Origin of the sequence: Parasutterella secunda, from assembly GCF_023336895.1 — a bacterium.
GTDB lineage: Bacteria > Pseudomonadota > Gammaproteobacteria > Burkholderiales > Burkholderiaceae_F > Aphodousia > Aphodousia faecalis.
This window is the reverse complement of the sequence record NZ_JAMBLT010000002.1, coordinates 57,672-115,342: the sequence shown is the minus strand read 5'-3', so window position 1 is coordinate 115,342 and position 57,671 is coordinate 57,672. Positions and strand designations below refer to the sequence as shown.

The 57,671-nt window shown below is 48.3% G+C and carries 51 protein-coding genes and 6 tRNA genes (2 of these 57 cut by a window edge); 32 read left to right on the top strand and 25 right to left on the bottom strand.

Annotation, left to right across the window (positions count from 1 at the left end):
• The 5 genes from thrS to gltX all read left to right on the top strand — a co-directional run.
• Window positions 1–1,650, top strand: the 3' portion of a protein-coding gene (gene thrS, locus M3080_RS03235; protein ID WP_249091868.1) for a threonine--tRNA ligase. It extends 264 nt beyond the left edge of the window; 1,650 of the gene's 1,914 nt are visible here — the last part of the coding sequence; the start codon falls outside the window, past its left edge; the stop codon is at window positions 1,648–1,650.
• Window positions 1,651–1,849: 199 nt separating this feature from the next.
• Window positions 1,850–2,371: a translation initiation factor IF-3 gene (gene infC, locus M3080_RS03230; RefSeq protein ID WP_249092002.1), complete on the top strand. Its 522-nt coding sequence runs from the start codon at window positions 1,850–1,852 to the stop codon at window positions 2,369–2,371.
• A gap of 176 nt (window positions 2,372–2,547) precedes the next feature.
• The gene (rpmI, locus tag M3080_RS03225; protein WP_022473627.1) at window positions 2,548–2,745 is read left to right on the top strand and encodes a 50S ribosomal protein L35; all 198 of its coding nucleotides are present in this window, start codon (window positions 2,548–2,550) and stop codon (window positions 2,743–2,745) included.
• 16 nt (window positions 2,746–2,761) lie between these two features.
• Window positions 2,762–3,112, top strand: a complete 351-nt coding sequence (rplT, locus tag M3080_RS03220; RefSeq protein ID WP_022473626.1) for a 50S ribosomal protein L20 — start codon at window positions 2,762–2,764, stop codon at window positions 3,110–3,112.
• Window positions 3,113–3,344: 232 nt separating this feature from the next.
• Entirely contained in the window at window positions 3,345–4,754 is a 1,410-nt protein-coding gene (gene gltX, locus M3080_RS03215; RefSeq protein WP_249091867.1) for a glutamate--tRNA ligase, read from the top strand.
• 57 nt (window positions 4,755–4,811) lie between these two features.
• Here gltX and M3080_RS03210 read toward each other — a convergent pair whose 3' ends face one another.
• The 5 genes from M3080_RS03210 to M3080_RS03190 all read right to left on the bottom strand — a co-directional run bounded on the left by M3080_RS03210 (window position 4,812) and on the right by M3080_RS03190 (window position 11,754).
• Window positions 4,812–5,576 (bottom strand): DNA translocase FtsK, encoded by a 765-nt coding sequence (locus M3080_RS03210; RefSeq protein ID WP_249091866.1) that lies wholly within the window; start codon window positions 5,574–5,576, stop codon window positions 4,812–4,814.
• 2 nt (window positions 5,577–5,578) lie between these two features.
• Complete coding sequence (locus tag M3080_RS03205) at window positions 5,579–9,832, bottom strand: acyl-CoA dehydratase activase-related protein (RefSeq protein ID WP_249091865.1); 4,254 nt, start codon at window positions 9,830–9,832, stop codon at window positions 5,579–5,581.
• Window positions 9,833–10,084: 252 nt separating this feature from the next.
• A complete protein-coding gene (locus tag M3080_RS03200; protein ID WP_249091864.1) occupies window positions 10,085–10,582 on the bottom strand; it encodes a peptidylprolyl isomerase in 498 nt (165 codons plus the stop codon).
• Window positions 10,583–10,584: 2 nt separating this feature from the next.
• Window positions 10,585–11,166 carry a peptidylprolyl isomerase gene (locus M3080_RS03195; protein ID WP_249091863.1) on the bottom strand — a complete coding sequence of 194 codons (582 nt, stop codon included), beginning with the start codon at window positions 11,164–11,166 and terminating at the stop codon, window positions 10,585–10,587.
• Window positions 11,167–11,175: 9 nt separating this feature from the next.
• Window positions 11,176–11,754: a tetratricopeptide repeat protein gene (locus M3080_RS03190; RefSeq protein ID WP_249091862.1), complete on the bottom strand. Its 579-nt coding sequence runs from the start codon at window positions 11,752–11,754 to the stop codon at window positions 11,176–11,178.
• Between the two features lie 197 nt (window positions 11,755–11,951).
• Here M3080_RS03190 and cysS point away from each other — a divergent pair, with 197 nt between their 5' ends.
• The 4 genes from cysS to tilS are packed head-to-tail and all read left to right on the top strand — an operon-like array spanning window position 11,952 to window position 16,629.
• Entirely contained in the window at window positions 11,952–13,376 is a 1,425-nt protein-coding gene (cysS, locus tag M3080_RS03185; RefSeq protein ID WP_249091861.1) for a cysteine--tRNA ligase, read from the top strand.
• Window positions 13,377–13,392: 16 nt separating this feature from the next.
• Window positions 13,393–14,055 (top strand): DNA-3-methyladenine glycosylase family protein, encoded by a 663-nt coding sequence (locus M3080_RS03180; RefSeq protein ID WP_249091860.1) that lies wholly within the window; start codon window positions 13,393–13,395, stop codon window positions 14,053–14,055.
• The gene (locus M3080_RS03175; protein WP_249091859.1) at window positions 14,055–15,161 is read left to right on the top strand and encodes an acetyl-CoA carboxylase carboxyltransferase subunit alpha; all 1,107 of its coding nucleotides are present in this window, start codon (window positions 14,055–14,057) and stop codon (window positions 15,159–15,161) included. Before M3080_RS03180 ends, M3080_RS03175 begins: the two co-directional genes overlap by 1 nt.
• Window positions 15,127–16,629 carry a tRNA lysidine(34) synthetase TilS gene (gene tilS / locus M3080_RS03170; protein WP_249091858.1) on the top strand — a complete coding sequence of 501 codons (1,503 nt, stop codon included), beginning with the start codon at window positions 15,127–15,129 and terminating at the stop codon, window positions 16,627–16,629. The genes M3080_RS03175 and tilS overlap by 35 nt, the downstream gene beginning before the upstream one ends.
• 33 nt (window positions 16,630–16,662) lie before the next feature.
• Here the strand turns inward: tilS and M3080_RS03165 are convergent, their stop codons facing one another.
• The 6 genes from M3080_RS03165 to pepT form a co-directional block, all read right to left on the bottom strand.
• Window positions 16,663–17,766 (bottom strand): amidohydrolase, encoded by a 1,104-nt coding sequence (locus M3080_RS03165; RefSeq protein ID WP_249091857.1) that lies wholly within the window; start codon window positions 17,764–17,766, stop codon window positions 16,663–16,665.
• Between the two features lie 121 nt (window positions 17,767–17,887).
• Window positions 17,888–17,964 (bottom strand) — tRNA-Arg (locus M3080_RS03160).
• Between the two features lie 51 nt (window positions 17,965–18,015).
• Window positions 18,016–18,810, bottom strand: coding sequence for an SDR family NAD(P)-dependent oxidoreductase (locus M3080_RS03155; protein WP_249091856.1), 795 nt, complete (start codon window positions 18,808–18,810; stop codon window positions 18,016–18,018).
• Entirely contained in the window at window positions 18,801–19,523 is a 723-nt protein-coding gene (locus M3080_RS03150; protein ID WP_249091855.1) for a hypothetical protein, read from the bottom strand. Before M3080_RS03150 ends, M3080_RS03155 begins: the two co-directional genes overlap by 10 nt.
• 40 nt (window positions 19,524–19,563) lie before the next feature.
• Window positions 19,564–20,289 (bottom strand): UDP-2,3-diacylglucosamine diphosphatase, encoded by a 726-nt coding sequence (locus M3080_RS03145; protein WP_249091854.1) that lies wholly within the window; start codon window positions 20,287–20,289, stop codon window positions 19,564–19,566.
• Between the two features lie 158 nt (window positions 20,290–20,447).
• Window positions 20,448–21,734, bottom strand: coding sequence for a peptidase T (pepT, locus tag M3080_RS03140; RefSeq protein WP_249091853.1), 1,287 nt, complete (start codon window positions 21,732–21,734; stop codon window positions 20,448–20,450).
• A gap of 272 nt (window positions 21,735–22,006) precedes the next feature.
• On the opposite strand from pepT, the gene dcuC reads away from it, so the two are divergent.
• Window positions 22,007–23,272, top strand: coding sequence for a C4-dicarboxylate transporter DcuC (dcuC, locus tag M3080_RS03135; RefSeq protein WP_249091852.1), 1,266 nt, complete (start codon window positions 22,007–22,009; stop codon window positions 23,270–23,272).
• Window positions 23,273–23,359: 87 nt separating this feature from the next.
• On the opposite strand, the gene thiC is transcribed toward dcuC, so the two are convergent.
• The 10 genes from thiC to earP form a co-directional block, all read right to left on the bottom strand.
• Entirely contained in the window at window positions 23,360–24,931 is a 1,572-nt protein-coding gene (gene thiC / locus M3080_RS03130) for a phosphomethylpyrimidine synthase ThiC (RefSeq protein WP_249091851.1), read from the bottom strand.
• A gap of 216 nt (window positions 24,932–25,147) precedes the next feature.
• On the bottom strand, window positions 25,148–26,899 hold the full coding sequence (locus tag M3080_RS03125; protein WP_249091850.1) for a C69 family dipeptidase: 1,752 nt from the start codon (window positions 26,897–26,899) through the stop codon (window positions 25,148–25,150).
• A 157-nt stretch (window positions 26,900–27,056) separates the two neighbouring features.
• Window positions 27,057–27,410 carry a DMT family protein gene (locus M3080_RS03120; protein WP_249091849.1) on the bottom strand — a complete coding sequence of 118 codons (354 nt, stop codon included), beginning with the start codon at window positions 27,408–27,410 and terminating at the stop codon, window positions 27,057–27,059.
• 110 nt (window positions 27,411–27,520) lie between these two features.
• Window positions 27,521–27,597, bottom strand: a tRNA-Arg gene (locus M3080_RS03115).
• A gap of 36 nt (window positions 27,598–27,633) precedes the next feature.
• A complete protein-coding gene (locus M3080_RS03110) occupies window positions 27,634–28,572 on the bottom strand; it encodes a nitroreductase family protein (RefSeq protein ID WP_249091848.1) in 939 nt (312 codons plus the stop codon).
• A 14-nt stretch (window positions 28,573–28,586) separates the two neighbouring features.
• Window positions 28,587–28,985 carry a nitrous oxide-stimulated promoter family protein gene (locus M3080_RS03105; protein ID WP_249091847.1) on the bottom strand — a complete coding sequence of 133 codons (399 nt, stop codon included), beginning with the start codon at window positions 28,983–28,985 and terminating at the stop codon, window positions 28,587–28,589.
• 7 nt (window positions 28,986–28,992) lie between these two features.
• Window positions 28,993–29,931, bottom strand: coding sequence for a uridine-preferring nucleoside hydrolase UriH (gene uriH / locus M3080_RS03100; protein WP_249091846.1), 939 nt, complete (start codon window positions 29,929–29,931; stop codon window positions 28,993–28,995).
• Window positions 29,900–30,865, bottom strand: coding sequence for a ribokinase (locus M3080_RS03095; protein ID WP_249091845.1), 966 nt, complete (start codon window positions 30,863–30,865; stop codon window positions 29,900–29,902). The genes uriH and M3080_RS03095 overlap by 32 nt, the downstream gene beginning before the upstream one ends.
• Window positions 30,866–31,019: 154 nt before the next feature.
• Window positions 31,020–31,577: an elongation factor P gene (efp, locus tag M3080_RS03090; RefSeq protein ID WP_022472813.1), complete on the bottom strand. Its 558-nt coding sequence runs from the start codon at window positions 31,575–31,577 to the stop codon at window positions 31,020–31,022.
• Between the two features lie 149 nt (window positions 31,578–31,726).
• Window positions 31,727–32,836: an elongation factor P maturation arginine rhamnosyltransferase EarP gene (gene earP, locus M3080_RS03085; RefSeq protein WP_249091844.1), complete on the bottom strand. Its 1,110-nt coding sequence runs from the start codon at window positions 32,834–32,836 to the stop codon at window positions 31,727–31,729.
• A gap of 56 nt (window positions 32,837–32,892) precedes the next feature.
• On the opposite strand from earP, the gene uvrC reads away from it, so the two are divergent.
• The 3 genes from uvrC to M3080_RS03070 all read left to right on the top strand — a co-directional run bounded on the left by uvrC (window position 32,893) and on the right by M3080_RS03070 (window position 37,080).
• Window positions 32,893–34,761: an excinuclease ABC subunit UvrC gene (uvrC, locus tag M3080_RS03080; RefSeq protein WP_249091843.1), complete on the top strand. Its 1,869-nt coding sequence runs from the start codon at window positions 32,893–32,895 to the stop codon at window positions 34,759–34,761.
• Complete coding sequence (gene pgsA / locus M3080_RS03075) at window positions 34,751–35,353, top strand: CDP-diacylglycerol--glycerol-3-phosphate 3-phosphatidyltransferase (RefSeq protein WP_249091842.1); 603 nt, start codon at window positions 34,751–34,753, stop codon at window positions 35,351–35,353. Before uvrC ends, pgsA begins: the two co-directional genes overlap by 11 nt.
• Before the next feature lie 188 nt (window positions 35,354–35,541).
• Window positions 35,542–37,080: a Na+/H+ antiporter NhaC family protein gene (locus M3080_RS03070; RefSeq protein ID WP_249091841.1), complete on the top strand. Its 1,539-nt coding sequence runs from the start codon at window positions 35,542–35,544 to the stop codon at window positions 37,078–37,080.
• A gap of 75 nt (window positions 37,081–37,155) precedes the next feature.
• Here the strand turns inward: M3080_RS03070 and M3080_RS03065 are convergent, their stop codons facing one another.
• Window positions 37,156–37,545 (bottom strand): NirD/YgiW/YdeI family stress tolerance protein, encoded by a 390-nt coding sequence (locus tag M3080_RS03065; RefSeq protein ID WP_249091840.1) that lies wholly within the window; start codon window positions 37,543–37,545, stop codon window positions 37,156–37,158.
• A gap of 308 nt (window positions 37,546–37,853) precedes the next feature.
• Here M3080_RS03065 and M3080_RS03060 point away from each other — a divergent pair.
• The 4 genes from M3080_RS03060 to M3080_RS03045 all read left to right on the top strand — a co-directional run bounded on the left by M3080_RS03060 (window position 37,854) and on the right by M3080_RS03045 (window position 38,267).
• Window positions 37,854–37,929, top strand: a tRNA-Gly gene (locus tag M3080_RS03060).
• 20 nt (window positions 37,930–37,949) lie between these two features.
• Window positions 37,950–38,023: transfer RNA gene (locus tag M3080_RS03055), tRNA-Cys, on the top strand.
• Window positions 38,024–38,046: 23 nt separating this feature from the next.
• A tRNA-Gly gene (locus tag M3080_RS03050) sits at window positions 38,047–38,122 on the top strand.
• A gap of 55 nt (window positions 38,123–38,177) precedes the next feature.
• A tRNA-Leu gene (locus M3080_RS03045) sits at window positions 38,178–38,267 on the top strand.
• 77 nt (window positions 38,268–38,344) lie between these two features.
• Here the strand turns inward: M3080_RS03045 and M3080_RS03040 are convergent.
• Window positions 38,345–40,924, bottom strand: a complete 2,580-nt coding sequence (locus M3080_RS03040; RefSeq protein WP_249091839.1) for an autotransporter outer membrane beta-barrel domain-containing protein — start codon at window positions 40,922–40,924, stop codon at window positions 38,345–38,347.
• A gap of 261 nt (window positions 40,925–41,185) precedes the next feature.
• On the opposite strand from M3080_RS03040, the gene M3080_RS03035 reads away from it, so the two are divergent.
• Window positions 41,186–42,415, top strand: a complete 1,230-nt coding sequence (locus M3080_RS03035) for a DUF401 family protein (RefSeq protein ID WP_249091838.1) — start codon at window positions 41,186–41,188, stop codon at window positions 42,413–42,415.
• Window positions 42,416–42,494: 79 nt separating this feature from the next.
• Here the strand turns inward: M3080_RS03035 and ppsR are convergent, their stop codons facing one another.
• Complete coding sequence (ppsR, locus tag M3080_RS03030; RefSeq protein WP_249091837.1) at window positions 42,495–43,364, bottom strand: posphoenolpyruvate synthetase regulatory kinase/phosphorylase PpsR; 870 nt, start codon at window positions 43,362–43,364, stop codon at window positions 42,495–42,497.
• Between the two features lie 93 nt (window positions 43,365–43,457).
• Here ppsR and ppsA point away from each other — a divergent pair, with 93 nt between their 5' ends.
• The 9 genes from ppsA to M3080_RS02985 all read left to right on the top strand — a co-directional run bounded on the left by ppsA (window position 43,458) and on the right by M3080_RS02985 (window position 53,143).
• Entirely contained in the window at window positions 43,458–45,833 is a 2,376-nt protein-coding gene (gene ppsA / locus M3080_RS03025) for a phosphoenolpyruvate synthase (protein WP_022472182.1), read from the top strand.
• Window positions 45,834–45,949: 116 nt separating this feature from the next.
• A complete protein-coding gene (locus tag M3080_RS03020) occupies window positions 45,950–47,674 on the top strand; it encodes a cation:proton antiporter (protein WP_249091836.1) in 1,725 nt (574 codons plus the stop codon).
• Window positions 47,675–47,774: 100 nt separating this feature from the next.
• Entirely contained in the window at window positions 47,775–49,556 is a 1,782-nt protein-coding gene (locus tag M3080_RS03015; RefSeq protein ID WP_249091835.1) for a cation:proton antiporter, read from the top strand.
• A 25-nt stretch (window positions 49,557–49,581) separates the two neighbouring features.
• Window positions 49,582–50,013, top strand: coding sequence for an NfeD family protein (locus M3080_RS03010; RefSeq protein WP_249091834.1), 432 nt, complete (start codon window positions 49,582–49,584; stop codon window positions 50,011–50,013).
• A 22-nt stretch (window positions 50,014–50,035) separates the two neighbouring features.
• On the top strand, window positions 50,036–51,016 hold the full coding sequence (locus tag M3080_RS03005) for an SPFH domain-containing protein (RefSeq protein WP_249091833.1): 981 nt from the start codon (window positions 50,036–50,038) through the stop codon (window positions 51,014–51,016).
• Window positions 51,017–51,089: 73 nt separating this feature from the next.
• Window positions 51,090–51,566 carry a hypothetical protein gene (locus M3080_RS03000; RefSeq protein ID WP_249091832.1) on the top strand — a complete coding sequence of 159 codons (477 nt, stop codon included), beginning with the start codon at window positions 51,090–51,092 and terminating at the stop codon, window positions 51,564–51,566.
• A complete protein-coding gene (locus M3080_RS02995) occupies window positions 51,556–52,068 on the top strand; it encodes a hypothetical protein (protein ID WP_249091831.1) in 513 nt (170 codons plus the stop codon). Before M3080_RS03000 ends, M3080_RS02995 begins: the two co-directional genes overlap by 11 nt.
• Window positions 52,069–52,078: 10 nt before the next feature.
• The gene (locus tag M3080_RS02990; RefSeq protein WP_249091830.1) at window positions 52,079–52,585 is read left to right on the top strand and encodes a hypothetical protein; all 507 of its coding nucleotides are present in this window, start codon (window positions 52,079–52,081) and stop codon (window positions 52,583–52,585) included.
• A gap of 3 nt (window positions 52,586–52,588) precedes the next feature.
• Window positions 52,589–53,143, top strand: a complete 555-nt coding sequence (locus M3080_RS02985; protein WP_249091829.1) for a hypothetical protein — start codon at window positions 52,589–52,591, stop codon at window positions 53,141–53,143.
• Between the two features lie 42 nt (window positions 53,144–53,185).
• On the opposite strand, the gene smpB is transcribed toward M3080_RS02985, so the two are convergent.
• Window positions 53,186–53,635 carry an SsrA-binding protein SmpB gene (gene smpB, locus M3080_RS02980; RefSeq protein WP_022472191.1) on the bottom strand — a complete coding sequence of 150 codons (450 nt, stop codon included), beginning with the start codon at window positions 53,633–53,635 and terminating at the stop codon, window positions 53,186–53,188.
• A gap of 185 nt (window positions 53,636–53,820) precedes the next feature.
• Here smpB and ttdA point away from each other — a divergent pair, with 185 nt between their 5' ends.
• The 5 genes from ttdA to guaA all read left to right on the top strand — a co-directional run.
• A complete protein-coding gene (ttdA, locus tag M3080_RS02975; protein ID WP_022472192.1) occupies window positions 53,821–54,723 on the top strand; it encodes a L(+)-tartrate dehydratase subunit alpha in 903 nt (300 codons plus the stop codon).
• A complete protein-coding gene (ttdB, locus tag M3080_RS02970; protein WP_249091828.1) occupies window positions 54,720–55,337 on the top strand; it encodes a L(+)-tartrate dehydratase subunit beta in 618 nt (205 codons plus the stop codon). The genes ttdA and ttdB overlap by 4 nt, the downstream gene beginning before the upstream one ends.
• Window positions 55,338–55,408: 71 nt before the next feature.
• Window positions 55,409–55,717: an RnfH family protein gene (locus M3080_RS02965; RefSeq protein WP_249091827.1), complete on the top strand. Its 309-nt coding sequence runs from the start codon at window positions 55,409–55,411 to the stop codon at window positions 55,715–55,717.
• A 125-nt stretch (window positions 55,718–55,842) separates the two neighbouring features.
• Window positions 55,843–57,309: an IMP dehydrogenase gene (gene guaB, locus M3080_RS02960; protein ID WP_249091826.1), complete on the top strand. Its 1,467-nt coding sequence runs from the start codon at window positions 55,843–55,845 to the stop codon at window positions 57,307–57,309.
• A 107-nt stretch (window positions 57,310–57,416) separates the two neighbouring features.
• Window positions 57,417–57,671 carry the beginning of a glutamine-hydrolyzing GMP synthase gene (gene guaA / locus M3080_RS02955; protein ID WP_022472618.1) on the top strand. Its footprint extends 1,311 nt past the window's final position, so 255 of the gene's 1,566 nt are visible here — the first part of the coding sequence; its start codon is at window positions 57,417–57,419; its stop codon lies off the right edge, out of view.

Here is a 57,671-nt window from a genome sequence, read left to right as displayed (position 1 = left end):
GATGCTCAGGTGACGATCGGACCGGCTATCGAAAACGGTTTTTACTATGACTTTTCCTACAAGCGTCCGTTTACGCCCGAAGATTTGACGGCCATCGAAAAGCGCATGGATGAGTTGGCCGCTAAAAATATCCCGATCGTTCGCAAGGAAATGAAGCGTGAAGACGCGATCAAATTCTTCCTCGGACTCGGTGAAAAATATAAGGCTGAGCTCATTGAAGCGATTCCGGAAGGTGAAACGATTTCGCTTTATGAACAAGGTGACTTCGTTGACCTTTGCCGCGGCCCTCACGTGCCGAGCACGGGCAAATTGAAGGTGCACAAGCTCATGAAGGTGGCCGGCGCCTACTGGAGGGGTGACTCCAAAAACGAAATGCTGCAACGCATTTACGGCACCGCTTGGCTCAAAAAAGATGACCTCAAAGCCTACCTCACGATGCTTGAAGAAGCGGAAAAACGTGACCACCGTCGCTTGGGCAAGGAATTGGATCTCTTCCACTTGCAGGAAGAAGCGCCGGGCATGATTTTCTGGCATGCCAAGGGCTGGGCTTTGTGGCAGCAAGTTGAAAAGTACATGCGTACGATTTATCAAGATAACGGCTACGACGAAGTTAAAGCGCCTCAAGTGCTTGACCGCTCGCTTTGGGAACGTTCCGGCCACTGGGCCAAGTATCGTGAAAATATGTTCACGACGGAGTCTGAAAACCGTTACTACGCCTTAAAGCCCATGAACTGCCCGGGTCACATTCAGATTTTCAACTCCGCTTTGCGCAGCTATCGCGATTTGCCGATGCGTATCGGTGAATTCGGTCAATGCCACCGCAATGAACCGTCGGGCTCTTTGCATGGTTTGATGCGCGTCAGAGGCTTCACGCAGGATGACGGCCATATTTTCTGTACCGAAGATCAGATTTTGGCCGAATGTGAAGCTTATTCCAAGTTGGTTAAAGAGGTGTATCACACCTTCGGTTTTGACAATATTGCCTACAAAGTGGCCACGCGTCCTGCCATGCGTATCGGTGAAGACGCCGCTTGGGACAAAGCCGAAGCCGCTTTGATGCAAAGCTTGGATGCGCTTGGCCTGAAGTATGACATTTTGCCCGGTGAAGGCGCTTTCTACGGTCCGAAGATTGAGTACCACTTAAAGGACTGCTTGGGTCGCTCGTGGCAGTGCGGTACGATTCAGGTTGACTTCCAAATGCCGGGCCGCCTGGGAGCTGAATACGTGGCCGAAGACAATACGAGAAAGACGCCTGTGATGTTGCACCGTGCCATCATCGGTTCTCTTGAACGTTGGATCGGTATGTTGATTGAACACTACGCGGGTGCTATGCCGGTATGGTTGGCCCCGGTTCAAGTGGCTATTGCCAACATCACTGAACATCAGGCCGATTATGTTGATGAAATCGCCGCTAAGATGAAGGCGGCCGGTCTTCGGGTTCAAAAAGATGTTCGCAACGAAAAGATCAACTACAAGATTCGCGAATTGAGCTTGCAGAAGATTCCGTACATTGTTGTTGTCGGTGAAAAGGAACGTGAAGCCGGAACGGTTGCCGTCCGCGCTCGCGGAGGCAAGGACTTGGGTGTCATGAAACTTGAAGATTTCATCGCTCGTGTGGTTGATGAAAACGCCCAAAAGGTCAATAACTGATTGAAGTGATTTTTTCAGTTTGACCAAACACCCGGCTCGTGAAGCATTCGCGGTCGGGTGTTTTAGTGTCGAGAAGTGAAAAAATTGCTTTTTTGTGTTGTTTTTTAAGTTTTTGCTCACCAAAAATCAAACAAAAAGTGGTAAAGTGAGCGCTTCGCGCTGTCTTGCGTGACAATGTAGAGTTTTTAGGAGAACGATCATAGCTCAAGAACGTACGCACCGAATCAATCGTGAGATTCGCGTGCCTGAAATTCGCTTGACGGGTGTCGATGGCACCCAAATCGGTATTGTGCGCACTTCCGAAGCTTTGGCCATGGCCGAAGAAGCGGGGGTGGATTTGGTGGAAGTGGCCGCTAAGGCTAATCCTCCTGTTTGCCGCTTGATGGACTACGGCAAGTTCCGTTATCAAGAACAAAAGCGCCAACAGGAAATGAAGGCCAAGCAAAAGGTCATTCAGGTCAAGGAAGTGAAGTTCCGTCCGGCCACCGATGAAAATGACTATCAAACGAAGCTTCGCGCGCTCATCCGCTTCTTGGGTGACGGCAACAAGGCAAAAGTGACGCTTCGTTACCGCGGTCGTGAAATGGCCCATCAGGATTTAGGCCAAGATGTGCTCACACGCATTCGCGAAGATCTGGCAGAAATTGCTCAAGTAGAACAATTCCCGAAACTTGAAGGCCGCCAGATGATTATGGTACTTGCGCCTAAACGCAAAAAGTAATATCATTTGCAATTTCGTAGCCGAGTCATTCTTTTTAGAATCCCTCGCGGACTTTTTTGTGTGCCGCGATAAGGCAAAATGGGACTCGGCCTATAACAAGTGAGATCCGGTTGACAAGTCTTTCGCAAGGTGTGAAAGCACCGGTGATCATCTAATAACAAAAGGAAATCGGTCAAATGCCGAAGATGAAAACGAAGAAGGCTGCCTCTAAGCGCTTTAAAGTGCGCTCCGGCGGCTCCATTAAGCGTGCTCACGCTACCAAGCGTCACATTCTTTCCCATCGTACGACGAAGAACAAGCGTCATTTGCGCGGAATGGTCACCATTCACGACTCTGACAGCAAGTCCATCCATCGTATGTTGCCCTACGCCTAATTAGGAGGAGAGAAAGATGCCCAGAGTAAAACGTGGTGTAACCGCTCGTGCTCGTCATAAGAAGATTATGAAACTCTCCAAGGGTTTCATTCTTCGTCGCAATAATGTTTTCCGCGTTGCCAAGCAAGCGGTGATGAAGGCCGGTCAGTACGCTTACCGTGACCGTCGCAATAAGAAGCGCGTTTTCCGTCGCTTGTGGATCGCTCGTATCAATGCCGGCGCTCGCGCCAACGGCATGACCTACAGCGTGTTCATGAACGGCTTGAAGAAGGCTAACATCGCTTTGGACCGTAAGGTTCTTTCCGATATGGCTATCTTCGACAAGGCCGGCTTTGCCAGCCTCGTGGAAAAGGTGAAGAGCCTGTAATTCGTTCTGAACGAGTTTTATAAAAGAAGAGCCGCAAGCCATTGAGCAAGCGGTTCTTTTTTTATTCGCCGCACTTTTTGCACACCTTTTTCCCCAAGAATTCCCAAAGTTGTCCACAATGTTGTTCACAAAAATTGTGGAAAAACACACCGAATGTTCTCACTTTTCTAGACGAAGCCTTTGCGATGGCTTAAAATTAATAAATTCTCTTAATCGTTTCTAATAAGACAAAATGAAAGAAATTCGCACGCGTATCGCACCGTCTCCGACCGGAATGATGCACTTGGGCACCGCCCGCACGGCTATTTACTGCTGGGCCTATGCACGCCACTTTGTAGGCGGCAAGTTCCTCCTTCGTATCGAAGATACGGACCAGGAGCGCTCCACGCAAGAAGCCGTTGACGTGATCATCAATGGCATGAAGTGGTTGGAACTCGATTACGACGAAGGTCCTATCTACCAAATGGATCGTTTGAACCGCTATAAAGAAGTGGTCGATATGATGCTCGAAAAGGGCTTGGCTTATAAGTGCTACGCCACCAAGGAAGAGTTGGAAGCCTTGCGCGAAGAACAGATGGCCAAGAAGATTAAGCCTCGTTACGACGGTCGCTGGCGTCCTGAAAATTGTGTCGGTCGTCCGATTCCGGGAGGCATCACGCCTGTAATCCGTTTCCGCAATCCCGATACCGGCACGGTTACCTGGAATGACATGGTCTATGGCCCGATTTCTTTTGAAAATACCGAATTGGACGATTTGGTGATTATGCGCGGTGACGGTATTCCGACCTATAACTTCGCTGTTGTGGTTGACGATATCGACATGAAGGTGAGCCACGTTGTTCGCGGTGCTGACCATATCAATAACACCCCTCGTCAGATCAATCTTTATAAGGCCTTGGGTGCTGAAGTGCCGGAATTTGCCCACCTGCCGCTCATCAATGGTCCGGATAATCGTAAGTTGAGTAAGCGCAATGGCGACGCAAGCGTAATGGATTACGAAAAGAAGGGCTATTTGCCTGAAGCTTTGGTTAACTACCTTGCTCGTTTGGGTTGGGGCCACGGCAATGATGAAAAATTCACGAAGGCTCAATTGGCCGAGTGGTTTGATTTGCGTCATTGCTCCAAGTCTCCCGCTTGTTTGGATCCAAAGAAGCTCAATCACTTGAATCACCTCTATATCGCAGAGGCTGACAACGATCGTCTTGCCCGTTTGGTGCGTCCGCGTATCGAAGCTCGAGGCGGCGTGATTGACGGTCATGCCGATTTGGCCCGTGTGATGGAAATCACTAAGCAGCGTCCCGAAACGCTCGAAGCGCTTGCCGACAACTGCATGATTTTCTACCGCCCGTTGCAGCGCGATGAAGCGCTTGTGCGTGAGGTGCTTGCCAATGAACAAAGCTTGGCAGCTGTGAAGCTTTTCCTTGAACGCGCCCGCGGTGTTGAGAATTGGACCGCAGAAAACATCTACGGTGTTTTAAAGAGCATCATGGATGAAATGGGTATCAAGATGCCTGTGGTGGCAGTGCCTATTCGTGTGCTGGTCTTTGGTGAAAAGATTTCGCCTGTCTTTGATAAGACGCTTGAATTGTTTGGTAAAGACACCGTCATTGCCAATATCGAAAGCGGCTTGAAGATGCTCTGATAGAGTATTGGTATTGCTCAAAGTCCCGTGCGCTTTTTTCAAGTTGCACGGGATTTTTTATTTCTTCAAAAAACGTCTTCCGTTCTCATCAGGTTGACTGATGAGACCTTCTTCCTGCATCGCTTCAAGCAACGCTTTAGCCCGAGACTCATCGATACGAAGTCGATTTTGCATTGCGACAATGGTGCGTTTTTCATCTAAAACGAGCAGTGCCTTAGCAGCTCCTAAAAGTGCATCACCATTGTCTTTGAGGTTAAATCCTGCTGCTTCGAATGTCTCTCGGACACTGGCACTCAGACTTCTGATGTAGTCGTCTGTGGTGTTTTTAGAGGGAGTCGGAAGAATCAGCATTTGCGCATGTTCAAATTTTTGCTCAAGCGCTTTTAGCCTCATGGTTGTGATTCTTCGTGGAGCGCCTTTTGCTTTACCGATCACTGCAGAAATCTTTTGAGATAAACCCTCTGTTGCCATCGCCTCGTAGAGATAGGCACTTAAGACAAGAATAACTTTCGGTCGGCACTTTTCGATGGCTTCGACAATGCGGTCGGCATGTTGAGCATAATAACGAACGGTCTGCGGACCGTGCAGATCGCCTGGGACAGAATCGCACCATACAACTTCCGTTGTATGAGCTTCAAGCCAGGTCGGATTATGTGTGGAGCCTGAAAGGGGAATGCCCCAAAGGGAAAACCATCGCACTAAAGCGTCGCGAATTTTTCCCTGCTTGGCTCGAGGATCAAAGTAGTGCGATGGCAGTGGCCCCACAGCCCCTTGATCAGCAAGCGTGATAATGAGTAGTCCGCCTTCGGTGAGATGATCCATCGTTACAGTCCTTTAGCGGCAGTACGCTTTGATTGGTTATCGCGAGCCTGGGCCATGAATAATTTTAAGCGGTTACTGAAATTCGCATGTGAAGTTCCCGCTTCAAAATCAATGGCACACAGATTGGCGTTCGGATAAAGCTGTCTGAGTACCCGCATCACGCCTTTACCCGTAATGTGGTTGGGCAGACAAGCAAAAGGCTGCAGACAGAGCACATTGGGAGCGCCTGTTTCCAAAAATTCCACCATTTCAGCGGTAAGAAGCCAACCTTCGCCGGCTTGTTGGGCCGGTGACATAAGGCTGTTAAGACGCGCCAGATGTTCCTTTAGCGTTGGCATTGCTTTGAAGCCTGCTTGGCAGAGTGCTTCATTGGCAATGCTTCTGAGGGATTCAAAGTACTGCACAAAAAGACCGGAGGTTAAAGCCCGCATCTTGGGGCCCTTTAACGCTTTAGCTTGGAAAATCGGGTCGTAGAGGCAATACAAAAGGAAGCTTGAAATATCGCCTAAACGCGGCTCAGCCCCTTCGGCAAAGAGTTCTTCCAAAATGTTGAGGTTTGCCTGCGGGTGATACTTCAAAAGGATTTCGCCCACAATGCCGACCTGAGGTTTGGGCGTGTCAGTGCATTCAATAGCGGCAAATTCTTTGGCCATTTGTAAAGCATTGACTCGAAGCGCACTCTTACCTTTATCAATATCGCGGCAGGCAATCGCTTGCCATTTATCTAAAAGCTTCTGAGCGCTGCCCGGTACTTTCTCATAAGAGCGGGTTTTTAGATAGAGCTTTTGCAGCAAATCACCGTAAAGCACTCCCAAGGCGATTCGGTTAATGCCTTTAAGTCCCAACGGAAGGTGTTCCGTACCGGTTACCTTCTGTGTCGAGATAGTGATAACGGGAAGCTCTTCCATATCAAGGTCTTTGAGTGCCCACTTCAAAAGTGTCGCGTAGTTAGTGGCGCGGCACGGTCCGCATGTCTGCGCGAGCAAAAGCGCGCTCGTATCCTGATCGAAATCTTTCGATAAAACGGCATCCAACAACTGTCCGATGACAACAATGGCCGGATAACAGGCGTCGTTATTAACGTAGCGCAACCCCAACTGGATCGCCTCGGGACGCACCTGAGGCAAGAGTTTGACATTAAAGCCTAAACTTTTCAGAGCGCTTTCAAGAATCGGGAAGTGGATCGGCGCCATTTGGGGCACGTAAATTGTCTTGACAGCTTTAAGATCCAGTTTTTTCTTTTCCTTCGGACGATCATGCCAGACAATGGGAGCCTCTTGAATACCGGCATGCAATTCACGTCGGTCTTTGAGAGCGGCAAAAAGCGAGCGCAAGCGAATCCGGGCCGCTCCCAGCGTATCGCCTTCGTCGATTTTAAGCATTGTATAAAGTTTACCGGCTGGCTCCAGAATACGACGAACCTGCTCGGAGGTAATGGCATCGAGTCCGCAACCGAAACTGACCAAATGAACAAGTTCCGCCCACGGTTTATCACGTGTGAGCTCGGCTGCACGGTATAGGCGGCTATGGAATGTCCACTGGTCGATGACATCCAGTGAAGTCGTGTCGGGGGCCAAGTGCGCGATTGAATCCTCCGTGACAATCTCAACGCCCATAGAGGCAATCAGTGTGCAAATGCCATGATTGACAAAAGGATCCATGTGATAGGGGTGCGAGGCAATCACCACTAAGGGAGCCTTGGAAACTTCGTGTTCACGCCAGCACTTTTCCCCCATCTGTCGGACTTGGCGCTGATAGGTTTGCTGTGCAGCTTCCGCACTTCGAACGGCCTCGCGAATTTGCGCGATCGGAATTTCCGGAAAGGCTTCACTGATGGCCCGTTGGACGGTTTTAGCCTCATTGAGATCCACAAAAGGTGTAAGAAGTTTCGCTTCAGGATGGGTGCACTCAAAATTAAGTTTCAAGGCTTCAGGATAGCCGCCAACCACCGGACAGGCAAAGCGACCCGGCACATTTGCAAAATTCGTTCGTTCTTTCGGAATGCAGGGCAACCAAATACGTTTGACGCCTTTTTTGGCCAGCCAGGTGACGTGTCCGTGGGCAAGCTTAGCCGGCAGACAAAGGCTTTGAGAGGGAATACTTTCAATACCGAGCCCTGCGATGTAGTGATCCGAATAGGGTGAGAGCTCCACATGAAATCCGAGTTTCGTAAAAAGCTCAAACCAGTAGGGGTAATGCTCATAAATATTGAGCACTCGCGCAATGCCGATTGTGCCTCGAGGGGCTTCATTTTCGGGCAGGGGTTCTCGGTTAAAAAGCAGGCTGCATTTTTTGTCAATGAAGTGCTCAGCGTTTTTGCCTTCAATGCCTTTGAGAGCAAAATCACAACGGTTGCCGCTTACGTGTTTTTGCCCGCTCGCAAAACGATGCAAAGTTAACAGACAGTGGTTGTTGCAGCTCTTGCAGCGAAATTCAGTTGTTTTGACGCCGGAAAGATCGAGAGCCTTTTGGCTTAAATCTAAAAGGGGAGTATCCGTTGTTGTTCTTTCGCGAGCAATCAATGCCGCACCATACGCGCCCATCAAACCGGCAATATCGGGTCTGATTACCTGACGGCCAATGTAAAGCTCAAAAGCGCGCAGGATGGCGTCATTTAAGAACGTGCCGCCTTGCACCAAGACATGCTCACCCAACTGTTTGGTATCGGCAATACGCAGCACTTTGTGTAAGGCATTTAAGACAATCGAGTGGCACAGCCCCGCGGCGATGTCGGCAACGGTTGCCCCCGCACTTTGCGCTTGCTTGACTTTTGAATTCATGAACACAGTACAACGGGTGCCTAAATCACAGGGATTTTGCGCATGAAGTGCACTGTCGACAAATTCGCAAAGAGAAAGCCCCAGTTGCTTAGCGTATGTTTCAATGAAAGAGCCGCACCCCGAAGAGCAAGCTTCATTTAATTTAACATCGGCGATTGCGCCTGCCGTTACCTTCAGGCACTTCATGTCCTGGCCGCCAATGTCAATCACGTAGCTTGTTTGGGGATCAAAGGCGACTGCGGCGCGTTGGTGTGCCAGGGTTTCGACCTCATTGAATTGGCTGCCTAAGGCCGCCTGAGCAAGACTTGCGCCGTAACCTGTTGTGCAAATGGCGCGCACTCGGGCTTTATTCGGTAAAGCTGAGGTAAGTGCCAAAACTTGCGGAATCAGTTTAGGTAGGGGGTCACCCTCATTGTGGTTGTACCAGTCATAAAGGATGGCACCGTCTTGATCAATTAATGCGAGTTTGACCGTCGTACTGCCCAGGTCAATCCCTAAAAATAGGTCGCCAGAGGCATCTTGCAATTGCCCTCGTTTAGCGCAATGCGCGGCGTGTCGTTTTTTGAAGTTATCAAGCTCTTCTTGATTCTTGAAAAAAGGAGCCAGATGAACAGATTCACCCGCGATAGTGTCAATTGGAGCGAGTTTTTCCAAAAATTCTTCAAGCGTTGTCTCTTCATCTTTGGTGTTTTCAAACGCATCAACGGCGGCCCCATAAGCAACAGCGTATTGAGAATTATTGAAATGCTCGAAGGTTGTTTTATCGGCTTTAAGTTTTCGCTCAAAGGCACTCGCCAGTTGCGGCAAAAAATGTAAAGGTCCGCCTAAAAAAGCCACCCGTCCTTCAATGGGTCGACCGCATGCCAAGCCGCTGATGGCCTGATCTGCGACGGCTTCAAAGATGCTTCGGGCGATTTCTGAGCGAGGAACGCCGCTATTTAAAAGAGCAACGACGTCTGTCTTCGCAAAAACACCGCAGCGCGAAGCAATCGGGTGGGACCGTTTGGCGTCTTCTGCCAGTTCATTGAGCCCGATGGGGTCAGTGTCCAAAAGCGAAGCCATCTGATCAATAAAGGCTCCGGTGCCGCCCGCGCAGGCTTCGTTCATGCGAAGTTCAACGCCTTGTGTGAGGTAAATGATTTTGGCGTCTTCACCGCCTAGTTCCACGGCAACGTCTAACAGAGGATCATTTTCATGCAGGTACGTCCCGGCCGCCACCACTTCCTGCACAAATCCGGTGCCCGTTGCACCGGCTAGGATCAAAGCGCCCGAGCCTGATAACCGGACAAAGGCTTTTTGGCAATCATAGTGCGCAATCAAATCCGATAAAAGCCATTTGAGTGTTTGAACCACTGCACTTTTATGGCGTTCGTAACGGGCGGCGACGATTTTTTTATTGCCGTCAATGAGCGCGTATTTAATGGTTGTCGAACCAATGTCAATGCCTAAAGACAAACAGGCGTTTTGAGACTGCATATACCGAAACTGAAATAATTATCAATAAAAAAGGCCCTATCGGCATCACCAAATGGCCGAATGGACTGGGTCTTACACATTCTTAAATTTTAACGGAGATGCTGCTGCTTGGATTGCCTAGTTTTTGGGCAAATTTGTTATTGGTTGGCAGGAATTGAAATGACGAAATTGGAACTTAGTCTTTCTGAAACAAAATCCGGGAAAACAAAAGATGCTTTCCCGGATCGTTAACGCTAAGGCTTAGGCTTAGCCTTAGCCTTCAATCACTTCGGCCTTTTCAATAATCACATTTTCTTTGGGAACATCATCATAGAAGCCCCAGCGGCCCGTTTTCACTGCGGCGATTTGATCGACCACGTTTTCACCGGCAACGACTTTGCCAAATACGGCATAGCCCCAGCCTTGCGGAGTGGGAGCCGTGTGATTGAGAAAGTCATTGTCTACGACATTGATGAAAAATTGAGCCGTAGCAGAGTGCGGATCACTTGTGCGGGCCATGGCGATGCTGTACTTGTCGTTACGAAGACCGTTATCGGCTTCATTTTCGATCGGTTCGCGGGTTTGTTTTTGCTTCATCCCGGGCTCAAAGCCGCCGCCTTGAATCATGAAACCGGGAATAACACGGTGAAAGATCGTGTTGTTGTAGAAGCCATCGCGGACGTATTGTTCGAAATTTTTGCTCGTTGCCGGAGCATGTTCGTAATCGAGTTCGATATCAATGACGCCGTAGTTGGTAGTTAAACGAATCATTTCTACTTTCCTTTAATAACAGACATATTCTTAATGACCACATCGCGGATGGGCACGTCATCGTAGTAGCCTACGGAATGCGTTTTGACTCGGGCAATAGCATCAACCGTGGACATGCCGGAGACTACTTTGCCAAAAACCGCGTAGCCGTTACCGTCCTGAGCCTGATTGGCATCAAGGAAGCGGTTATCCCTTACATTGATAAAAAATTGGCTTGTGGCTGAATTCGGATCATTGGTGCGGGCCATGGCAATGGTACCCCGCACATTGGACAGTCCGTTTCGCGATTCTAAAGCAATTGGCGCCCGCGTGTCCTTTTCTTCCATACCCATCACGAAACCACCGCCTTGGATCATGAAATTCGGAATCACGCGATGAAAGAGCGTGTTTTTATAAAAGCCGCTCTTGACATAGGCTAAAAAGTTTTCAACCGTCTTTGGGGCAGCCTTGGCGTTAAGTTCAATCACGAAAGCTCCCATGTTCGTATCCACTTTGACTTGAGTGGCTTGCGCAGCAAAAGCGGCAGGCGCGATGGCTACCATGGCTAAGGCAACAACGGCTGCGCGGCGAGTAAAAGAAGTCATTTAAAATCCTCAAGAGTTTTGATCCAAATATTTTTTGAACGCTTTGAGCTTTCTGGCTAAAACTTTGTTATCGGGGGCCAGGGAAGCTGCTTTTTCATAGTATTGCAGGGCCTGAGCCGTGTCAGGATTTTTTCCCTGCAAGGCCAGGTCTCCTAAATTTTCATAACCCATTGAAAAATTGGGATTGATGGTGACAGCCTGTAAAAGAAGTTCACGGGCTTTCACTAAGTTGCCCTCTGAAGCGTAGATTGCGGCCAGATTGTTATAGGGTTCAACAATCTCCGGATAGGACCGGATGAGTTCGTTAAAGTAGCGTTTGGCGGTTGGATTATCACCCATGCGGCTGTAAATGACCGCGCGCTTAAACTTCAATTGAACATTTTGGGGATTGTGTTTAAGCGCTTGGGCAATGTGCTTGAGCGCGTCACGCCATTGATTTTCAACAATGAGCCGGTCAATAAGTTCTATGCGTTCATTTTCCGTGCGGGGCTCGTCGTACTCAAAAGCGGCCATGGCCGGCAAAGAAGCCGTGGCACTGAGCAAGATGGCGGCCATTGTATAGGGCAGCAATTTCTTAAGTTTGAACATTTCGAGACATCGATAGTAAAGTCATTTGCATTATATCGGCGAAGCATTCTTTTCTTATTAAACAAATGCAACGAAGCGTTTCGAAGCTGACGTAATTGGCAGTAGCCACAAATGTGAAAAGATGGTTCGCTCGCCTGCCGCTTCCTATATACTGTCAAGAATCGGTAACTTGATTTTGAAAACAATAAAGAATTTCCATGGCTCTTGAACTTTATTCCACACTATCTCGCCGCAAACAGGCTTTTGAACCGATCACTGCGGGGGAAGTAAAAATGTACGTCTGCGGCGTCACGGTGTACGACTACACGCATATCGGTCACGGCCGCACCTTTATCTCTTTTGACATCATTCGCCGTTGGCTTGAAGCAATCGGTTATAAAGTGACATTTGTACGCAATATCACGGACGTCGATGACAAGATCATTCGCCGTGCTGCTGAACGTCACGTGAGCTGTGAAGCATTGACCGATGAGTTCTCCCGAGCTATGCAGGAGGACATGATCGCTCTCGGCTGCTTGCCGCCTACGGTTGAGCCTCGCGCCACGCACTTCATCCCGCAAATGCTCAACATCATCGAAAAGTTGCAGCAAAAGGGACTGGCCTATCAAACAAAAAGCGGTGACATGGCCTATGCCGTTCGTCAATTTAAAGATTACGGCAAACTCTCCGGCAAATCGATTGATGATTTGATCAGCGGCGAGCGTGTGGCGGCTGACGATACCAAGCGTGATCCGCTTGATTTTGTGTTGTGGAAAAGCGCCAAACCCGGTGAGCCGCAATGGGATAGCCCCTGGGGTAAGGGCCGTCCGGGTTGGCACATTGAGTGCTCGGCGATGAGTTGCCACTATTTGGGTGAAACATTTGATATTCATGGCGGCGGTCCGGACTTGATTTTCCCGCACCACGAAAACGAAATCGCTCAAAGTGAAGGGGCAAACGGAAAGCGCTTTGCCAACTACTGGATGCACACGGGTCCTTTGCGTGTAATGAATAAAGAAGGCAAAGAAGAAAAGATGAGCAAGTCGCTCGGAAACTTCTGGACCGTGCGCGATGCCATCGCTGAAACCGATGATAAGTTCGGTGTCGGTAACGGCGCTCAGGTGCTTCGTTTCTTCTTAATGCGCACGCATTACAGAAGTCCGATTCTGTTTGGACCAGACTTAATTGTCGATGCGTACCAAAGCTTAAAGCGTCTTTATACGGCCTTAAAGGATGTTCCTGCTGACGATTTGCCGCTTGATTGGAATGAAGAGTGCGCCAAGCGTTTTGCCGAGGCAATGAATGATGACTTCAATGTTCCGGTGGCAGTTGCTCAACTTTTCGAATTGGCCAATCGTGCGCAGGCTCAAAAGAGCGCTGCAATGAGTCGTCAGTTAAAGAAGCTCGGTGCAATTCTCAATATCCTGCAAGCGGATCCCGAAGTGTTCCTCAAGGGTTCTACGGCCGGGCTTGATGAAGCCGCCATTGAAGAAGCCATCGCTGCTCGCGCGGCCGCTAAAAAGGCCAAGGATTATGCGAAGGCCGATGAAATTCGCAAACATTTGGCCGAACAGGGTGTGATGCTTACGGATACACCGCAAGGGACGACTTGGCAACGTGTATTGGTTGAAAAATCACATTAACTAAATGACGGCTCATTTGTCTACAGAAAGCGCCTTTCCCGACTACTGGAAGGAGGCGCTTTTTTATCTTTCTGAGCGAGATCCGGTGATGAAACGCCTTATTGAGCGTTACCGTCATATTGAATTTACCGCTCACGAAAGTGTCATCGCTTCCATTCTACGAGCCATTGTCGGACAGCAAATTTCCAATAAAGCGGCCGCAACCCTTTGGATGCGGCTTTGCCGTCTGAAGCAAGGGCGTTGGGATTCTTTCATTATGGTCACGCCGATTAATGCGTTGCGAAGTCTTGGCCTTAATCCTCGAAAAATCGCGGCGATGAAAGAAGTGGCATGGCGTTTTGTGAGCGGTCAGTGGAGTGAAGAAGGATTCGCCCGGCTGGATGACGCGGCGGTCAGCCGAGCAATTGAGAGCATTCGTGGGTTGGGGCCGTGGAGCGCGATGAGCGTTTTAATTTTTGCTCTTAAGCGACCCGATATTTTTCCATTAGACGATTTTGGCGTTCGACAAGCCCTCGTAAATCTCTATTTTTTCGATGAAAATGTCATTTCTGTGGGGCGCAGTGGGGCCAAAAGCCGTGTAAAATTACTCGCTAATGTTTGGGCGCCGTATCGTACCGTCGCCACTTGGTTTTTATGGCGTTCCTTAGAAAATACGCCCCTCGAAAAAGAGAGTGAATAATGGCAAAACAAGTTTTTTTAGATTTTGAAAAGCAAATTGAAGAGCTCCAAAGCAAAATCGACGAATTAAATGAAATGCAGGAAAAAGATGAGGGCAAAAAGATTGACCTGTCATCTGAAATTGAGCAGCTTCAGCACAAGACTGAAGAGCTTCTGAAAGAAACCTATGCTGAATTGACTCCGTGGCAGACGTCATTGGTTGCCCGCCATCCCCAGCGTCCCTACATGCTCGATTATGTGAACATGGTCTTCACGGATTTCCACGAATTGCATGGAGATCGTGCCTACGCTGACGATACCTCGATTGTGGGTGGTTTGGCTCGTTTGGCCGGTCAGCCCGTGGTGGTGATCGGTCATCAAAAGGGGCGTGACACGAAAGAGCGCATGATGCGCAACTTCGGTATGAGCCGTCCAGAAGGCTACCGTAAGGCTTTGCGCCTGATGCGTTTGGCTGAAAAGTTTTCGCTTCCGGTCTTTACGTTTATCGACACACCGGGGGCTTATCCGGGTATTGGCGCCGAAGAACGCGGTCAGTCCGAAGCTATCGGTCACAATCTCTATGAGATGAGCCACTTGAGAACGCCGATTATCGCAACGGTGATCGGTGAAGGCGGCTCGGGCGGAGCTTTGGCTATTGCTGTGGCCGACACCGTTAACATTTTGCAGTACTCCATTTACTCCGTAATCAGCCCCGAAGGCTGTGCTTCCATTTTGTGGAAGGATGCCTCCCGTGCACCGGAAGCCGCTCAAGCCTTGGGTTTGACGGCCGATCGTTTGCGTGAACTGGGCCTCGTGGATCGGGTTTTGTCCGAACCCTTGGGCGGTGCTCACCGCGATCCGCAGCTGATGGGTGCAAGCTTAAAGAAGACGCTCACTGACCAAATGCGTCAATTCAATGCGATGAATTTGGATGACTTGGTATCGCGCCGTCTTGAACGCTTGCTTGCGTACGGTAAATTTGAAGAAAAAGAGCTCGATAAAGTGCTCGAACCGATTGCCGAGCACGAAAGCATTCACGAAGAGCAGCCCGTCAAAACGACTAAAAAACGTGTAACGCGCACGAAGAGCCACAATGCCGACAAGAAGTCTGAAGACACAGCCGCATAAAACCCGATCCGCTGCGACGCTCTCGCTTCGCACCGTAGAGGGAAAACTTCTTGCAGCCCTGCGCGAAGCGATCAGTGAAGCTTGCGGGCAGGGCTCTCAGGCGAATCTTTTTAGCGCTGCCCGAGACTTTTCCAAAAAGGTTCGTATCACCGTCGGATTTTCCGGCGGCCGAGACTCTGTTGCCTTGCTCAAAGCGCTCTGTGTCCTGCGCGATAAACGAAACAGCCCTATTGAAGATATTCTCGCAGTGCATGTGCACCACGCCTTAAGCCCTAATGCCAATAAATGGGCAAGGTTTTGCAGGCAGACTGCTGAGGCGCTCGGTGTTAATTTCAAAGTGGCCTATGTGCGCGTTAAGAGCAAAGGGGAAGGCGTAGAGGCTGCAGCCCGTAAAGCGCGTTACGAAGCGATTTTCAAAGCTGCCGAAGCATTTGATTCACACATGGTGATGACCGCTCATCATCAGGATGACCGCCTTGAAACGTTCCTCATTCAATGGATGCGAGGCGCGGGTGTGGACGGTTTGGCTACGTTCCCTGTAGCCCGTTCGGTGGGCGCAGTGAAGTTGGTGCGTCCCTTGATGCGCCTGCCTCGAGAACTTCTTGAGCGCTATCTTGAACTCAACAATCTGACTTGGGTTGAAGATGAGAGTAATGCCGATACGGCCTATCTTCGCAACGCCATTCGCCATGAAGTGCTGCCTGTGATGGAAACGATTCGTCCGGGTTTTAAGGAAGCCGCAGCCCGCTCTGTGGAGCTTATCGCTCAAAGTGCACAGGTTCTCAAAGAAGTAGCGCATGAAGACTTGCAAAGAATTCAAGACGCCGATCGTGCTCTTTCGATTGATGCGCTGCTAAAACTGTCGGACTCCCGTCAGGCATTGGTGCTGAGAGCCTGGATTGAAAGTTTTGGTCTCCTGCCGCCTTCTAAAGCAAAGCTTGATGAGGCTCTCAAACAGACGCGTCTCACGCACAACGACACCAAACTCGCGATCAAGGTTGGTACCAATCTTGAAATCAGGCGTCATGGGTCAAAGCTTGTGATGAGAGAGACGGCCGGTCAGAAAAAAGACCGTACGCAGTTTGAAACGCTCCATTGGACGGGCCCGGGCCGCTACTCTCTGCCTTCTTGGGGCGGAGAGCTTGTGATCAGCTTGGCCAAAGACGACGAACCCGGTATCGCAGAATCCTATTTCACAGACAGAGAACTGCAAGCCAGACCCCGTCAGGGCGGTGAAAAGTTAAAGCTTTTCAAAAACCGTCCCCGCAAACATCTCAAAGACCTTTATCAAAAGGCTGAGATTGCAGAGTTTGACCGCTCTAAACTTCCTTTATTGTGGAGTGGGGAGGATCTGATCTTTGCAGCAGGCCTCGGAATGGACATGCGCTATCAGGGCGATGGCGATGAAACACGATACCGCATCGAGTGGCATGCGGATGCCACGCTGCTTTCCTTAATGCAAGGATAGAAAAAAGCCCGGTTTTCCCGGGCTTTTTGGTCATTAACCTAAGTACTTCAACGCAAAAGCTTCCATAACCTTCACGCCGTTGATAAGAGACTCAGGATTGAGTTTCATATCCGGGTGATGCAAGCCGGGCGTTGCACCGGCGCCGACACCGATATAAGCGGTGCGAAGGGACGGTTTCTTGATCTTAAAGAAGTGGAAGTCTTCACCGCCGCCGATACTCGTGGCACGAAGTTTATCCGCACCCAACGTTTCAGCGATGCAGTCGCTCATTTCTTTGACGAGTTCATCGTCATATTCACAGGCAGGAATCACATCGCCTAAAAGCGTCATCTTGGCTTTACCGCCAAAAGCAGCTGCCGTGCTTTGAGCGCTCTTCTCAAGCTTTTCAAGCATGTCCTTCATAAGCGGATTGGTTTGAGCGCGCACGTCATACATGCAGTAGCCCTTATCAGGAATGACGTTAATAGCCGCACCGCCCACATCAATCTTGGTGCATTTCATGGACCAGGTAAGCGTCGGCGCAAACTTCAGAAGGCCTGCATTTTGAACGATGGCCGCAAGCATTTCAGCGCAGTTCACACCCAAATGCGGACGGGAAGCATGAGAGGAAAGCCCCTCGACATCAATGCGGACAAAGATGCTTGCTGAGTGCATCAATGTGGCTGCTACGGTGCCATCCGGAATATCGGTAGCGGGACGGATATGAAGTCCTAAGGCGATATCAACGTCTTCAAGCACACCGTCATCGATAACGGACAAAGCGCCTTTGAGCGTTTCTTCACCGGGCTGAAAGAGCAACTTTAAGGTTCCGCGTTTAATCTTGCCCTGCAGGCGGGAGGCGATCGCTAAAAGCATTGCACAGTGAGAATCGTGACCGCAGGCATGAATAACCTTGTCTTCGCCGTTAACTTTAAAAGGCAGTGCGTCCATATCCGCACGAATCATGATGCACGGACCCGCTTCGGCGCCTTTTTCGACGGCGACGACTCCGGTTTTGCCAACGCCAGTGGTTACTTCATAACCCATCTGCTTGAGTTTTTCAGCGATATAGGCGCTTGTCTTAAATTCTTGGAATCCCAATTCAGGAATTTGATGTAAATCGTTATAGACATCAACGACATTGAGTTCTTGGGCCATTGGTTTCTCCTTAATTGATCGATCAACAATACAATTTAAGCAGGCTGAAAGGCAAAGAACAATAGGTAAATGTGGGTATAAAACGAAAAAAGGGAAGCTTTTGAAGCTTCCCTCTTGAATTTGGTGCGCCGGGTAGGATTCGAACCCGCGACCCCCTGGTTCGTAGCCAGGTACTCTATCCAACTGAGCTACCGGCGCGTAGGGTGGAATTATGCACGGTTTCCCGTAAAGTTGCAAGGGCTATGGTGATTATTTTTTCACAGCCAATCTCAGCACTTCTTTTGCGATCAACCGCGTAAGACCTTTGGGGGCGAGCTGGGACGAAACCGTCAGGAGTTTATTTAATATTCCGTAAGTGGCTAGAGCTTTATTTTTGAAAAGAGCGCTCAATCCTCGCTCTGCCACAGAACGAGCATCGGTGATAGCAAATTCGAAACGATCACACTCGCTGACACCGGCCCGGTTCCAAAAATTGGTTTTAACCGGGCCCGGGCAAAGCGCCGTAACGTGTACGCCTTCGGTTTTGAGCTCTTCATGCAAGGCTTCAGAAAAACTCAATACATAGGCTTTGCTGGCTCCGTACACCGACAAAAAAGGGCAGGGCATGAAAGCCGCAATTGATGCGACGTTGAGGATATAGCCTTTGCGTTTTGCCCTCATGCTTGGCGCCAATGCCAACGTCAGAGTGGTGAGAGCTCGGACGTTTAAGTCAACCAGATTGATGTTTTCAGCGCTATTTTGCTCAAGCGTTTCACCATACAGACCGAATCCTGCGTTATTGATCAGGACCTCAGGTTCAATATTTTCTCGTTTGAGATGATTGAGTAAGTTTTTCAGACACACGGGATCGGTCAGATCGCCGGCTAGGGCAAGTTGGGCCTGTGGAATCAGTTCGCGCATTTCCGCCAGTCGGGCAGTATCGCGGGCTGTGATGACAAGACGATAACCCCGGGCGGCAAGCAACTCACAAAACTGCAATCCCAAGCCGCCCGTTGCCCCGGTAACGAGCGCCCAAGGGGCGTCCTTTTCAATAACTAACGACATACTTCAGAGACTTCAGGCAACTCAACCACTTTAACAGTGCCGTCTTGCGCATAAAGGTTATCAATGGCCGATTTCACCATGTAGGGCAAAATGTCGTCAATGCGGTTGCAGGTAGCCTCGTTTTTAACGATCGCCGTAAAGACAGTCGTTGCTCGCGAGCCCTTCATTTCAAGCAGTTTGACATCCAATTCACGCATATAAAGCTGTTGGTTGTAGACCCTGGTCGCAAAAGCCACTTGCGGACCAAATCCTGCGTAAGAACCATGCCAGTGCCTATGGTGTCCCCAGCCCCAACCAAAGCCACCGCCCAAGTAGGTGACAGGAACGCTTTCGGAGCGTTGGATAATACGGGAAGGTTTGACCGACCAGTCAATGCTCATGCGGTACTTTTCGCCGCTTCCGGCCTTAACCGTTTCAAGATGAGCTGCTGCCAAAACATTCTGCATGCTCGAGGCGATAGACCGGTAGGTGGCGTCATTTTGCTTAGATTTTGAGGCCGGAACAATGGCAATCTTGTCACCCCAATCAGGCATGGCATGGAGGCCCGGATTGAGATCGGGCGTCATGGACAGTTTCGACGAAATCGCTACATTGGTTTTCACTGTGGGTGAAGCGCAACCGGTAACAGCGACAAACGCAGCGGTAATGAGCGCTAATTTCAGAACTTTTTTGATCACTTTGCACCCCGGTTCAATATCTGTCTCACTATCCATTTTAGAGAAAGCTCGCACGGTCGGTAGCCTTTCTTGTAACTTACTGAAAGGTTTGTAAAACAGGCGTTGCGTTTATAAAGGTCAAGTAACCGCCTTTAAAACAGTTGGCTGCGCAAAATCGCCAGTCCGGCAGCACAAAACGTCTCAGCTCTTCGCTAAGCGCATATTCTCCGGGTTGATGAGTATGACCGTGGATGACAAACGAGCATTGCTTTTGTAGTGCAGCGTCGGCGACGGTTGGCGCGTCAACGTCCATCAACAAAGCTTCCTTCTTTACTTTGCTCTCCTTAGAACGCGTCCGCGCATCGTGGGCGATCTTGAGCCGTTTTGACAATGGCAGTCTTAAAACAAGCCATTGCCACCAAAAGCTTCTGACTTTTTGACGCACTTTTTGATAATCGTGATCATTAATACACCAAAGGTCGCCATGAGAGAGTAAAACATTTTGGGTGTTAATCCGCGCAACGCACGGATCGCGCAAAAGAGTAGCTCCCAACCGGCTCGCAAGTTTTTTCCCCATCATGAAGTCACGGTTGCCGTGCATGATAAAGAGCTTGTGACTCTGTCCCCACTTTTGCAGCGGCTCAAGAATGCGCGAAGCGCTTTCCCAGGCATCGTCACCCACCCAATAGTCGAAAAAGTCCCCTAGTATTATTAATTCGCTGTGCTTTTCTCCCACTTCGTGTAAAAAGCGGATAAAAAATTCAGCTTGAGCTTGAGATTCGGCGTTCAGATGTAAATCCGAAATAAAACAGGGATCGAACAATTCAATCCGATCAGTTTGAGTCTCGATGGTAGGGCAGGAAAAAAGTGACATAGCGTAAAAGTACAAACGGATGTCGACATTTTAACCAAGAAAAAAGAGACGAAAAAGCCGTCTGAAAAGTATGACTTCAGACGGCTGGCAGTCAGGTTTAACTAAAGCTAGTCAAGCGTTTTGACTTCCGCGGACATCTTACCGAGCATGATGCCGAGTTCCAAGGCTCTTTGAATGCCCGTGACGGAAAGACATTCATAGACACCGTGGTAGTTCATGCCGCCGGTAAAGAGGTTCGGCGTGGGCAAGCCCTTGGCAGAAAGACGGGCGCCGTCAGTGCCGCCGCGCACAGGTTTTTCGTGGATTTCAACGCCGATGCGACGATAGGCTTCACGGGCAAGATTGCATACTGCCGGATGTTTATCAAGATAGTTTTTCAAGTTATGGTATTGAACCTTGATATCGGCGCTAACACGGTCTCCCCAGACCTTATTCATCTCTTCAACCATCTTGCGGACGTAGTTCATACGGTCTTCAAAACGGGAGTTGCTGTGATCGCGAATGAGCATCTTGAGATCCACGCCGCGAACAGCGCCGGAAATGCCCATCGGATGGAAAAAGCCTTCATGACCTTCGGTTTTTTCAGGAGCGGACTCCGCCGGCAAACGAGCGATGAAGTCCATGGCCATGCGAATGGCATTGACCATCTTGTTTTTGGCCGAACCCGGATGCACATTCAAGCCCTCAAAGTGAACCTTCACCATAGCGGCGTTAAATGTTTCGGTTTCAAAACCGCCTAATTCATCACCGTCAAAGGTGTAGGCATATTGAGCGCCGAATTCTTCAATGTCAAAATTTTCAGTGCCGCGACCGACTTCTTCATCAGGTGTGACGGCGAAACAGAGTTTGGCATGGGGGATTTCGGGGTGTTCAACAAAGTAGCGGGCCGTTTCAACGATAATGGCAATGCCGGCTTTGTCATCGGCGCCTAAAAGCGTGGTGCCGTCAGTGACAACAAGCTGTTCTCCGGCATATTTGGCCACACCGGGGAAGCGCTCAAGGCTCAAAACGATGTTTTTGTCCTTATTTAAAACGATGTCGCCGCCTTGATAGTTAAGCACTTGCCATTGGGCGGGCTCGCCCGAGGCTTCAGGTGAGGTGTCCATGTGGGCAATAAGACCCATGGCGGGCAGCGTTTCAAGTCCTTCGGTCGCAGGCAGGTAGGCCATCACAATACCCTTATCGGTGATTTTCACATCTTTAACACCGACGCTTTCAAACTCGGCTTTCAGAAGTTGGGCGTAAGCCATCTGAGCTTGGGTCGAAGGGGCTGTCGTGCTGTTAGGGTCAGATGTGGTGTTGTATTGCGTATAGGACAAAAAGCGTTGCAAAACCAAGGGCAATTGGGCAAAACTTTCAGCCGTATAGTTGCCGTAATAGTTGTGTTTCAACATGGGATGTTCACCTCAAAAAATAGAGCGTCACCAATAAACCGCGCTCAAAATCGTCGATGATTTTATCGGGATAATGTTTTTGCCTTAAATTAAAAACTAAGGCATTTTGCCTAATCTCAAATTGGATTGAAATTTAGTGTGATCTAGGGGTTTTAACCTATTTTTCAGACTAGATAGTTTTACCTATAATCGCCCAATATTTTTGTCACCAAAGGCTATTTAGGCTCATTGGGGACAATCAAACTCTTTTTCCCCTTATTCTGGAGAACAACATGACTTGGACTATGTGGGCGGCCTTGATCGTGGTAGTAGGCACGGTCTGGGCGCTGATCAAGCGTTATGAAACACGCTTGGTGCTCTTGACATCAGGCTTGATCATGACCATCCTTTCTTTGGATCCGATGGCAGCGTTTGAGCAATTTGACAAATCGATGACCAACAATTCGCTGATCATCGTGATCTGCTCGTCGATGGGTTTTGCCGCGACGATGAACTTGACCAAATGTGACTTGCATTTGGTCTCTCTTTTAACGAAGCCCTTAAATAAATTGGGCATTTTGCTTTTGCCCTGCTGCATGATCGTTACGGGTATTACTTCTCTTGCGATCTCCTCTCTTTCCGGTATGTGCGCCGCAATCGGCCCGACCATCGTGGCGTTGATGATTCGCGCCGGTTTCCGTCCTGCAATGGCTGCCGCCACCGTGATTGCCTCAACCCTGCCGTCCTTCTGGTCTCCGGGTTCTTCCCATAACGGTTTCGTGGCCAAGCTCGCTGAATGGCCTGTGATGGATTTCATTACCTATACGGGTTTCCGTACGCTTTTGATTTCCATCGTTTGTATTGTTTTCCTGACGGTTGCCTGTTTCATTTTTGGTGACTTCAAGAAGGGTGGTTTTGAAAACGAAGGCGTGCACAAGAGCAATGTTGAATTGCCCGAGCATCCCAATATCCTTTGGGCCTTTGCTCCGCTTCTTCCGGTCGTTCTCTTGTTCGTTATCGCTTTCTGGTTCCCGAATGTGAAGATGAGCGTTGCAACCGCCATGCTCTTCGGTTTCATTTACACCATGATCGTGACGCGCTCCAATCCCACGGAATTGATTAAGAAGTTCTTCGACGGTATGGGACATGGCTACGGCAGCATCATCGGTTTGATTATTGCGGCCGGTGTATTTGCCGCCGGTTTGCGTACCTGTGGTGTGATTGATGTGTTTGTGGAATACCTGAAGAATTCTTCCGAAGTGGCCAAACTCGGTGCCGCTATCGGTCCGATGGCTTTGGGTATTATGACGGGTTCCGGTGACGCCGCCGGCTTCGCTTTCAATGAAGCCGTAACGCCTCACGCTCCGGAATTCGGCATGACAATTCCTGACTTGGGTTACTTGGCAATCGTTTCGGCAACTTTAGGCCGTGTGTCTTCGCCGATCGCCGCCGGTGTCATCATTATTGCCGGTATCGCCAATGTTTCGCCCTTGGAAGTGATTAAACGCTCGCTTCCTGTGAATGCGGCAGTCTTGGTGTTCCTGTACTTTATTAGTTAAAACATCAAGCTAGGCGCAGGCTTAAATTCTTGCGCACGAAAAGCATCCGCCCGCTGACTTTTCCATAAAAGAGCGGGCGGTTCTTTTTTAACCGAAAAGATCCCTGGCTATTTTCATTGGACAAAATTTTGGACCGCACATGGAACAAAAATGAGCTTCTTGGGCGCCACTTCCGGAAAGAGTCTCTGAGCGCATTTGTTCGGCTTTATCTGGACTTAATGACAGTGCGTATTGGTCTGTCCACCTGAATTCAAAACGAGCCATACTCATCAATGCATCCCACAATTGAGCACCTGCTACACCTCTTGCAACATCGGCGGCGTGAGCAGCTATGCGAAAAGCTGCCATACCCTCGCGAACGTCATTGGAGTCGGGAAGACCTAGATGCTCTTTGGGAGTGACGTAACAAAGCATGGAGGCTCCTTTTGAAGCGATTTCGGATGCTCCGATCGCTGCCGTGATGTGATCGTATCCCGCGCCAATGTCGCAAACAAGAGGTCCTAAGGTATAGAAGGGAGCATCATCACACCACGTTGATTCCAACAAGGCATTCATTTCAATTTCAGATTGACGAATATGTCCGGGACCTTCAATCATCACTTGAACATCAAAGTCTGCGGCTCGTCGATTTAACTTTCCTAACGTTTGAAGTTCGGCCAATTGAGCGGCATCACTTCCATCTAAAATGGATCCAGGTCTTAATCCGTCTCCGAGCGAGAGAGTGATGTCATAGTGGCGCGCGATTTCAAGTATTTCGTCGAAGTGCTGATAGAGAAAATTTTCCTCATTTTTTAAGTGCATCCATTGAGCCAAAATTCCGCCTCCGCGAGACACTATTCCGCAAAAACGATTGCGAGTTAACTCAACATGGTGACGAAGAACGCCGGCATGAATAGTCATGTAATCGACTCCTTGCTCAGCTTGTTGTTGCATGACGTGAGCAAATAAGTCCCAAGAGATCTCGGAAATATCTCGAGCGCGTTCCAGCACTTCGTAAATTGGAACTGTTCCAATTGGAACAGGACTTGAACGAATGATGTTTTCACGAATTTCTGAAATTTGTTCTCCAACGGATAAATCCATGACAGTGTCCGCCCCGTTATTAATGGCTTCAGTCAATTTCACAATTTCTTCTTTTTTTGAATCCGCTCTGACTGTATCGGAGGTACCGATATTGGCATTGATTTTTGTTTTAAATTGTTTGCCAATGACCATTGGACGAGCTTCCGGATGCAAGAAATTCAATGGCAAAACCGCCCGGCGAGAAGCAATTTCTTTTCTAACTGTTTCACCGCTAATTCGTTCACAACGATTAAGGATAGGAAGTAATTTCGCTTTTAATTGAGGAAGTGCATAGCAATCGAGTTGTTCCTCTAATTGGCTGACCGATATGCTTTCGCATAAGGCCGCATAATGCATTTCGGCGCTGATTTCTCCTTTTCTGGCCAAAGCCAGCTGGGTGGGAGATCCCGGACGAGGTCTTTCTCGTTTGGTTAAGGGAAGTTTTGATAAGTAGGCTGCCTGATTAGGAATATAAAAGCTGGGATTCTTTCGAGCACCAAAAACAATAGCCGTATCGGACTGAGTGATGCGTTTGAATGGAATTTTTTCGCCGCAGTCGGTTGTGAAAAATTCGAGCTTTTCTAGTTGGTTTTGCATGGTTGTCTCCATAAATTAGGAGGACTTCCAACGTGGTCGGCACATTTTTCAATGTAGAAAATTAACGTTTTGCGCCGCAGGTTTTAACCTGATCCGCTAATGGGAGTATTTCTCAACGGCCGTTTTGACCGTACCTCCAACGTTTTTATTGCAAAACTGTAGCAAAAAAAAATCGGGCCGCGTGCGGCCCGAAAAAGTAAAGTGAACGTTTAAGTTTTAGTCGACAAACTTGACCGTATCCATTGCCACAAAGCGGATGCAGTTACAAAGACCACGGAGGTACGTATCGGTTACTGTGCCGGCGATGGCAAACTGTGCGACCTCATGGGCGTTAAAAGTCAAAACGCAATCGGTAAAGCCATCACCGTCAACATCTTCGAAGCGGTGTTTGATCGGACGCGCCGGCGCATTGACAGATTCTTTCTTTCCTGTAAAGCCCAGACTCCAATAGACCGTTTCCATATCCAGACCCGTCACGTCGAAATCGGCGCTACCATAAAGGACAACTTCCACTTCATGCTCTTGGCTGATGCTTACCGCTTCAGCTTCAACACTCATTGTGTGAAGGCTGATTTGTTTGAGCATGGTTTCCCATTTTTCATCAGCTTGAGCACATTCTCTGGCCGTAAATTCGCCGAGGTATTGTCTGGCTTCTTCACGCGAAAGCGTTTTTGCATGAGCCACTGCGGCTTCATAATCACTTTGAAGTTTTTCAGTAAATTGCTTCTTGGCACGAACGATACCGGGCAGAAGACCGCGGTTGAAGTTCGTTAGTTCACCGACTGTGGCGTAGATAAAGAAACTCTTATCCAGATCGTAGTCCAAATAATGGGGTTCAAGATGGAAGTGATTCTTTCTCGCCTGCTCAATGCTCATCCACTGATAGCCTTCAGGGATAATGCCCGACATTGGGAACCAGGGAATATAAACGCCGGTATCCTGATAGCTCGAGCAGCGCCACATTGTGTTGTAAAGCGGATCTTCAGCTAAATCCATAACCCATGATTCACGTGTTTGAGAACGGGAAATGTCACGGGCCGAAACGTGGAACGCGTCTTCTTTGCCGTCTCCTCGCATCGCGTAGGATTCATAGCAGGTGAGCCCCAGGACATCGCGAACATCTTCGACACCCATGGCGTGAGCCGGAGAAAGCAATTCCGGGTAATGTAATTCATCACCGTAGTAATTTCCGGTAATAGCCCACCAGCCCAGGCGCATGCGGACGGATTTTGTCGGCGCGTGGCGGTTTTCATCGCTTTGATAAGCCATGGCGAAGTCAAAGTCACTGTAGTCACCGGGCACCTTCGGGGTATAGCGGCCTTTTTTAATGGCATATTCAATCAAGTCGGCCGGAGCGATGACGTTTTCATGGTCATTGATGTCAACGTGGCGGATGGCAAGCATATTGGAAATCAACATAACCTTGTCATCGGGAATGCGCTTGGCAACGTAATGGTGGCCCTTGACAACGTTTAAGCACCAGGCTTCATTTTTGTCGGCAACGGTATAGTTTCGGGCAGAGCCGAAATAGCCGTATTCATCCAGAAGTTTGGCGGCAATTTCCATGGCTTCACGGGCAGTTTTGGCGCGTTCTGCCATAATGCGGCGAAGCAGGAAACCGACGCCACCGTCTTTCAAACCGAGGGCGGCTTCATCGGGATCATCGCCATCAAAGGAAGAACCACCGCCGTTGGAGCAGATAACTAAGCCGGCTTCGTTCGCATACCCTTGGTCAAAGGAAGAACCGTCAATTTGCAACATATTGGACCAATAGGTGGCAAGCGTTTCTGCTGCTTGGGGAACTTTGGCACGGCCAGGTTCTGCGACGAGCAAATCACTATCGGCGTGCTTGCCGCCCGGCACATAGAACTGCTGATGGAAAACGCGGCCGCCCGCATCCTCGTTGTGACCGACAATAACTCGGCCGGTTTTTGAAACGGCTTTACCGACAATAACGGTGGTACACATGAATGGTTCTCCTTTCGGGTGTACGTCTAGAGGGTTGAAAAAGCCCGTTGGGCGGGCTCTGAAAAATAACTAAGCAATATTACCAAGGGCAAGTAAAAAAGAAACGGCCGTTAGTGTTTTTGCTAATGGCCGTTTGGATGGAATTTAAAAAAATCTGCTACCACTCGTGGAATATGATGAACGCCGCCGCGACGATCAGGGCAAAGCCCAGTATGTAGTTCCACTTGAGCGGTTCACCCAAATAGAGAACAGAAAAGCCCATGAAAATCGTCAGCGAAATGATCTCCTGGATGGTTTTAAGCTCCGCGGCACTGAAGTAGCCGTAGCCTATGCGATTGGCCGGCACTTGAAAACAGTATTCAAAAAAAGCAATGAGCCAGCTGATAATGACAATGTGCCAGAGAGTGACTTTGGGGAAACGAAGATGTCCATACCAAGCAAAAGTCATAAACAGGTTGGAGCACAGCAAAAGTCCGATAGTCACAACCGGAACAGGCAAATGCGACAACATGGCAAAAATCCTTAAGATCAGTAGGTTAAATCGTGGAGGCGATTATAGGATCGCGATCCGTTTGTATGCAAAAAATAAGGGGGAGTTATTGAACTCCCCCTTACGAAATTTGGTGCGCCGGGTAGGATTCGAACCCGCGACCCCCTGGTTCGTAGCCAGGTACTCTATCCAACTGAGCTACCGGCGCGTGAGGACGTAATATTACGTAGCTATTCCCTTTTTGTCAAATTACATGATCAAAAATGGAAGCCGGATGTTCTCCGACCGAGCAAATTGCCATTATTTTTTCGTCCGGAGCTAATTTCATCAGTTCCCTTGCTTTTTGATCATCCACTAATAATCGGCAGGTACAACCCAGCCCCATGGCCACCGCGGCTAAATAAACCGCCTGTACCTTAACACCGACATTGATCGCGCGCGCTCTTTCATTGAGCTCGCCTTCAGAAAAATCGACTTTAAATGTTTTATCAAGGAGTTTTGTTGTAAAGGTCTCCGTTTTTCTCGCATCTGAAACAAAAACCAGATGTTGGCTGGCCAGCTTCATCCAAGTTTTTATTTCACCGAAGTGTTCCCGTTGGTCTTTGCCTTCAATAAAAAGCAGGGCATGGCGCTTGGGAAGGTATTTCCATATGCCGTTTGCTTGCACAACGTAGACACTGACATCTTGCCAATTCAAAGCTGACGGGGTTGTCCGTTTGAAATTTTTTCGATTAATACCGTTTGCAGCCCACAACAGTGCCGCGACCATTTCTTCGGCGATGGGTTCGCCGGAAAAATCTCTGCTCGAACGGCGTTTTTCTAATGCCTCCTGAAGGGTCATTTCTAATTTTCGAGGCGAGGGCAGTTGCCTTAAAACATCATTTTCACCGATCGTTTCCAACGGTTCATTTTCTTCTTTGTAGCGATCGAGCATTGCCTGCAGTTCGTCAATCTCAAAGCGATCAAGCCACTGATCCAGTTTTTCCCTTGAGCGTTCCTGCACATCGTCCCACTCCAGGAAAAATTCATCCTGCTTCGTTTTGATTTCCCGAGTGAAGAGTTTTTGTCTGGCCTTTAAATCACGTTTGGCACTTTCCCAGTCTTTAATAAGTCGTTCTTGTCGTTCTTTTAATTCGGACTTCAGATTTTCAATTGAGTTTTTAAATTTCGCTTTAACAGGCATTTTGACCTTCCTTCTTAGTCGGCTTTTACTCGAACGCGCCGAGCTTTGGGATTGCGGGGCTTGTCAGGGGCATTTTTCATATTTTTAATGAGGTGTTCGGCAGTGAGAATCGGATGACGCCATAGCATCCTCGGTCCTTCTTCTCGCATAATGACCCGAACTCTGTCTTTTTGTTCGGCTCGATAGCAGTGGATTGTGCATTTAAAGCAAGTTGGTTTTTTCTGACCAAAGGGACAGCAAGCCAGACGCGTTAATGCATACACGAGAAATTGTTTGCAGTCGTCACATAACACTTCGCTTCCGTGGTGACGTTGGCAATAGTCCTTAACCATTGCCGTGAGTAATTTCGCTTCTCGCTTTAAAGCGCCGGCTTCAAGCCTTTCGGCATGAACAGTTGGTTTAAGCTCATCCATAGGAAACCTAAAGGTTTTTCACCGCATCGGTGATGAGATTCCAGAATCGAGTTTGATCAAGCTTGACGGCTACCGACGTATGGCAATCCTCGGGAGCGGGTCTTCTGAGATCAGTAACGGTCATTCCGTTTGAATACCGGCCCCAGCATTCCACGTGCACGACGGCTTTTCGTGTTTGCATAACCATCGGATCAATAACGTAGGCAACGGCACAGGGATCGTGAACCGGCGGTTCGTCAAAACCTTTGGAGCGTTTGTAATTTTCGGAAAAGCGAGTCAACACTTGAGTAAGAAAACGAGCCGCTTGCGAATCAATGCCGGCAATTTCTTTTTTCACAGCTGCCGTCGCCAAGGCTTGATACGTCAGATCCAAACCGACCATGACAATCGGCCATTTTTCCTCGAAAACAATATGGGCCGCTTCCGGATCATTTTCAATGTTAAATTCCGCCATGGGTTTAACGTTGCCGATATGAAAGCCTCCGCCCATCAAAACGACTTCTTTGACACGGTCAACGATTTTCGGTTCAAGTCGAGCGGCCAATGCAATGTTGGTAAGCGGTCCGATCGGCACCAAAGTAACGCTTTTTTCCGGTTCGGCCATGATGGTCTCGACAATGAGCTCGGCCGCGTGACGGCAATCCACTCGATAGTCCGCTTCGGGCAAAGTCGTTCCATCTAAGCCTGATTCACCATGGATGTTGGCGGCAACGACAATTTGGTCACGTAAAAGGGGGCGAGCCGCGCCCGCAGCTATCGGGACGTGATCCAAATGAGCTAACTTGGCGATGCGAAGAGCATTGCGGGTGACTTTTTCAAGAGTTTGATTGCCGGCCACTGTGGTAATGGCCAGAACGTCGATTAAAGGGTTGCCTGCAGCAAGCAAAATGGCTACGGCGTCATCGTAACCCGGGTCACAGTCGATGATAATTTTCTTTTTCTGCATGGTTAGACCTTCTTTCTTTAAATTGAATGACTTCTTCAAAATGCGGAATAGACGGTACGGCTCCACATCTCGTCACGCTAATGGCTGCGGCAAGCATAGCTTCTTCAATAAGAGCTTTAAATTTTTCGATATCCTGTTGCGTCAAATACGCCATGATGGCTTTCATCGCGTAACCGACAAAAGTATCACCCGCACCGGTTGTGTCAACAGCGTTTACGCGGAAAGCATTAAAAGATAGACGAAGGCCGCCCTCAACAGGCAAATCACAAATCATTCCCTTGGCTCCCAGGGTTAAAAATAAGAGCGCCTGAGGGAAATGCTTTCTTAATTCATTCAGTAAAAACGCTTCATTGTCGCTATTTGTTCCCAGGATTCCTTGAGCTTCGGTTTCATTGACAATAAGCGCATCAACTAAATGAAGCGGGTAGTTAAGTACCTCGGGGGAATAGGGGGCGGGATTAAAGATGGTATGAAGATTTTGCTTTTTAGCATTTTCCAGAGCAAAACCGACGTTGTTGACTTCATTTTGCAATAAGACAAAATCTCCTTCGTCTAAGCTCTTAAAGGCCTTTAGTATGACCTCTTTATCAATGGCGTGATTGGTGCCCGCAAAATATAAGATGGCGTTTTCGCCGTCCGGGGTGACCTGAATGACTGTATGGCCGCTCGGGCTTGTTTCATCAATCGTGAGAAAATGGGTGTCTATTCCCGACTCTTTCATGAAGTCGCATAAAAATTGCCCGTCACGGCCTATCACACCGAGGTGCGTAACCGCTAGGCCGCTTCTGGCTGCCGCTATGCTTTGATTAAGACCTTTTCCTCCCATGAAAATGTCTCGGTGAGCGGCCTCAAGTGTTTCGCCTGCCCGCAAAAAATGAGGAACACGATAAACGTAGTCGATATTGATGGATCCGATATTTAAAAGCCGCTTCATAGTGACAAACAAAAAAGTTCGCTAACGGGCTTATTTTAACGGAAGGATTGGGGGACAAATATTTTCAAAGGAGAGAATTTTGTTAAGAAAAACAAAATGAAAAACCCTTGACCGAGGCCAAGGGTTTTTGCACTGAAAATTCAGTTCGTGTGAATTACTTCACGCGAGAGCGGTATTCACCCGTGCGGGTGTCCACTTCAATCTTGTCGCCCGTTTCAACGAAAGCGGGAACTTGGAGCACGTAACCTGTGGTGAGGCGGGCAGGCTTCATCACCTTGCCGGAGGTATCACCCTTGACAGCCGGTTCCGTGTATTCAACTTCGCGAACGAGAATCGTGGGCAATTCAACGCTGATGGCGCGGCCTTCGTAGAACACCACTTCAGCGGGCATGCCGTCTTCGAGGTACTTCAAGGCGTCTTCCATAACGTCGGCTTCAACTTCGTATTGGTTGTAGTCGGCGTCCATCCAGACATAGTGCGGGTCAGCGAAGTAGCTGTAGGTCACTTCCTTGCGATCGAGCACGAGGTCTTCAAACTTGTCATCGGCACGATAGACGGTTTCAGTGCCGGCACCGGTGAGCAAGTTCTTCAACTTCATCTTCACCACGGAGGCGTTGCGGCCGCTCTTGGAATATTCAGCCTTCAACACAACCATCGGATCCTTGCCGATCATGACCACGTTGCCGGCGCGCAGTTCTTGTGCAATTTTCATCTTAAATTCTTCCTCTTTGAATCCTTTCACTCTAATTGGATTCGGGAGCGACCCGAACTTTTCAGACTGAAGGGTTCATTAAAAACAGATAGGGAATAAACTCCCAAAGAAACGTTTCTCTTTTCGCTCTTTAGCGAAAACGCAGTATTTTATATTTTTTTTATCTGTTCGGAAAGTTTTTCAGACAGAGAGCCTATCGCCTTTATTTTCTTACTGAAACACTCCGACGCTTTTTTCCATTGATCAAGCTGATCAATTAAATCGGAAAAAAGCTCAGGGTTAAATTCGCCCTCATTCATCGCCTCTTGCAGTTTGCACCACTTTTTAAAAAGCGCCTTATCCTCAAAACAATTTTCAAAGCGCCCCTCAAGCGCACGCAACTTCAGCATATGAACGTCATCATCTTGATGATAAATGTGCCACAAAAAGGGGACTGCGGCAATCATCGCTCGGGCAGCACTGTCTTCTCCTCGGATAAATACGATGTCAGATGACCAAAGTAAACGATCAAAGTCTTTTTGCGAGACAAAAGGCAGACAATTCACGGTGACGCGTGAGTTTGTTCGCTTGCTGAGAGCTTTTGCCAGCAATTTGCCGGCTTCGCATTGAGTGACCGATAACTCAATAGGGCGTTTTACGTCACACAATGCCTGCGCAATTTTTTCAATGGGGCCATAGGGGTAAGCAAAAAAGAGAACACGAAGCGCGTTTGGGTTTTTAGGTTGCTTGGCCAGAAACAGGTGCTTACTGTGTTCATAGTCTTTTTCGATTATAAGTCCGCCGGATTTTTCCGTTACGCCGGGAAAATAATTCGTTTTAATAAGGCCGCTTGACGGATCGATTGAGGGGACAAGATGGCAATCTTCAATCCAGTCCTCTGCGCTGAAGTAATCGATGTTAAACCAGGCGGGAGAGGTTTTTGCCATTTTTGCCTGATAGTCTGGCGGCAGTCTGCAGGCAAAGCCTTCTATCACCACGTTAGCCGGAAGCAGGGGGCAGGAGGCCGTATCCCAGTCTTTTTTCCATAAACAGACTTCAATGGACTCATTGGAGCCAATTTTTTCAATAGGGGTATGAGAATTGCAGCCGGCCAATGCGCATAATGTGGTCGGATCATCGATGATGAGTCTGACAGCATAGCCCTCGGCACGAAGCGCCCGGGCTAATCGCCACATGACGCCGGCATCGCCAAAGTTATCAATAACGCGGCAGAAAATATCAACATCAAGGCAAGTGACGGCTTTTTGCACGGCAGGCATAAACAATTACAATGTTTCAAAATTAAAAAGAAAAGTGTAAGCGAAGCGAGAGAAAAATGGCGTTTGATGCCAAACCGATTCTTAAAAATCTTCCCGGTTTGCCCGGTGTCTATCGTTACTTTGATGAAGCGGGACAGTGCCTGTATGTTGGCAAAGCCCGTGATTTGAAGAGACGCGTCTCGAGCTACTTTCAGAAAAACGATTTAAGTCCCCGTATTGCCATCATGGTCTCTCAAATAGCCCGGATGGAAACAACGGTTACCCGCTCTGAGGCCGAGGCGCTTTTACTTGAAAATAATTTAATCAAGACGCTTTCTCCTAAATACAACATTCTGTTTCGTGATGATAAGAGCTACCCTTACCTAAAAATCAGCGCCGAAGACTTCCCTAGAGTGTCGTATTACAGAGGTGGGGTGGATAAAAAAAGTCGTTTTTATGGCCCTTATCCCAATTCGCAAAGTGTGAAAGAAGCTATTCAGATACTGCAAAAGGTTTTTAAGCTTCGCACTTGCGAAGGCCCTGTTTTTAAAAACCGCTCCAGAGTTTGTCTGCTTGCGCAAATCGGTCGCTGCTCCGGCCCTTGTGTGGGGGCAATCAGCCAAGAGGATTACGCCCGTGATGTGGCCCGCGCTGAACAATTTTTGGACGGAAAGTCCGAAGATCTTTTAAGTGAAATGCAAGAACGCATGATGCAGTTTTCCGAACGGTTGGAGTTTGAAAAAGCGGCTGTCGTGCGAGACCAAATTGCAGCCTTATCGAATGTCTTACACCGTCAAACGGTTGAAACAACGGGCTCAGACGTGGATGCGGACATTATTACAGTGGCTTCTCAAGGTACTAATGTTTGTGTTAATTTGGCCATGGTTCGGGGCTCCAGACACTTGGGTGACAGGGCCTATTTCCCCAACATTCCGAAAGGTCAATCTGTTGATAAGGTAGAAGTCTTTGAAGCGTTTGTGAGTCAGCACTATGAGTCCATGCCGGTACCGACACTGATCATTACAGATGTGCCGGGACAAAAAGAGGAATTGGAAAGCCTTTTGTCCGAATTGTCCGAGCGGCGGGTGACGGTTGTTCATTCTCCGGTCGGCGTCAGACGTGAGTGGCTCAATATGTGCAAGACAAACGCCGATATTGCTCTTGCAAGGCATTTGGCTTTGGAAGGTTCTCAACTTTCACGCTTAAAAGAATTGTGTGAAGTGCTCGAGATTTCGGTTCCCAATGACGATTGGATGAAAGTCAGACTCGAGTGCTTTGATATCAGTCACACATCAGGAGAAGCTACGCAAGCTTCCTGCGTTGTCTATGAAGGGGCGGGAATGGTGCACAACCTCTATAGACGCTTTAATATCACCGGAATTGAGCCTGGCGACGATTATGCGGCGATGCGCCAGGTGATTGAAAGACGCTATTTGCCTGTTAGCCGAGGAGAGGCACAGCTTCCCACGGTAGTGCTCATTGACGGCGGAAAGGGACAGGTAAAGATGGCCAAAGACGTTTTTACCGAGCTGGGGTTGGATACCTCGGTTCTTGTCGGCGTGGCCAAAGGTGAGGGGAGAAAGGTCGGACTGGAAACACTTGTCTTTGCCGATGAATCCAGAGAACCGCTTGAACTCGGCCGACAATCCCAAGCTTTAATGCTTGTTGCGGAAATTCGAGACGAAGCCCACCGTTTTGCTATTACCGGCATGAGAGCCAAGCGCGCTAAAACGAGAAACACCTCAAAACTAGAGGATTTTGAAGGTATCGGTCCCAAGAGACGTCAAAAATTATTGAGCCGATTCGGAGGAATGCGCGGATTGAAGAACGCAAGTATCGAAGATATTGCTACAATCGAGGGGATTTCGCGAAAGCTTGCCGAGCGGATCTATCTTCAGTTGCATGGGCAAGCGCCTAAAGAGATATCAGAAAGCAATGAGTCGTAAACCACTACCGGTGAATGTACCGATGATCTTGACGTGGGCGCGTATTGCGCTCATACCGTTGATTATCGGGGTGTTCTATATTCCAGATCATATTCTTTCGCCCTTTATGCAAAACGTGTGGGCGACCGTGATATTTATTGTGGCGGCGTTGACCGATGCCTTTGACGGGTATTTTGCCCGACGCTACAACATGGAAAGCGCCATTGGAGCTTTCTTAGACACTTCGGCCGATAAGCTGATGGTTTGTGCGGCGCTGATTGTTTTGCTCGACTTCAATCGCGTTGATATGTTGGTGGCTTTGATCATCATCGGTCGCGAAATCACGGTGACAGCTCTTCGTGAATGGATGGCCAAGGTGGGGGCTGCCGCCCGAGTCAAGGTGAATTGGTATGGCAAGATCAAGGCTATAGCCCAAATGGTTGCTATCCCGATGCTGCTTTTTTACGAAACGATTTTCGGTATTTCCATGGCTTGGTTGGGAACGATCCTGATTTACATTGCGGCAATTTTGACGGTTTACTCCATGATTGTTTATCTGAGAGCCGCCGGTCCCTATTTGAGCTCAGAACCTAAGACCAAACAAGATAATTAAGATTGTTTGAGTGACGATAAAAGGCTTGGATAAAAATCTGAGCCTTTTTATTTTTTATCATTGAAAAGTTATATTGCTGCCGGTGGAGTTTTTTTTCCATCGAATTTCAAAGGCTTAAGTCTTCCATCGGGATAATCTTTTGTTACAATTGATCACTTCACTTTAATTTTCTAAGAGGAATCCTCAGAATGGATCCGTTTAATGCAGGTTGGCTATCTATTTTGCCGCCGGTGATTGCCATTGTTTTGGCGCTCTGTACCAAGGAAGTGATCTCTTCTCTTTTGATTGGTATTTTATCCGGCACCTTCATTTATGCCGTTGGTATGGATCATACCAACCTTTTGATGGGGACGGTTCAAACGACTTTCAAACTGATGAGCACCAAAGTGGACTTCAATATTTTGATGTTCTGCACGATGTTGGGCGCTCTGGTTTATACCATCAGCATGGCAGGCGGAAGCCGTGCGTACGGTGATTGGGCTATTCGTCGAATTAAAAGTCGTAAAGCATCTCTTTTTGCTTCCGGCGGGTTAGGAGCCTTCATCTTTATTGATGACTATTTCAATTGTCTCACGGTCGGCACCGTTATGCGTCCGGTTACCGATACGTATGGCGTTTCCCGCGCTAAGCTTGCTTATATCATCGACTCCATGGCAGCTCCCGTTTGTATCATTGCACCGATTTCTTCTTGGGCGGCAGCCGTGGGAAGCAGTCTGAAATCAACCGGTGCTTTCGAAAGTGATTTCTCGGCATTCATCTCAACGATTCCCTATAACTTCTACGCTCTTACCTGCATTGCCATGGTCTTTATCCTCTGTTTCTTCCAGTTGGACTTCGGACCGATGCGCCGCGCGGAAGAACGTGCCCAAAAGGGCGACGTGGGCAGCATGGATACCGCAACCGATCAAATGCGAGTGAGTGAAAAAGGCACGATTTGGGATATGGTGGTACCGATCGGCGCTTTGATTGTCTTCGCCGTTTTGTGCTTAATGTACTCTGGTGGCTATTGGGGCGATGATCCGGCTTACCATTCCTTTGCCGCTTCTTTAGGTAACAGCTCTGCCTCTGAAGCATTGGTATGGTCTTCTTTCGGAGCCCTGGTGGTGGCTTTCCTGATGTTTGTGCCCCGCAAGGTTGTCTCTTTCCGTGATTTCATGGACGGTTCTGTGGAAGGTATGAAGATGATGCTGCCGGCCAATATCATTTTGGTGTTGGCTTGGACGATTTCCGGCGTGTGCCGTGACTTGCTTCAAACGCCGCTTTTTGTTGAATCGCTTGTGACAACGGGCGGGTTCTCCGCTATGTGGTTGCCCGCTGCAGTGTTTGCGTTGGCAGCGTTCCTGTCGTTTTCGACCGGTACAGCCTGGGGTACATTCGGTATCTTGATTCCGATTATTGTGCCGGTGGCCCAAGCCTTGGATCCCAACTTGGTTGTTGTGTCTTTGGCTGCTACTTTGGCTGGCTCTGTATTCGGCGACCACTGCTCGCCAATTTCCGATACGACTATTTTGTCATCGGCAGGGGCCGGCTGTTCGCATATTGAACACGTTGCCACACAGTTGCCCTATGCTTGGGTTTGTGCCATTGCTTCTTTTGCCGGTTACGTTGTGGCAGGCCTAACGGAAGCTAATGCTTACGCTAGTTTGGCAACCTCTTTCGTTACCTTAGTAGCCCTGATGGTGATCTTGCACCTCTTGGGGAACAAGCGAACAGCTCAGCTCGCATAGTACGGAAGTTTTGCTAATGCAGAAAAGGCCCTTTCGGGCCTTTTCTGTTAGCTGCTGTCGCCTTGGGTGAGGCTATTATTGAAGACGCTTGGCGTCAATCACATCCAATTCGATTGAGACAAAGTCTTTGTCCACTTCCGCCACGATTTCCATCAATGCGTCTTTGTGTACTTGAGACCAGTTTTGGTCATCATCGAGTTCAGCGACAATCTTGTCTCCCTTAACGTCGGTAAACTCAAATTTTTCTTTGCTCAATTGTTTGGTGAAGCGACCTTGTAAAGTGACGAGCTGATCGTCATGAGCTTCTTTTTTCAATTGTGCAATGGAATCCATCTTCTGAAGGGTAAAGCCTTGCGGGGCACCGGGGCGTTCCTGAGCTCCAAAACCGCTCGGGCCGGCAGCAAGCGCTGCAAACGGAACGGCTAACGCACATAGGGCGGCGGCTAATGTGGCTTTCTTCAACATGGTGTATCTCCTATTGTTTTAAATCTTCGTTTTTCTTGACTAGCAGTTTAGAGGGGCAAACTTAGAACAAAAATAGGGAAAACTTAGCGCTTCCTAAGTCAGTGCAAAAATTTGCAACAGAAAAGATTTAGTAAGAAGTAGTTATTGCTAGCCCGAGTGATGCAACGGGTAGACGTAGCTGATTTAAAATCCGCCGCCAATTAAAACGGCGTACGGGTTCGATTCCCGTCCCGACACCAGAACTTAGGAAATTTATACTTTTCTCTTGACAAGGCAAGTCGCATCATTACAATAACAACTTCTTCGACGCGGGAATAGCTCAGTTGGTAGAGCGCAACCTTGCCAAGGTTGAGGTCGCGAGTTCGAGACTCGTTTCCCGCTCCATCCTCTTTTTAGAGTGTGATGGCGCGATAGCAAAGCGGTTATGCAGCGGATTGCAAATCCGTATAGAGCGGTTCGACTCCGCTTCGCGCCTCCAAACTTATGTAGGGGAGTCGAAATGCGGGAATAGCTCAGTTGGTAGAGCGCAACCTTGCCAAGGTTGAGGTCGCGAGTTCGAGACTCGTTTCCCGCTCCAGAATAATAAAAATAAGCCGACCCCACTTGGTTGGCTTATTTTTCACCGGTTGGTAGGCCGGGTGACGGAACTGGTAGACGTAGCGGACTTAAAATCCGCCGCCAATTAAAACGGCGTACGGGTTCGATTCCCGTCCCGGCCACCAAAAAGATAGAACCTGGGGTGTAAAAGCCCCAGGTTTTTTCTTATCTAATAATTTCTTTGCTCCAGTCAATAAATTGATTAATAGCGGTACTCCACTTGAGCTTTACCGCTTATGCCTTCGCGTTGGCCGACATAGCCTCTTATTTTCAAATCAACAACCCAGGGAGAATCCTCCGATTTGTATCTAAGGCCTAAGGATCCGATGCCCATGGAACCACGCATCGAGGCAGCATCGGCAATTTTTTCTCCGTTCGCTTCAACGTGCACATCCGGCGTAAAGTCATATTGGTAGGCCAAACCTGTATATGCCCAGAAAGAATTCTGAAGCGGGAAATAGAGACGTCCGCCCACACGGATGCGAGAGCTTTCGACAGAGTCGAAATCAAATTGATTATTGACGCCGTCGGCAAAAATATCCGTGCTGTCGCTTGGCAGATAGGTATAGAAGTATTTCATAAAGAGGTCGGCTTTCATACATTCTCCGACATCAATAATGCGACCGGCGCCAATATGAACCCCGAAATAGTCGCCGGAGAGATCGTAGCCGTGAGCTACGCCGTTACCATCAACCAATCCTCGGTTGATTTCTGTTTCGGTTTTACCGGCTCGCAACGAACCTTCCGCATACCATCCGGCCGTGTTTTTGATTCGCGCGGAGATTCCCGCGCCGTAATATTTCACTTCACCGCTAAAACGCCTATCAATATTGAGGTAGGACATTTCTTCTGTGTAGTCACCGTTACCGGTTTCTACAAAAAGGTTTAAAAGCAGGGGATTGCCGTTTAGCATGAGTGAATTAGCCCAACCTGCGGCAGCCGTAAAGCCGTGAACATCAATATGTCCGTGTGTGCTGTAATTACTTTGAACGCCGTCAATGGATGCGAAAGTTCTCAACCCCCAGTGATAATCACGGGCGGTTGCATCCAGATTATCCAGAATCAATTCTGCTCCATGGTTAACAAAGAATAGGCTCATGTTTCGATTATTGGAGACAAGCTTTAATTGTTGACTGGGCGCTGTCCCCTGAAGTTTGAAATCGACAGATTTTTCATCTCGGTTATTCTCAATAATGCCGATTGAGTCTTGAGTAATTGTTGAGGGTATGGCCACTTCTTGCCCATTGTCGTAGAACGGATTGAATTGAATTGCGGTCTTACCTTTAATAAGAGACATTTGTTCTCCGAAATGATTTTCTAATCGATCATCAAAACGGATATTGTTTACATCAATTTTTAAGGAAGCAGAAGAGATATCAGTCTCTCCCCATACATTTAAAATACTTTCCCCATTCTTCCATTTGAAATCAGTAAATGCAATGGAGTCAAATTGCTCTAGCCCACCGATATTACCCTTCCATTTACGGACAACCAAAGTATTGTTGTTTGCCTTTCCAAAAGTATTGTGACCTAAAAAGATTGCCTTAGTTAAGTCATTTTTATGAAAATCGTCTGATAAGGATTCAAGAATAATCGTGTTATTAACGACGGATACATCCGTGAATATGTCCGATCCGCCTGCTGAAATTGTAAGGGGACCTTCACTATCTTCGGCAATTTCTACATCAATAAGATGTATGGTATTGCCGCTCACAGTAGCGGATGACAACCATGAGTCTCCACCCAGAATGTAAGCTTCGTTATCAGGATGGAGCGTTGTATTTGAGATTAATATAGTGCCGTTGTGAATACTTCCGGTTGAATTGAAAGAAGTCGCTATTTTCTTGAAATGAATTTCAGAATTGTCAATGAAAACAGCATTACCATCTGCGTTAAATACTCGGTCTTCTTCAAAATCACTGAGATCCAGGTATCCGCCTAAAATTTTGGTCGCATAGAATTGACTGTCAACAATCTCGACGCGATTATCTGAAACATTGCCACTGGCCGCTTGCCCACCTACGATATTTTGAAAAACCGAAATGCTCTCATTCTCTGTCGAAGAACTTTTCCCAAACGAGTTAATTTTGACCCCATTGTGGTGGACATCGGCGGTATGTAATTTGGCTCCGTACAAGCTAGGAGCGATCAATGATTCTTTTTCAAACGATGGTAATGAGTTACTGGTTCCTTCTACCACGACACGATTATAGGAAGCCACCTGATTTGTGTCAGACTGGTCATTTGAATAAGCGCCGATGATTTCCGTATAGGAGTGAAATACACCGCCTGTAACGACGACTTTGTTGCCATACATATTGGCGCTGTCAGACTTCGCAGCGGCAATTTTCCCGGCACCCTCATTGTCACTGTCGGATAATGCTTGAGGATAAAACTCACCGTCTTCCATATTCAGTGTGTTGTTATAGACATCAGAGTCGGCTGAAAAGGCGGCAAAAATATAGACATCGGTCGGATCTTTTGATGTACCGATATTGCCATTCAACCATGTCAAAGTATTGTTGCCAACTTCAGCATTTTTATCTTTGGTATAGGCAAAGTACAAGTGAAGCGCGTGATCTATTGGCTCAGTAAGATCAACTTCATATTGGTAACCCGAAAGATTTTCGCTAAGCTGAAGCTCTTCGTGGTTGCGCACTTTGACGATGTAATCTTTTTCTGAATCTTCAATATTGATGAATGTCGTCTCAGCTGCTGCACATTGAAAACTAAGAGCTCCCCAGATACCGAGAAGAGCTTTAAATAAGAGTGTGTTTTTCAAATCAATTTTCCTTCAAGGGATGATATTTATTAAAGTAGACACTTAAACGAGTTAATCACTAATAAAAATAGCTAAAAGGATATAACTGGTTGAAAATGTCAAGCCATTGGGTAATAGCTTTTTTAGATATGGTGAAAGACAGAGCGGACGTGTTTTCAGAATATATCAAGCCGAATGTAGCACCTTTACGTTAAAAGCGAAAGTTTTTTCGTAAAAAGCGAGTACTATTTCCAAATTCAATGATTAACAATAACAAAGACTATGATTTTCCTCATCATCACTTTGGCGATGGTTATCACGCTCTTTTTGTTGCGTCGTCGCCAACCTATTGGTATCGCTATTTTGGTTGGCGGTATTTTCATCTGGTTGTGTACCGATCCGACTTTCAAAGAACTCAAAGACGCTGTTGTTCAAATGGCGACAACTCCGAGAAGTTACGACTTGGTGGGAGCTCTTTATTTAGTGATCTGTTTGGAGATTGAATTAAGAAAGAGCGGTTGCTTAGCCGGCATGGTTGAGGCTCTTTCAAGGATGTTTTCCAGTCGCAGGTTTACGTTAGCTGTGATGCCGGCCTTTTTGGGGCTGTTGCCCTCCATTGGTGGGGCAAGATTCTCTGCCCCGATTGTGGAAGAAGCTTCAAAAGGTTTTGAAGCCAAACCGGAAGACAAAGCGGCCATCAATTTCTGGTTCCGTCATATTTTTGAATTTTCCAGCCCCTTGGTGCCGGGCATGATTTTGGCTTGCGGCATCGCCGGCGTCAAAATTGGTGATCTGATTGTGCACTTGGGTTGGCTTACCATCGTGGCTTTTATTCTCGGCTGGTTTGTCATGGTTCGGGGATTAAAGCAGACTGTAGCCACTCGCACGGAAGTTTCCAATGAAGAAGCCAAGCGTCACAACATGGACTTTGTTCTGTCTCTGACACCTGTGATTGCCAACGTGGTTTTGATGGTGGCCTTTGGTCTTCAGGCTTCTGTTTCCATGATTATCGTTGTCGTGGCCATGATTCCGCTTTTGATGTTCTTTAACCGCCATGTCAGCGTCAAGGAAGTTTTCATCGGTGCTTTGGACTACAAGATGTTTGCGAACGTCATCTGCATTTTGTTGTTCATTGCCCTTTTGGAAAGCACGGGTGTTTTAGCGCTCTTGGTTGCCGCTTTTGAATCGTCGCCGCTGCCGGTTCCTGTGATCATTGGTTTTTTGAGTTTCATTATTGGGCTGCTCACGGGCATCTCTCAAGGTCACGTTGCGATCATGATGCCGATTGTTGCCGGTATTTCCATGGGTGACCTCGATTTAGTGGGGGTAGCCATGGTCTTTGGCGTGGCCGGCCAAATGGTAACCCCGACGCACTTGTGTCTGACCATTACGGTGGATTACTTTAAGAGTGACTTCTTTAAGACCTTAAAGCCTGTTTTGTGGGCTCAAATTCCGCTTGCCATCATCTTTATCGTGGTGTCTTACTTTACTTGGGGAACCGGTTGGTTCTAGCTTAAGCAGAAATTTATCAGTTAAAAAAAGAGCACGCTTTACGGTTTTCGTGGCGTGCTCTTTTAGCTATCGGTGTGCCTTAATCAATTTTATGAGCATTGTGAAGGTTAAGCTCGGCCATGATGGTGGCGGAGATTTCTTCAATGGAACGGCTCGTGGAACTCAGCCACTTGATTCCTTCTCGGCGCATCATGTTTTCCGCCGCTTCAATTTCCTGTCGGCAGTTTTCCAAAGAGGCATAACGGCTGCCCGGACGACGCTCGTTGCGGATTTGAGACAGACGTTCCGGTGAAATGGAAAGTCCGAAAAGCTTATCGCGCTTATCTTGGAGGACTTCAGGAAGTTCACCACGTTCAAAATCTTCGGGAATGAGCGGATAGTTGGCAGCCTTCACGCCAAACTGCATGGCTAAGAAAAGGCTCGTTGGTGTTTTACCTGAACGGCTCACACCGACCAAAATGACATCGGCTTCGTTTAAGCCTTTGTTCATTTGGCCGTCATCGTGCGCGAGTGAATAGTTAATGGCTTCGATACGACGGTTATACCGTTCTTCATCCTTAATCACATGGCTTCGGCCCATGGAGTGCGCGGATTTCAAACCCGTTTCCTGTTCAATTTCTTTAATGAAACTGCGGAAAAATTCGATTCTGAAACCCTGGCATTTTTCTGTGAACGTTTTGTGGATGTTCACATCGACAAAGGTAGAGAAGACCAAGGGACGGACACCTGAGCGGATATACGCGTCATTGATCTTTTGGGCTGCCAGAACAGCCTTTTCAGGAGTGTCGATAAATGGGATACGAACTTGGTCGTATTGCAGATCAGTAAATTGGGTAAGCACCGAGTGCGCGAGCGTTTCAGCGGTAATGGCTGTGGCGTCCGAGACAATAAACACGGTGCGCTTTCCGCTTTTATGAGCGGTTTCGTCTTTTTCAAGAGTATTGAACATAAAAGGGCCTGAGATTAAAAAATTACCCGAAATGAATCGGTTGTCGCTACAATTCAGATATTCTAACAATCCAATCCTTTTTGGGGGAAGAAAATGCCGCAAGGTCGTTATGTATTTCCGTTTAGCCAACTGCGTATGACCGACGTCGATCGCGTTGGTGGTAAAAACGCCTCTTTAGGTGAATTACTGAGCCAACTGACGAGCGCCGGAATTCGAGTTCCTGACGGTTTCGCCACGACTGCCGAAGCGTTCCGCTTGTTCCTGACAGAAAACAACCTCGAAGAACGCATCAATGATCGACTCAAAGATCTCAATGTTGAAGATGTGAAGGCTCTTGCACAGGCCGGTGCAGAAATCCGTAAGATGATTGAAGAAGCACCCTTCCCCGCAGAGCTGGAAAAGGAAATTCGTGAATTCTACGAATGGTTAAAGGACGGCCAAGAAGAAATCAGCGTGGCCGTTCGTTCTTCTGCGACCGCTGAAGACTTGCCTGATGCATCTTTTGCCGGTCAACAGGAAACTTATCTGAACGTTGTCGGTATTGATCAAGTTTTAAGCCGCATGCGCGAAGTTTTCGCTTCACTTTATAACGACCGCGCCATCAGCTATCGTGTCCACAAGGGCTTTACGCACTCTGAAGTGGCTTTGTCGGCCGGCGTGCAACGCATGTGCCGCTCCGACAAAGGCGCCGCCGGCGTGATGTTCACGCTTGACACCGAAAGCGGTTTTGACCAAGTGGTCTTTATCACGGCCAGCTACGGTTTAGGTGAAACAGTGGTTCAAGGCGCTGTGAACCCAGATGAATTCTATGTTCATAAGCCCATGCTTGCCGCCGGCAATTTCCCGATCATTCGCCGCACGTTAGGCAGCAAACTGATCAAGATGGAATTTGATACCGATGCCAAGAGTGGCCGCAGTGTTCGCACGGTTGATGTGAGCGCTGAAGACCGTCGTCACTTTGCCATCACGGACGATGATGTGATCGAATTGGCCAAGTTTGCCACGATCATTGAAAAGCACTATGGCCGTCCGATGGATATCGAATGGGGCAAAGATGGTATTGACGGCAAGATCTACATCTTGCAAGCTCGTCCAGAAACGGTGAAGAGCCGCCAGAACACGGCCGATGTTCAACAACGCTTTACCTTAAAGAGCAAGGGTCGTGTGTTGGTTACCGGCCGCGCTATCGGTCAAAAGATTGGTTTGGGTCCGGTGCGCATCGTTGAAGATGCAAGCGAAATGGAACGTGTTCAGGCCGGTGACGTTTTGGTTACCGATATGACCGATCCTAACTGGGAACCGGTGATGAAGCGTGCCAGCGCTATTGTGACCAACCGCGGTGGTCGTACCTGCCACGCAGCCATTATTGCTCGTGAATTGGGCATTCCGGCTGTGGTGGGCTGCGGCGATGCAACTGAACGCTTGGCCGAAGATATGGAAGTGACCGTTTCTTGCGCTGAAGGCGATACCGGTAAGATCTACGAAGGTCGTCAAGAAGTTCAAATTGAAGAAGTCAAACGTGGTGCCTTGCCTGATATTCCCGTGAAGATCATGATGAATGTCGGCAATCCGCAATTGGCTTTTGAATTCCAATCCATCCCCAACAAGGGCGTTGGTTTGGCCCGTTTGGAATTCATCATCAACAACAATATCGGTATCCACCCGAAGGTGGTTCTCGACTATCCGAACGTTGACGGTGAGTTGCGTGACGCGGTTGAACGTTTGAGCGCCGGTTACAAGAGCCCGGTTGATTTCTTCGAAATGAAGATTGCCGAAGGTGTGGCCACGATTGCTGCTGCCTTCTGGCCGAAGAAGGTGATTGTTCGCTTGTCCGACTTCAAGAGCAACGAATACCGTAAGTTGATCGGTGGTGATCGCTACGAACCGGATGAAGAAAATCCGATGTTGGGTTTCCGTGGAGCTTCCCGCTATATCGCCAACAGCTTTGCCGAATGCTTCCGTATGGAATGCCGCGCGATGAAGTTTGTCCGCGATACGATGGGCTTGACCAATGTTGAATTGATGGTGCCGTTTGTTCGTACGCTCGATGAAGCCCGTCAAACGATTGAAATCATGGAACGCAACGGTCTGAAGCGCGGTGAAAACGGTTTGCGTGTCAACATGATGTGTGAAATCCCGTCTAACGCTGTTTTGGCTGACAAGTTCCTCGACTACTTCGACGGTTTCTCGATCGGTTCCAACGATATGACTCAGTTGACATTGGGTCTGGACCGTGACTCGGGTCTTGTGGCAGCAAGCTTTGACGAACGCAATGAAGCGGTGAAGGTTCTGCTTTCAATGGCAATCCGTGCCTGCCGTGCTCGCGGCAAGTACGTGGGCATCTGCGGCCAAGGTCCTTCTGACCATGAAGATTTGGCTCAATGGCTCATGGACGAAGGCATCGAGTCTATCTCCTTGAACCCGGATACGGTGGTTGATACCTGGAGACGTTTGGCTGCCTCCAAGTAATCGATAAGACTGCTTGCTAAAAGTCAAAAGACCGGTTTGAAAAGACCGGTCTTTTCGTATTCGCCGGTTTAAAAGTTTTATACTCCGGCGACAAATGTTTATGGGGAAATGCGGACATGCCCGATCAAGTTGAACTGATCACAACACTGGCCTGGGGGTTGGGGTTATCTTTGATCTTCGGATACTTAGTCAGTCTTATCCGTATGCCGGCTTTGGTCGGTTACCTTTTGGCCGGTGTTTTCATTGCGCCGACAACACCCGGTTTCGTCGGAAATCTGGATTTAGCCAGTCAGCTTTCTGAGGTCGGTGTCATTTTGTTGATGTTCGGCGTCGGTCTGCATTTCTCACTCAAAGATCTTTTACAAGTGAAAGCGGTGGCAGTGCCGGGAGCCATCTTGCAGATGACAGCCACAACCGTGATCGGTATGGCCATGGCTTATTTTATCTGGGATTGGCCATTGACGGGGGCCTTTATTCTCGGGGTGGCGCTTGCCTGTGCATCAACAGTTGTGATGACCAAGGCACTCGATGCTCGTGGAATCCTTCAGACCGTGCGCGGCCGTCTGGCCGTGGGCTGGCTTGTTGTTCAAGATCTGGTGACCGTGCTTTTGCTCGTTTTATTGCCGACCATCGGTACATTATCCGCTAATGAATCCATCTCTTTAACCCAGTTATCGGGGCAGATTTTGGGCACGGCAACGCTCGTGGTGGGCTTTGTAGCTTCCATGGTGATTATCGGCCGGCGTGTCCTACCTTGGATTTTGATGCGTACGGTTAAAACCGGCTCACAGGAACTTTTCACCCTGTGCGTGATTGCCATAGCCATTACGGTTGCTTACGCCTCTTCGACCATTTTCCATGTCTCTTTCGCATTGGGTGCTTTTTTTGCCGGCATGATGATGCGCGAGAGCGAATATTCGCATCGCGCGGCTTTGCAAACTTTACCTCTTCAGGACGCCTTCTCCGTTATCTTCTTTTTAGGTATCGGTATGTTGTTTGATCCCAAGGTATTGATTGAGCATCCCTTTGAGATCATTTTCGTTGTTTTATTGGTTGTTTTTGTCAACAGTACCGTAGCCGGTTTCTGGGTGCGTCGAAAGGGCTATCGTTTAATTGATGCGGCCACTGTTGGTTTGGCGGTTTCTCAGGTCGGTGAATTCTCGTTTATTTTGTCAGGATTGGCCGTTTCCATGGGTCTTGCAGGGCGTGAAGAGCTCTCGCTTATTGTGGCAGCGGGCCTAATTACCATTGCACTGAATTCCATTTCTTTTGCCGGGCTACGTCCCTTTATGAGACGCTTCTTCCCGGAATTGATCCAGCAAGCCGAGCAAGAAGATTCAGACGAAGATGCCGATGGTATCCGCAATCGTATCTTAATTGTCGGTGCGGGTATTACCGGACGGGAGCTCTATAAGAAGTTCGAGAATACAGATTTTGATACCTACATCATCGAAAAGCTGGCCGAACGTTCTATGCAACAGGAGTTGGGAGAACATTTTATTTTCGCCGATGCCTCTCACCCGTTGGTTTTATCAAAATTAAATCTGGAAAAGACTCGCTGGGTTTTGATTACAACCTCTGAAGCATTAATTGCCCGCAGTATTGCCGATCAGGTGGCCAAAATTGATCCTAAGGTCAAAGTGTTGGCACTATCGGATAAAGAAGGCGACAGAGATTTCTTTATTTCTCGCTCCGGTCAGCTGGATCCAAATGTCAGTGCTCTAATTGAAACTCGTAAGGAAATTGCAGACAGTATTTTTGAGTGTGTCGAGCAAGATAACCAAGAGCAGAGAAAAAGCAGTCGTAACAGCAAAAAAAAGATAAAAAAAATCCCCGAATAACACTCGTGAATGCGTACAATTAACCATTGGACACCAAAAAATTCTGATGGGTGTCAATTCCCTTGATCGTTGATTTTTTTGCTTTTTTAGGACAAAACCCGTGCACCACGAATTTGCACTGATTGCGACCTTGGCCTGGGGGCTCGGTTTGGCTCTGGTTTTGGGGTTCGCAGCCACTAAAGTCAAACTTCCCGCTTTGGTCGGCTACCTTTTAGCCGGCGTTTGTATTGCACCGACTACTCCGGGTTTTGTCGGCGATATGGACTTGGCGGCTGAACTTTCCGAAGTCGGTGTCATGCTCTTGATGTTCGGTGTCGGCCTGCATTTCTCTTTAACCGACTTGCTCCGAGTAAAAACGGTTGCCCTGCCCGGCGCCATTATTCAGATGGCAATCGCGACGGCCATCGGCATGGGCATGGCTCACTGGTGGGGTTGGAGCTGGGGGGAAGCCTTTATTCTTGGTTTGTCTCTGTCTTGCGCTTCAACGGTCGTTTTGATGAAGGGCTTGGAAGCCAAAGGGTGGTTGCAGCGATCCAGAGGTCAATTGGCTGTCGGTTGGCTTGTTGTTGAAGATTTGGTCACAGTTCTTCTTTTGGTGCTTTTGCCCTCCATTGCGACTTTCTTTAAAGGGGATGCGCCCGGTGACGGCTCACTGACCGTTGCCATTTTGGAAACCACCGTATTGATTATCGGTTTTATAGCGTCCATGCTTGTGATCGGACGCCGTGTCTTGCCTTGGGTGCTTTTTCAAGCCGTTAAGACCGGTTCTCAAGAAGTTTTTACATTGTGTGTAATTGCCATTGCCATTGGTGTCGCATACGCCAGTGCGCAGATATTTAATGTTTCCTTCGCTTTGGGTGCTTTTTTTGCAGGCATGATGATGCGTGAGAGTGAATACTCTCATCGAGCTGCGTTGCAAACTCTACCCCTTCAGGACGCCTTCTCGGTGATCTTCTTCTTGGGCGTGGGAATGCTCTTTAACCCGATGATCATTATCGAAAATCCTTTGCATGTGTTAGGGATTGTTTTGGTCATCATTGTCTGTAAGAGCATTACGGCCGCTGTGTGGGTGAAAGTGATGGGCCGAAGCTATAAAGACGCGCTCACAGTCGGCGCGGCTTTGGCTCAGGTTGGGGAATTCTCCTTTATTTTGGCTGGATTAGGTTTGAATCTTGGCTTATTGCCTGAAGAAGGAATGTCGCTGATTTTGGCCGGCGGCATTATCAGTATCGCTTTAAATCCCTTGTTGTTTGCGTTGGTTGAACCCGTTCATAAGCGCTTTTTCTTAAAAGAGACCCCGACAACAGAAGAAGATGAGGAAGATCTTGAAGAAGAAAAAGCGGCCAAGCGTGATCGCGTTATCATCATTGGCGCCGGTGTGTTGGGGCGTGAGCTTGCCGAAGGGCTAATGGCTAAAAAAGTCGATGTGGTCATTATTGAAAAAAATATTGAGCGTTCGATGAAAGAAGAGTTAGGGGATCACTTCATTTTGGGTGACGCTATGCAAAAGCAGACGCTGGAGTTTGCCGGTATTGAGCGAGCAAGATGGGTGGTTGTGTCTACGACCGATCCGGTGATCGCGCGTAAAGTTGTCGACGTGGTCGGTGAAACCGATCCGGAAGTTCGAGTCGTTGCTATCGCAGATAAGACGGGCGAAGAAAAGCTCTTTTTGGATACAAATGGGGAATTGCCCTTGCATTTGGAGCATCTATTGCAGTTGCGCCATGAAGCGGCGAAAACGATTTTGAGTTACGTTTGCGGACCTCGTGGTTTGAGGGCAGTTTCCAAGGTTAAACGTCCGCCCGAAAAGGACAGCAAAGAGACGAAAGAGCCTAAAAGCGCTAAAGTTATAAAGGAGCCTACTCAAGCTGAGGCACAATAGGGCTGAAGCAAGAAGGATAAAGACTATGACATTAAGTGCAGCGACCCTTTGGTTAATTTTGGCAGCTCTTTTAGGCATCATTGAGCTGATTGCCACGACGTTTTATTTGTTGGTTTTGGCGGCCGCTGCACTAGTAGCCGCCGGTGCCGCATGGTTTGGAATGGAGCTTGAATGGCAGATTTCGCTTTTTGCCGTGATTGCTATCGTTGGCTCTATATGGGTGCGACGCATTCGTTCCATTCCAACTAAAAGCGACGCACAGGCCGAAGCTCTTCAAAATCTGGATCAAGGCCAAATTGTCTACGTTAATGCCTGGGATGAGGCAGGTTGCGCAACGGTTCAATATCGCGGTGCCGATTGGCAGGCCCGAGTCTTAGATGGTGAACCCCGCACTCAGGGAGCGTACGTTATTGTGCGTGTTGAGGGTAGCGTTTTGTATTTAAAGAAATCATCTTGATAAGAGCAATGGAATAAAAAATATGAGCGGTTTCATGATTTTTACCCTGGTATTGGCTGTTTTGGCCATTGTATTTGCCTTTCAGGCTATTAAAGTTGTTCCGCAACAATCCGCTTGGATTGTGGAGCGTTTGGGAAAATTTCACGCCGTTTTGTCACCTGGACTCAATGTCGTGATTCCTTTTATCGATAAGGTTGCTTATAAGCATTCGCTCAAAGAAATTCCTTTGGATACACCGAGCCAAGTTTGTATTACCAAAGACAATACGCAGTTGTCTGTTGACGGTGTTCTCTTTTTCCAGGTCACCGATCCGATGCGCGCAAGTTATGGTACGAGCAACTATGTGATCGCCATTACTCAACTGGCTCAAACCACTTTAAGAAGTGTGATCGGTAAGATGGAATTGGATAAAACGTTTGAAGAACGCGATCTTATTAACCGTTCTGTTGTCAGCGCGATTGATGAAGCGGCTCTTAACTGGGGTGTGAAGGTTCTGCGTTATGAAATTAAGGATTTGACGCCGCCTGCTGTGATTTTGCAGGCTATGCAGCAACAGATTACGGCAGAGCGCGAAAAGCGCGCTGTGGTGGCGGCTTCTGAGGGTCGTAAGCAAGAGCAGATTAACTTGGCAACCGGTGCCCGTGAAGCGGCTATTGCAGAATCGGAAGGTGAAAAACAAGCGGCGATCAATAAGGCTGAAGGTGAGGCGGCCGCAACCTTAGCGATTGCCAAGGCAACCGCTGAGGCGTTAAGACAGATTGCTGAAGCCACCCGTGCTCCGGGCGGCATGGATGCCGTTAACCTTAAAGTGGCTGAGCAGTACGTGCAAGCCTTTGCTCAACTTGCCAAAGAAGGCAACACAATCCTTTTGCCTTCAAATATGAATGATATGGGGAGCATGATTGCCTCGGCGATGAGCATTATGCGAAACACGGATCCGAAAACGGTCTCGACCGAAGTCACTAAGCCCGTTGTGCCCTCGATTTTAAATACCAAGTCGTAGTAAGATACGGCACGTTACATAGGGGAAGCATTTGGTAAGCTTTCCCTATTTCATTGTTTTTACAGGCCATCTCATGACCAATCAACTTGATGTCCGGCCCGAGGCTGTGCACTTGAGCAATCCGGCAGAGCTTTTTTCCTTTTTTGACGGCTATCTGGATTACACACTCGATTTTATGCAACAGGCCAAAGACGCAGAAGCTTTCAGTAACTCTATTTCAGAACATGCGTTGTTTCTGACGACGGCTTTCACTCAAAAGATTCCGATGTTTTTTGTTGATGAAAAAGACTTCGGGGATAATCTGAGCTCGAGACTGAAAAAGTCACTTCAAAAAGACGACTTGGTTCTTGAAAATTCCGCCATCCTCTTGAAGGCTAAAACGGAAGATTTCGTTTTTTATGTGGCGACCTTAATGGTTCAGCAGTTCATGGAGTTGATTAAAGACTGTGAAGAAAAACAAGACAGCCCTTCGGTTTTTGAACTCCGTCGAAACGCCTTTGTTCAAGATTGGGTCAACCGTTTTTTAGGTATGGAAAAATATGCCGAATAACCAAGAAACAAACACAGAAGTGCATCAAGAAAGCGCTCCACAATTTGATCTTTCTGATGTGTCGGTGCTCACCGAGTTATTCGAGGTTGTGCTCTACGATGTTGTCAGAAGATCCAATATGGTCTCATCTTCGCAATTAAAGCAAGAAGAGGCGGTGGCCATGGATAAGCAATCGGCGGCCTTCCTTTCGGGTGTTCTGGCTGGCAAAAACGAACAATTTATCGCAAAGCCCTATTGGACGGGAGATCCTTTGGCCGGTTACTTAAAGCTCTACATGAAAGAGCGTTTTGAGAAAGTGGGCGTCACGGAAAAGGAACTTGCCGATACACGTGCAATTTTGCAGGCGGCGTGCTTTGAATTTATATGCGACGTTTATGCATTAATGAAAAAATTTGCCCAATTGGAATCGGCTGAAGGTTTTCAAGCTGAGGGAAAACGCTTGTGTCTGATGTGGGCCGAGCGGATGTTGGGTCTAAAAGAAACCGATCCGGTTCAGATTTAAGAGGTAAGCCGTGTCCTGTCCATTGCGTTACGCAACAAAGCGCCAAGTGGCCCCTAATATTGCTTCTTATCCGGTCGCAAGAAGTGTTGTGGCTCAGGCCGTGCACAATACCTGGGATCGAGCCCTTAAGGTCAGCGCCGAAGAGATGACGATGCAGGAGCTCGAGCAAGCGAATTTGGATTTAGTGCTTTGGCTTCAGGACACCTTTAGCGGCGCCAATACGCATTTTTCCTGTGAAAGTGAATTTAACGAAAAACGTTTGCCTGAGCTTTTGCGCGAATCGATGGCTCAGGAGATCATGCTGTTTAATCCGGCTGCCGATATTCACGAAAACGAATCGTTGATGTTTTCGGTTTTTGCGTATTTCGTTTCTGAAATTTATGTTTTATTGAAAGAGGCTGATGTTGCGAATGCCGAATTGGACGGCAATCCACGGGTAGAGGCCTTTATTGATTTATGGAGCTTGCGTTTGACGGGGGCGCCCGTGGCAAGTGATTTTAAAAAAGAGGAGTATTGATCAATGAGCTGCAGTGGAAATTGCTCTTCCTGCGGAAGTGATTGCCAAAAACAACCTTTGCGCCATCCGAATATCACCGGTGCCATTTTGGGACAATTTATGATGGAAATGGCTATGCGTTCACAGAAAAACGCTGCCGGTGAAATCACCGAGGATGTCATGGATGACATGGATCGCAAGACCATGAATTGGCTTGGCGCAACTTTCAGCGGAAAAAATGCCCAATTTGAAATTGATCCGCAGTGGTATCCGGTGGGTGTAGCCGGCAATCTAAGAATTAAGCTTGGAACAGAGCTTGCTCAGGCCGCTGGCGGCAAGTTGCCCGAGGATAATGCTACGTTGATTTATTCAGCCATGGCTGTTTTTATGGCGGAAGTTTACGACACGCTCGCCGTGGTGACGAAAAAGGGGGTAGAACCCTTGGGGGAAGTGCCGGCGCCGGAAATGCTTGCGCTACTTAAACGTTGGACAGAAATGTTGGTGGGCTATGAGCTTCAGTGGCGAGATCCCGCTCAAAAAACAGAAGACTCGGAAAAAGAGAATATAGAAAATAAATAAGCCGCCTCTTAGAGACGGCTCTGACAGAAGCTTCAAGGCGACTTACCTTGAAGCTTTTTTCATCAGACGTTCCCGATCGCGATCCCATTGTTTTTTGCTTTCATCAGCCCGTTTTTCATACTGACGTTTGCCCTTGGCCAGCGCAACGGTCAGCTTTACCCGTCCGCGCGTAAAGTGCATATCAAGGGGGATGAGAGCATAGCCGGCCCGTTCCACCTTACCGATCAGCTTATTGATTTCACGGGAGTGCATCAATAGTTTCCTCAGACGGGTGGGATCAGGCTTTGTGTGAGTGCTGGCTGTCTTTAGCGGAGTAATGTGAGCGTTTAAGAGAAACAATTCACCGCCGCGGATTATGACATGGGCCTCTTTAATTTGCGCACGCCCTTCACGGATGGATTTAACCTCCCATCCTTCAAGCACGAGGCCTGCTTCGTGCTTTTCTTCTATGTAGTAATCAAAAAGAGCCTTACGATTGACGATATTGGCCACGGTATTCGTACTTCCTGAATGTTCAAACAGGGTCACATTCTACCAAGGCCTTACATTTTGAGGAAAATCATATAGCCATTTGGCTTTACATAAAACACTGTTGACGCGATTAAATTAGCTTTCTAATATCTAAAATGGCGCCTTGGAGGCGCGAATTTTCGTCAATTTTAGGAAAGAAGAACATCATGGAAAATCAAGCTGAACTCGTTAAAAAGTTCACCGACGTGATGGCAGACTTCACGGCTTATTTTGGCAAACATCTTCCCGATGATGTCCAAGCAAAGCTTGAAGAATTGCGTGCCGAACAAACGACGGATATGGCCAAGATTATTTACGATGCAATGTTTAAAGATATTGCCTTGGCCAAGGAACTCGATCGTCCGATGTGTCAGGACACGGGCGTGATCCAGTACTTTATTGAAGTCGGTGATCGTTTCCCGATTTTAGGAAAAATGCAGCAAGCTCTGGCGGAGGCTACGCGCCGGGCAACGGTACAGGCTCCTCTTCGCCACAACGCGGTTCAAATTTTTGATGAAAAAAATTCAGGCAACAATACCGGTCACCGTATCCCTTGGATTGATTGGGATATCGTACCCGATAGCGATGAGTGCGTGATTTATGCCTACATGGCCGGTGGCGGATGTTCTCTTCCCGGAACGGCCAAAGTGTTGATGCCTGTGGAAGGTTACGAAGGCATCGTGCAATACATCTTCGATACGATGGTCGAGCGCGGTATCAACGCATGCCCGCCGGTGTTGGTGGGTGTCGGTATTGCCGGCAGCGTTGAAGTGGCTGCACGCTTATCTAAGAAAGCGTTGATGCGTCCGGTTGGCTCTCATAATCCCAATCCTCGCGGAGCTGAAATGGAACGTTTGCTCGAAGAAGGGCTCAATAAGTTAAACGTCGGTCCTGGCGGTCTGACGGGCGTCAAGAGCGTGATGGGTGTCAATATTGAAGATGCCGCCCGCCATCCTTCTTGTTTGGCTGTGGGCATTTCCATGGGCTGTTGGGCACACCGTCGTGCTGCCATTAAGCTTTATGCGGATATGAGCTACGAACTCTTGTCTTACAAGGGAGTTAGATTATGAGCAAAAAAGTTCTGACAACACCGATCCAAGACAAGGATTTGGAAGATATCAAAATCGGTGATGTGATTTATTTGACGGGCTACCTTGTAACGGCACGTGATGCCGCTCACACGCGCCTAGTGAAGTTAGGCCGCAAGTTGCCGGTAGACTTGAAGGGTAAGGCGATTTTCCATGCCGGTCCGATCATGGTGCATCGCAAAGATGATCCGACGAAGTTTGATGTCGTCTCCATTGGTCCGACAACGTCAATGCGTATGGAAAAATTCCAAAAGCAGTTCCTTGAACAAACAGGCACAAAGCTTATTGTCGGCAAAGGCGGTATGGGACCAAATACGACAGCCGGCTGCAATGAAACCAAGGCGTTGCATTGTGTTTTCCCCGGTGGTTGCGCCGTGGTGGCAGCGGAGTGTGTTGAAGAAGTGGAAGACTGCCAATGGCCTGAATTGGGCATGCCTGAAGCCATGTGGGTGATGCGTGTGAAAGAATTCGGACCGCTCGTGGTTTCCATTGATGCGCACGGCAATAACCTTTTTGAACAAAATAAAAAGCACTTTAATGAACTGAAGAATCCGATTGTTGAAGAAATCAACAAGCATGTCAGCTTCATTCAATAACCGTTTTGGTTAAAATGCACCTCGGCTTGGTTTGTTGCCGGCCGAGGTTTTTCTGTTTTTGGAGATTGAGAATGCAAGTAACTGTCGTTCGACTTGATCGTGATGAGGTTTTTGTAAAAACGCTTGAGCTCTCCGAAGGCACTACTTTGCAGCAAGCCGTTCAGGAGGCCGGCTGGACGGTAGGCAACAATCAAAAATTAGCTCTTTGGAATGTGCTGACGGATCCGCAAACAAAAATTTCAGAAGGCGATAGGATCGAAATTTTGCCTGCCCTGACCGTTGATCCCATGACAGCCAGACGGTTGCGTGAAGAAAAGAATCAAAAACCCGAAAATGTGTTAATTCACGGGCGCAACGGTGGAAAACATCGTCTGTTATGATCGAAAAAAATCGCTTTTTTAGTTGCGAAAAACTCTAGGAATAAGTTAAAATACGCCGTTAATCTTTTTACGCCATTCTCCATGGCGATGCCGAATTTTTTCTACATTTTTCGACTGAGGTTAACATGCGCATTAGACAAAAGGCACTGACTTTTGATGATGTGTTGCTCGTTCCGGCACACTCTGAAGTTCTCCCCCGTGACACCGTTCTGACCACCAAGATCACCCGTGAATTAAGCTTGAATATTCCGATGGTTTCCGCTGCTATGGATACCGTGACGGAATCAGGTTTAGCTATTGCTTTGGCACAAGAAGGCGGTATCGGTTTTATTCACAAAAATATGAGCCCGAAGCAGCAGGCAGCTGAAGTGGCTCGTGTGAAGCGTCATGAAGCCGGTATGGTGGCCGATCCGATTACGGTTACTCCGGGTATGACAGTCGGTGAAGTGATTCGTTTGAGCCGTGAACGTCACATCTCCGGTTTGCCGGTTGTCGATGACAAGCGTGTCTTGGGTATGGTGACTTCCCGTGACCTTCGCTTTGAAACGCGCATGGATATCCCGGTGTCCCAAATCATGACGCCGGCCGATCGCCTCGTGACAGTTCGCGAAGGCGCCAGCCTCGAAGATGCCAAGCGTTTGATGCATCAACATCGTGTCGAACGTGTTCTCGTGGTCGATAAGGACTTTAACCTCACGGGCTTGATGACGGTAAAAGACATTATTAAGGCCGGTGAACACCCGAATGCCGCCAAAGACTCCCACGGTCGTCTGCTTGCCGGTGCCGCTGTTGGTGTCGGCGCGGGCACGGAAGAACGCATTGAATTGATGCTTGAAGCCGGTGTTGACGTGATTGTGGTTGATACCGCTCACGGTCACTCTCAGGGCGTTTTGGATCGCGTGGCTTGGGTGAAGAAGAATTACCCGCAACTGCAAGTTATCGGTGGCAACATTGCTACCGCCGAAGCTGCCCGCGCATTGGTTGACGCCGGTGCCGACGGCGTTAAAGTCGGTATCGGACCGGGTTCTATTTGTACGACCCGTATTGTGGCCGGTGTCGGTGTCCCGCAAATCACGGCCGTCTCTGACGTTGCTCAAGCTTTGGAAGGCACTGGCGTTCCGTTGATCGCCGACGGCGGTATCCGCTTCTCCGGTGACATCGCCAAGGCTTTGGCCGCCGGCGCTTACGCTGTGATGATGGGTGGTATGTTTGCCGGTACGGATGAAGCTCCGGGTGAAGTGGTTCTTTATCAAGGCCGCTCTTTCAAGAGCTATCGCGGTATGGGCAGCTTGGGCGCGATGACGAAGGGCTCCGCTGACCGCTACTTCCAAGACAACAATTCCGGCAACATCAGCAAGTTTGTTCCGGAAGGCATCGAAGGTATGGTTCCCTACAAGGGACCGCTTTCTCAGATCGTCTACCAGATGATCGGTGGTTTGCGCTCTTCGATGGGCTATTGTGGTTGCCGCACTGTTGAAGAAATGCGTCAACGTGCCGAATTCGTTGAAATTACGGCAGCCGGCTGGCGTGAATCTCACGTCCACGACGTAAGAATTACGAAGGAAGCTCCGAACTACCGTCAGGAACAATAAGTTTCGGTAGCCATTTTTGATGAATAAACAGGCGCGAGTTGAGTTTAATCTGTAAACTTACTCGCGCCTTAATGATTTTTGTTTTTTAATATTTACGACAAACGACCATGACTCACGATCGTATTCTTATTTTGGACTTCGGTTCTCAAGTGACGCAGTTGATTGCTCGTCGCGTGCGTGAAGCTCACGTTTACTGCGAAGTGCATCCCAATGACGTCTCCGAAAGCTTCATTCGCGAATACAATCCGAAAGGCATCATCCTTTCCGGTTCTCATATGAGCGCTTATGAAGAAAGCACGGATCGAATCAGCCAAGCAGTTTTTAACGCCGGCGTACCTATTTTAGGTATTTGCTACGGCATG

What these genes read in the sequence shown, in the direction of transcription:
- rpmI (WP_022473627.1), top strand. Translation starts at nt 2,548, where the DNA reads ATGCCGAAGATGAAAACGAAGAAGGCTGCCTCTAAGCGCTTTAAAGTG.
- rplT (WP_022473626.1), top strand. Translation starts at nt 2,762, where the DNA reads ATGCCCAGAGTAAAACGTGGTGTAACCGCTCGTGCTCGTCATAAGAAG.
- gltX (WP_249091867.1), top strand. Translation starts at nt 3,345, where the DNA reads ATGAAAGAAATTCGCACGCGTATCGCACCGTCTCCGACCGGAATGATG.
- M3080_RS03210 (WP_249091866.1), bottom strand. Translation starts at nt 5,576, where the DNA reads ATGGATCATCTCACCGAAGGCGGACTACTCATTATCACGCTTGCTGAT.
- M3080_RS03205 (WP_249091865.1), bottom strand. Translation starts at nt 9,832, where the DNA reads ATGCAGTCTCAAAACGCCTGTTTGTCTTTAGGCATTGACATTGGTTCG.
- M3080_RS03200 (WP_249091864.1), bottom strand. Translation starts at nt 10,582, where the DNA reads ATGATTCGTTTAACTACCAACTACGGCGTCATTGATATCGAACTCGAT.
- M3080_RS03195 (WP_249091863.1), bottom strand. Translation starts at nt 11,166, where the DNA reads ATGACTTCTTTTACTCGCCGCGCAGCCGTTGTTGCCTTAGCCATGGTA.
- M3080_RS03190 (WP_249091862.1), bottom strand. Translation starts at nt 11,754, where the DNA reads ATGTTCAAACTTAAGAAATTGCTGCCCTATACAATGGCCGCCATCTTG.
- cysS (WP_249091861.1), top strand. Translation starts at nt 11,952, where the DNA reads ATGGCTCTTGAACTTTATTCCACACTATCTCGCCGCAAACAGGCTTTT.
- M3080_RS03175 (WP_249091859.1), top strand. Translation starts at nt 14,055, where the DNA reads ATGGCAAAACAAGTTTTTTTAGATTTTGAAAAGCAAATTGAAGAGCTC.
- tilS (WP_249091858.1), top strand. Translation starts at nt 15,127, where the DNA reads ATGCCGACAAGAAGTCTGAAGACACAGCCGCATAAAACCCGATCCGCT.
- M3080_RS03165 (WP_249091857.1), bottom strand. Translation starts at nt 17,766, where the DNA reads ATGGCCCAAGAACTCAATGTCGTTGATGTCTATAACGATTTACATCAA.
- M3080_RS03155 (WP_249091856.1), bottom strand. Translation starts at nt 18,810, where the DNA reads ATGTCGTTAGTTATTGAAAAGGACGCCCCTTGGGCGCTCGTTACCGGG.
- M3080_RS03150 (WP_249091855.1), bottom strand. Translation starts at nt 19,523, where the DNA reads ATGGATAGTGAGACAGATATTGAACCGGGGTGCAAAGTGATCAAAAAA.
- pepT (WP_249091853.1), bottom strand. Translation starts at nt 21,734, where the DNA reads ATGTTGAAACACAACTATTACGGCAACTATACGGCTGAAAGTTTTGCC.
- dcuC (WP_249091852.1), top strand. Translation starts at nt 22,007, where the DNA reads ATGACTTGGACTATGTGGGCGGCCTTGATCGTGGTAGTAGGCACGGTC.
- thiC (WP_249091851.1), bottom strand. Translation starts at nt 24,931, where the DNA reads ATGCAAAACCAACTAGAAAAGCTCGAATTTTTCACAACCGACTGCGGC.
- M3080_RS03125 (WP_249091850.1), bottom strand. Translation starts at nt 26,899, where the DNA reads ATGTGTACCACCGTTATTGTCGGTAAAGCCGTTTCAAAAACCGGCCGA.
- M3080_RS03120 (WP_249091849.1), bottom strand. Translation starts at nt 27,410, where the DNA reads ATGTTGTCGCATTTGCCTGTTCCGGTTGTGACTATCGGACTTTTGCTG.
- M3080_RS03110 (WP_249091848.1), bottom strand. Translation starts at nt 28,572, where the DNA reads ATGCCTGTTAAAGCGAAATTTAAAAACTCAATTGAAAATCTGAAGTCC.
- M3080_RS03105 (WP_249091847.1), bottom strand. Translation starts at nt 28,985, where the DNA reads ATGGATGAGCTTAAACCAACTGTTCATGCCGAAAGGCTTGAAGCCGGC.
- uriH (WP_249091846.1), bottom strand. Translation starts at nt 29,931, where the DNA reads ATGCAGAAAAAGAAAATTATCATCGACTGTGACCCGGGTTACGATGAC.
- M3080_RS03095 (WP_249091845.1), bottom strand. Translation starts at nt 30,865, where the DNA reads ATGAAGCGGCTTTTAAATATCGGATCCATCAATATCGACTACGTTTAT.
- efp (WP_022472813.1), bottom strand. Translation starts at nt 31,577, where the DNA reads ATGAAAATTGCACAAGAACTGCGCGCCGGCAACGTGGTCATGATCGGC.
- earP (WP_249091844.1), bottom strand. Translation starts at nt 32,836, where the DNA reads ATGCCTGCCGTGCAAAAAGCCGTCACTTGCCTTGATGTTGATATTTTC.
- uvrC (WP_249091843.1), top strand. Translation starts at nt 32,893, where the DNA reads ATGGCGTTTGATGCCAAACCGATTCTTAAAAATCTTCCCGGTTTGCCC.
- pgsA (WP_249091842.1), top strand. Translation starts at nt 34,751, where the DNA reads ATGAGTCGTAAACCACTACCGGTGAATGTACCGATGATCTTGACGTGG.
- M3080_RS03070 (WP_249091841.1), top strand. Translation starts at nt 35,542, where the DNA reads ATGGATCCGTTTAATGCAGGTTGGCTATCTATTTTGCCGCCGGTGATT.
- M3080_RS03065 (WP_249091840.1), bottom strand. Translation starts at nt 37,545, where the DNA reads ATGTTGAAGAAAGCCACATTAGCCGCCGCCCTATGTGCGTTAGCCGTT.
- M3080_RS03035 (WP_249091838.1), top strand. Translation starts at nt 41,186, where the DNA reads ATGATTTTCCTCATCATCACTTTGGCGATGGTTATCACGCTCTTTTTG.
- ppsR (WP_249091837.1), bottom strand. Translation starts at nt 43,364, where the DNA reads ATGTTCAATACTCTTGAAAAAGACGAAACCGCTCATAAAAGCGGAAAG.
- ppsA (WP_022472182.1), top strand. Translation starts at nt 43,458, where the DNA reads ATGCCGCAAGGTCGTTATGTATTTCCGTTTAGCCAACTGCGTATGACC.
- M3080_RS03020 (WP_249091836.1), top strand. Translation starts at nt 45,950, where the DNA reads ATGCCCGATCAAGTTGAACTGATCACAACACTGGCCTGGGGGTTGGGG.
- M3080_RS03010 (WP_249091834.1), top strand. Translation starts at nt 49,582, where the DNA reads ATGACATTAAGTGCAGCGACCCTTTGGTTAATTTTGGCAGCTCTTTTA.
- M3080_RS03005 (WP_249091833.1), top strand. Translation starts at nt 50,036, where the DNA reads ATGAGCGGTTTCATGATTTTTACCCTGGTATTGGCTGTTTTGGCCATT.
- M3080_RS03000 (WP_249091832.1), top strand. Translation starts at nt 51,090, where the DNA reads ATGACCAATCAACTTGATGTCCGGCCCGAGGCTGTGCACTTGAGCAAT.
- M3080_RS02995 (WP_249091831.1), top strand. Translation starts at nt 51,556, where the DNA reads ATGCCGAATAACCAAGAAACAAACACAGAAGTGCATCAAGAAAGCGCT.
- M3080_RS02985 (WP_249091829.1), top strand. Translation starts at nt 52,589, where the DNA reads ATGAGCTGCAGTGGAAATTGCTCTTCCTGCGGAAGTGATTGCCAAAAA.
- ttdA (WP_022472192.1), top strand. Translation starts at nt 53,821, where the DNA reads ATGGAAAATCAAGCTGAACTCGTTAAAAAGTTCACCGACGTGATGGCA.
- ttdB (WP_249091828.1), top strand. Translation starts at nt 54,720, where the DNA reads ATGAGCAAAAAAGTTCTGACAACACCGATCCAAGACAAGGATTTGGAA.
- M3080_RS02965 (WP_249091827.1), top strand. Translation starts at nt 55,409, where the DNA reads ATGCAAGTAACTGTCGTTCGACTTGATCGTGATGAGGTTTTTGTAAAA.
- guaB (WP_249091826.1), top strand. Translation starts at nt 55,843, where the DNA reads ATGCGCATTAGACAAAAGGCACTGACTTTTGATGATGTGTTGCTCGTT.